The sequence below is a fragment of the Sporolactobacillus laevolacticus DSM 442 genome (genome assembly GCF_000497245.1).
Taxonomy (GTDB): Bacteria; Bacillota; Bacilli; order Bacillales; family Sporolactobacillaceae; genus Sporolactobacillus; species Sporolactobacillus laevolacticus.
Genome location: NZ_AWTC01000016.1, coordinates 115,343 through 170,467, shown reverse-complemented (window position 1 = coordinate 170,467; position 55,125 = coordinate 115,343). Strand labels below are relative to the sequence as shown.

51 protein-coding genes, 1 rRNA gene and 1 pseudogene (1 of these 53 running past the window's edge) are annotated in these 55,125 nt (G+C 40.7%); 26 read left to right on the top strand and 27 right to left on the bottom strand.

Annotated elements, in window-relative coordinates; all coding sequences use genetic code 11:
- From rrf to tsaD, 5 genes are all read left to right on the top strand, one after another.
- Positions 1–80, top strand: a 5S ribosomal RNA gene (rrf, locus tag P343_RS37830); the annotation flags it as partial.
- 462 nt (positions 81–542) lie between these two features.
- A complete protein-coding gene (tsaE, locus tag P343_RS33425; protein WP_023511268.1) occupies positions 543–1,010 on the top strand; it encodes a tRNA (adenosine(37)-N6)-threonylcarbamoyltransferase complex ATPase subunit type 1 TsaE in 468 nt (155 codons plus the stop codon).
- On the top strand, positions 991–1,680 hold the full coding sequence (gene tsaB, locus P343_RS33420) for a tRNA (adenosine(37)-N6)-threonylcarbamoyltransferase complex dimerization subunit type 1 TsaB (protein ID WP_023511267.1): 690 nt from the start codon (positions 991–993) through the stop codon (positions 1,678–1,680). The genes tsaE and tsaB overlap by 20 nt, the downstream gene beginning before the upstream one ends.
- 2 nt (positions 1,681–1,682) lie before the next feature.
- Entirely contained in the window at positions 1,683–2,138 is a 456-nt protein-coding gene (gene rimI, locus P343_RS33415; protein ID WP_023511266.1) for a ribosomal protein S18-alanine N-acetyltransferase, read from the top strand.
- Positions 2,135–3,163, top strand: coding sequence for a tRNA (adenosine(37)-N6)-threonylcarbamoyltransferase complex transferase subunit TsaD (gene tsaD / locus P343_RS33410; RefSeq protein WP_023511265.1), 1,029 nt, complete (start codon positions 2,135–2,137; stop codon positions 3,161–3,163). Before rimI ends, tsaD begins: the two co-directional genes overlap by 4 nt.
- A 170-nt stretch (positions 3,164–3,333) precedes the next feature.
- Here the strand turns inward: tsaD and P343_RS33405 are convergent, their stop codons facing one another.
- Positions 3,334–5,286 carry an ABC-F family ATP-binding cassette domain-containing protein gene (locus P343_RS33405; RefSeq protein WP_023511264.1) on the bottom strand — a complete coding sequence of 651 codons (1,953 nt, stop codon included), beginning with the start codon at positions 5,284–5,286 and terminating at the stop codon, positions 3,334–3,336.
- A gap of 271 nt (positions 5,287–5,557) precedes the next feature.
- Between P343_RS33405 and P343_RS33400 the strand changes: the two genes are divergently transcribed.
- Both P343_RS33400 and map read left to right on the top strand, forming a co-directional pair.
- Positions 5,558–6,202 carry a redox-sensing transcriptional repressor Rex gene (locus P343_RS33400; protein ID WP_023511263.1) on the top strand — a complete coding sequence of 215 codons (645 nt, stop codon included), beginning with the start codon at positions 5,558–5,560 and terminating at the stop codon, positions 6,200–6,202.
- 118 nt (positions 6,203–6,320) lie between these two features.
- Positions 6,321–7,082 (top strand): type I methionyl aminopeptidase, encoded by a 762-nt coding sequence (map, locus tag P343_RS33395; protein WP_023511262.1) that lies wholly within the window; start codon positions 6,321–6,323, stop codon positions 7,080–7,082.
- A 108-nt stretch (positions 7,083–7,190) separates the two neighbouring features.
- Here the strand turns inward: map and P343_RS33390 are convergent, their stop codons facing one another.
- Positions 7,191–7,853, bottom strand: a complete 663-nt coding sequence (locus P343_RS33390) for a CPBP family intramembrane glutamic endopeptidase (protein WP_023511261.1) — start codon at positions 7,851–7,853, stop codon at positions 7,191–7,193.
- A 299-nt stretch (positions 7,854–8,152) separates the two neighbouring features.
- Here P343_RS33390 and groES point away from each other — a divergent pair, with 299 nt between their 5' ends.
- Complete coding sequence (gene groES / locus P343_RS33385; protein WP_023511260.1) at positions 8,153–8,437, top strand: co-chaperone GroES; 285 nt, start codon at positions 8,153–8,155, stop codon at positions 8,435–8,437.
- Between the two features lie 101 nt (positions 8,438–8,538).
- The gene (gene groL / locus P343_RS33380) at positions 8,539–10,161 is read left to right on the top strand and encodes a chaperonin GroEL (protein ID WP_023511259.1); all 1,623 of its coding nucleotides are present in this window, start codon (positions 8,539–8,541) and stop codon (positions 10,159–10,161) included.
- A 261-nt stretch (positions 10,162–10,422) separates the two neighbouring features.
- On the opposite strand, the gene P343_RS37250 is transcribed toward groL, so the two are convergent.
- The 3 genes from P343_RS37250 to P343_RS33370 all read right to left on the bottom strand — a co-directional run bounded on the left by P343_RS37250 (position 10,423) and on the right by P343_RS33370 (position 11,462).
- Positions 10,423–10,584: a hypothetical protein gene (locus P343_RS37250; protein WP_023511257.1), complete on the bottom strand. Its 162-nt coding sequence runs from the start codon at positions 10,582–10,584 to the stop codon at positions 10,423–10,425.
- A gap of 227 nt (positions 10,585–10,811) precedes the next feature.
- Complete coding sequence (locus P343_RS33375) at positions 10,812–11,108, bottom strand: hypothetical protein (protein ID WP_023511256.1); 297 nt, start codon at positions 11,106–11,108, stop codon at positions 10,812–10,814.
- A gap of 60 nt (positions 11,109–11,168) precedes the next feature.
- On the bottom strand, positions 11,169–11,462 hold the full coding sequence (locus tag P343_RS33370; RefSeq protein WP_023511255.1) for a putative quinol monooxygenase: 294 nt from the start codon (positions 11,460–11,462) through the stop codon (positions 11,169–11,171).
- Between the two features lie 135 nt (positions 11,463–11,597).
- On the opposite strand from P343_RS33370, the gene P343_RS33365 reads away from it, so the two are divergent.
- On the top strand, positions 11,598–12,314 hold the full coding sequence (locus P343_RS33365) for a DUF3298 and DUF4163 domain-containing protein (RefSeq protein ID WP_023511254.1): 717 nt from the start codon (positions 11,598–11,600) through the stop codon (positions 12,312–12,314).
- Between the two features lie 400 nt (positions 12,315–12,714).
- On the opposite strand, the gene P343_RS33360 is transcribed toward P343_RS33365, so the two are convergent.
- On the bottom strand, positions 12,715–14,421 hold the full coding sequence (locus tag P343_RS33360) for an SH3 domain-containing protein (protein WP_023511253.1): 1,707 nt from the start codon (positions 14,419–14,421) through the stop codon (positions 12,715–12,717).
- A gap of 300 nt (positions 14,422–14,721) precedes the next feature.
- Between P343_RS33360 and P343_RS33355 the strand changes: the two genes are divergently transcribed.
- Positions 14,722–15,876 (top strand): cation:proton antiporter, encoded by a 1,155-nt coding sequence (locus P343_RS33355; RefSeq protein ID WP_023511252.1) that lies wholly within the window; start codon positions 14,722–14,724, stop codon positions 15,874–15,876.
- A gap of 87 nt (positions 15,877–15,963) precedes the next feature.
- Here P343_RS33355 and P343_RS33350 read toward each other — a convergent pair whose 3' ends face one another.
- Positions 15,964–16,740: a carbon-nitrogen family hydrolase gene (locus P343_RS33350; RefSeq protein ID WP_023511251.1), complete on the bottom strand. Its 777-nt coding sequence runs from the start codon at positions 16,738–16,740 to the stop codon at positions 15,964–15,966.
- A 420-nt stretch (positions 16,741–17,160) separates the two neighbouring features.
- Between P343_RS33350 and P343_RS33345 the strand changes: the two genes are divergently transcribed.
- The 4 genes from P343_RS33345 (at position 17,161) to P343_RS33330 (ending at position 24,740) form a co-directional block, all read left to right on the top strand.
- A complete protein-coding gene (locus P343_RS33345) occupies positions 17,161–18,441 on the top strand; it encodes an ArsB/NhaD family transporter (RefSeq protein WP_023511250.1) in 1,281 nt (426 codons plus the stop codon).
- 199 nt (positions 18,442–18,640) lie between these two features.
- Positions 18,641–20,182 carry a glutamine-hydrolyzing GMP synthase gene (guaA, locus tag P343_RS33340; RefSeq protein WP_023511249.1) on the top strand — a complete coding sequence of 514 codons (1,542 nt, stop codon included), beginning with the start codon at positions 18,641–18,643 and terminating at the stop codon, positions 20,180–20,182.
- A 491-nt stretch (positions 20,183–20,673) separates the two neighbouring features.
- A complete protein-coding gene (locus tag P343_RS33335; RefSeq protein ID WP_023511248.1) occupies positions 20,674–22,683 on the top strand; it encodes an ATP-dependent nuclease in 2,010 nt (669 codons plus the stop codon).
- A gap of 5 nt (positions 22,684–22,688) precedes the next feature.
- A complete protein-coding gene (locus P343_RS33330) occupies positions 22,689–24,740 on the top strand; it encodes a UvrD-helicase domain-containing protein (protein ID WP_023511247.1) in 2,052 nt (683 codons plus the stop codon).
- Between the two features lie 316 nt (positions 24,741–25,056).
- On the opposite strand, the gene dcm is transcribed toward P343_RS33330, so the two are convergent.
- Together dcm and P343_RS33320 are read right to left on the bottom strand one after the other, a co-directional pair.
- On the bottom strand, positions 25,057–26,457 hold the full coding sequence (gene dcm / locus P343_RS33325) for a DNA cytosine methyltransferase (protein WP_023511246.1): 1,401 nt from the start codon (positions 26,455–26,457) through the stop codon (positions 25,057–25,059).
- A 116-nt stretch (positions 26,458–26,573) separates the two neighbouring features.
- Complete coding sequence (locus tag P343_RS33320) at positions 26,574–27,359, bottom strand: TdeIII family type II restriction endonuclease (protein ID WP_023511245.1); 786 nt, start codon at positions 27,357–27,359, stop codon at positions 26,574–26,576.
- Positions 27,360–27,963: 604 nt separating this feature from the next.
- Here P343_RS33320 and P343_RS33315 point away from each other — a divergent pair.
- The 3 genes from P343_RS33315 to P343_RS33305 all read left to right on the top strand — a co-directional run bounded on the left by P343_RS33315 (position 27,964) and on the right by P343_RS33305 (position 30,333).
- Positions 27,964–28,305: a YciI family protein gene (locus P343_RS33315; protein ID WP_023511244.1), complete on the top strand. Its 342-nt coding sequence runs from the start codon at positions 27,964–27,966 to the stop codon at positions 28,303–28,305.
- Positions 28,306–28,664: 359 nt separating this feature from the next.
- Positions 28,665–29,126 (top strand): hypothetical protein, encoded by a 462-nt coding sequence (locus tag P343_RS33310; RefSeq protein ID WP_023511243.1) that lies wholly within the window; start codon positions 28,665–28,667, stop codon positions 29,124–29,126.
- Between the two features lie 268 nt (positions 29,127–29,394).
- Positions 29,395–30,333 (top strand): aldo/keto reductase, encoded by a 939-nt coding sequence (locus P343_RS33305; protein ID WP_023511242.1) that lies wholly within the window; start codon positions 29,395–29,397, stop codon positions 30,331–30,333.
- Positions 30,334–30,494: 161 nt separating this feature from the next.
- On the opposite strand, the gene P343_RS33300 is transcribed toward P343_RS33305, so the two are convergent.
- Positions 30,495–31,436, bottom strand: a complete 942-nt coding sequence (locus P343_RS33300; RefSeq protein ID WP_023511241.1) for a helix-turn-helix transcriptional regulator — start codon at positions 31,434–31,436, stop codon at positions 30,495–30,497.
- Positions 31,437–31,523: 87 nt separating this feature from the next.
- On the opposite strand from P343_RS33300, the gene P343_RS33295 reads away from it, so the two are divergent.
- Positions 31,524–32,000: a GyrI-like domain-containing protein gene (locus P343_RS33295; RefSeq protein WP_023511240.1), complete on the top strand. Its 477-nt coding sequence runs from the start codon at positions 31,524–31,526 to the stop codon at positions 31,998–32,000.
- 181 nt (positions 32,001–32,181) lie between these two features.
- Here P343_RS33295 and P343_RS33290 read toward each other — a convergent pair whose 3' ends face one another.
- Positions 32,182–32,526 (bottom strand): MFS transporter, encoded by a 345-nt coding sequence (locus P343_RS33290; protein WP_031264178.1) that lies wholly within the window; start codon positions 32,524–32,526, stop codon positions 32,182–32,184.
- Between the two features lie 160 nt (positions 32,527–32,686).
- Here P343_RS33290 and P343_RS33285 point away from each other — a divergent pair, with 160 nt between their 5' ends.
- The gene (locus tag P343_RS33285; protein WP_023511238.1) at positions 32,687–33,469 is read left to right on the top strand and encodes a DMT family transporter; all 783 of its coding nucleotides are present in this window, start codon (positions 32,687–32,689) and stop codon (positions 33,467–33,469) included.
- Positions 33,470–33,744: 275 nt separating this feature from the next.
- Here P343_RS33285 and P343_RS37530 read toward each other — a convergent pair whose 3' ends face one another.
- Both P343_RS37530 and P343_RS33280 read right to left on the bottom strand, forming a co-directional pair.
- Positions 33,745–33,882 (bottom strand): isochorismatase family protein, encoded by a 138-nt coding sequence (locus P343_RS37530; RefSeq protein ID WP_236620367.1) that lies wholly within the window; start codon positions 33,880–33,882, stop codon positions 33,745–33,747.
- A gap of 410 nt (positions 33,883–34,292) precedes the next feature.
- Complete coding sequence (locus P343_RS33280; protein ID WP_023511237.1) at positions 34,293–35,441, bottom strand: epoxide hydrolase family protein; 1,149 nt, start codon at positions 35,439–35,441, stop codon at positions 34,293–34,295.
- 86 nt (positions 35,442–35,527) lie between these two features.
- Here P343_RS33280 and P343_RS33275 point away from each other — a divergent pair, with 86 nt between their 5' ends.
- The gene (locus tag P343_RS33275; protein ID WP_023511236.1) at positions 35,528–36,178 is read left to right on the top strand and encodes a CGNR zinc finger domain-containing protein; all 651 of its coding nucleotides are present in this window, start codon (positions 35,528–35,530) and stop codon (positions 36,176–36,178) included.
- Between the two features lie 398 nt (positions 36,179–36,576).
- On the opposite strand, the gene P343_RS33270 is transcribed toward P343_RS33275, so the two are convergent.
- Positions 36,577–37,545 (bottom strand): AraC family transcriptional regulator, encoded by a 969-nt coding sequence (locus P343_RS33270; protein WP_031264176.1) that lies wholly within the window; start codon positions 37,543–37,545, stop codon positions 36,577–36,579.
- Positions 37,546–37,692: 147 nt separating this feature from the next.
- On the opposite strand from P343_RS33270, the gene P343_RS33265 reads away from it, so the two are divergent.
- The gene (locus P343_RS33265) at positions 37,693–39,099 is read left to right on the top strand and encodes an MFS transporter (RefSeq protein ID WP_023511234.1); all 1,407 of its coding nucleotides are present in this window, start codon (positions 37,693–37,695) and stop codon (positions 39,097–39,099) included.
- A gap of 295 nt (positions 39,100–39,394) precedes the next feature.
- On the opposite strand, the gene P343_RS33260 is transcribed toward P343_RS33265, so the two are convergent.
- Together P343_RS33260 and P343_RS33255 are read right to left on the bottom strand one after the other, a co-directional pair.
- Positions 39,395–39,988, bottom strand: a complete 594-nt coding sequence (locus P343_RS33260) for a YdeI/OmpD-associated family protein (RefSeq protein ID WP_023511233.1) — start codon at positions 39,986–39,988, stop codon at positions 39,395–39,397.
- Between the two features lie 206 nt (positions 39,989–40,194).
- Positions 40,195–41,145, bottom strand: coding sequence for a DMT family transporter (locus P343_RS33255; RefSeq protein ID WP_023511232.1), 951 nt, complete (start codon positions 41,143–41,145; stop codon positions 40,195–40,197).
- Between the two features lie 498 nt (positions 41,146–41,643).
- Between P343_RS33255 and P343_RS33250 the strand changes: the two genes are divergently transcribed.
- On the top strand, positions 41,644–43,122 hold the full coding sequence (locus P343_RS33250) for a malate:quinone oxidoreductase (RefSeq protein WP_023511231.1): 1,479 nt from the start codon (positions 41,644–41,646) through the stop codon (positions 43,120–43,122).
- 171 nt (positions 43,123–43,293) lie between these two features.
- Here P343_RS33250 and P343_RS0119145 read toward each other — a convergent pair whose 3' ends face one another.
- The 5 genes from P343_RS0119145 to P343_RS33230 form a co-directional block, all read right to left on the bottom strand.
- Positions 43,294–44,190 carry a DMT family transporter gene (locus tag P343_RS0119145; protein ID WP_051384785.1) on the bottom strand — a complete coding sequence of 299 codons (897 nt, stop codon included), beginning with the start codon at positions 44,188–44,190 and terminating at the stop codon, positions 43,294–43,296.
- Between the two features lie 89 nt (positions 44,191–44,279).
- The gene (locus P343_RS33245) at positions 44,280–44,690 is read right to left on the bottom strand and encodes a DUF2000 domain-containing protein (RefSeq protein ID WP_023511230.1); all 411 of its coding nucleotides are present in this window, start codon (positions 44,688–44,690) and stop codon (positions 44,280–44,282) included.
- A gap of 24 nt (positions 44,691–44,714) precedes the next feature.
- On the bottom strand, positions 44,715–45,383 hold the full coding sequence (locus P343_RS33240; RefSeq protein ID WP_023511229.1) for a GntR family transcriptional regulator: 669 nt from the start codon (positions 45,381–45,383) through the stop codon (positions 44,715–44,717).
- 539 nt (positions 45,384–45,922) lie between these two features.
- The gene (locus tag P343_RS33235; protein WP_023511228.1) at positions 45,923–46,831 is read right to left on the bottom strand and encodes an SDR family oxidoreductase; all 909 of its coding nucleotides are present in this window, start codon (positions 46,829–46,831) and stop codon (positions 45,923–45,925) included.
- A 24-nt stretch (positions 46,832–46,855) separates the two neighbouring features.
- A complete protein-coding gene (locus P343_RS33230; protein ID WP_023511227.1) occupies positions 46,856–47,608 on the bottom strand; it encodes an SDR family oxidoreductase in 753 nt (250 codons plus the stop codon).
- A 153-nt stretch (positions 47,609–47,761) separates the two neighbouring features.
- On the opposite strand from P343_RS33230, the gene P343_RS33225 reads away from it, so the two are divergent.
- A complete protein-coding gene (locus P343_RS33225; protein ID WP_023511226.1) occupies positions 47,762–48,304 on the top strand; it encodes a TetR/AcrR family transcriptional regulator in 543 nt (180 codons plus the stop codon).
- Between the two features lie 560 nt (positions 48,305–48,864).
- Here P343_RS33225 and P343_RS33220 read toward each other — a convergent pair.
- Positions 48,865–49,575 (bottom strand): SDR family NAD(P)-dependent oxidoreductase, encoded by a 711-nt coding sequence (locus P343_RS33220; protein ID WP_023511224.1) that lies wholly within the window; start codon positions 49,573–49,575, stop codon positions 48,865–48,867.
- A 99-nt stretch (positions 49,576–49,674) separates the two neighbouring features.
- Here P343_RS33220 and P343_RS33215 point away from each other — a divergent pair, with 99 nt between their 5' ends.
- Positions 49,675–50,034, top strand: a complete 360-nt coding sequence (locus P343_RS33215; RefSeq protein ID WP_023511223.1) for a MerR family transcriptional regulator — start codon at positions 49,675–49,677, stop codon at positions 50,032–50,034.
- Between the two features lie 98 nt (positions 50,035–50,132).
- Here P343_RS33215 and P343_RS33210 read toward each other — a convergent pair whose 3' ends face one another.
- From P343_RS33210 to P343_RS33200, 3 genes and pseudogenes are all read right to left on the bottom strand, one after another.
- On the bottom strand, positions 50,133–50,600 hold the full coding sequence (locus P343_RS33210; RefSeq protein WP_031264173.1) for an NUDIX hydrolase: 468 nt from the start codon (positions 50,598–50,600) through the stop codon (positions 50,133–50,135).
- A 124-nt stretch (positions 50,601–50,724) separates the two neighbouring features.
- A pseudogene (locus tag P343_RS33205) lies at positions 50,725–51,057 on the bottom strand (NUDIX domain-containing protein); the annotation flags it as partial.
- A 324-nt stretch (positions 51,058–51,381) separates the two neighbouring features.
- A complete protein-coding gene (locus tag P343_RS33200; RefSeq protein ID WP_023511221.1) occupies positions 51,382–52,602 on the bottom strand; it encodes an MFS transporter in 1,221 nt (406 codons plus the stop codon).
- Positions 52,603–52,903: 301 nt separating this feature from the next.
- Here P343_RS33200 and P343_RS0119135 point away from each other — a divergent pair, with 301 nt between their 5' ends.
- A complete protein-coding gene (locus P343_RS0119135) occupies positions 52,904–53,590 on the top strand; it encodes an Rgg family transcriptional regulator (protein WP_031264171.1) in 687 nt (228 codons plus the stop codon).
- A 141-nt stretch (positions 53,591–53,731) separates the two neighbouring features.
- Here P343_RS0119135 and P343_RS33195 read toward each other — a convergent pair whose 3' ends face one another.
- A complete protein-coding gene (locus P343_RS33195; RefSeq protein WP_023511220.1) occupies positions 53,732–54,322 on the bottom strand; it encodes a hypothetical protein in 591 nt (196 codons plus the stop codon).
- Between the two features lie 9 nt (positions 54,323–54,331).
- Positions 54,332–55,125: the 3' portion of an ABC transporter permease gene (locus tag P343_RS33190; RefSeq protein WP_023511219.1), read on the bottom strand. 73 nt of this gene lie beyond the right edge of the window; the window shows 794 of its 867 coding nt (coding positions 74–867); its start codon lies beyond the right edge, outside the window; it ends in the stop codon at positions 54,332–54,334.

The following is a 55,125-nucleotide window of genomic DNA, read 5'->3' as shown; positions in this document are numbered from 1 at the left end:
TCCCGAACACGGTCGTTAAGCTCTTCTGTGCCGATGGTAATTGGGGGCTGTCCCCCTGTGAGAGTAGGTCACTGCCAGGCAAATGATACCCGCGTACTTCTTGGAAACGAGAGGTACGCGGGTTTATTATTTTTATAAATGCCTTATGCTCATCGGTGTTATTTAATTAGACAGCTGCATTTCTTCTGGCATTCGTGCATATTTACTTGAGATTTGCGAATAAACCATATTTTTCGCGCATAAATCTTTTCTTTCGCGCACAAGTCCTGTTAAGTCGCGCAAATCGTAACATAGGCAGTTTGATTTCAGTCTTTGTGCGTATTTCCTTGAGATCGTGCATATTTCTTTAATTTCGCGCATAAATCTTGCAAAGTCGCGCATTTTCCACTCTGGTTTGTGCAAAGACCGTTTTGATTTTGGCAGCTGATGCTGAGAAAGAAATTGTTGTTTAATTATGGTACACTAAGTGTATATTTGGCATGTGAACAGAGTGATCATAAAGATGACGGTAGTCACATAAAACCATTGAAAAGGTGAACGTCATGCATCAGTGGACCACGCATTCTCCTGAAGAAACCATGAATTTTTCAGAACAAATGGCTGTGTATCTGCAGCCTGGTGATGTTTTGACCTTGTCGGGGGATCTCGGAGCGGGAAAAACGATTTTTACCAAAGGGCTTGCCAAGGGACTTGGCATTCGAGAAATGGTTAATAGTCCGACTTTTACAATAGTCAAAGAATATCACAGTGGGCGGTTGCCCCTTTACCATATGGATGTTTACCGGATCAGTGACGATGAAGATATTGGTCTTGAAGACTACTTTGAGCAGGATGGTGTGGCCGTGGTCGAATGGGCGGAAAATATTCCGTCTTGGCTTCCGGATGATGTCCTATCTGTTGTTATTGAACGCGTGAACGATCATGAGCGAATCATTACGTGTACAGCGAACGGCAGTAGATCTGAGCGCATAAATGAGGAGATATCGAAACATGAACGTACTAGCCATTGATTCGTCAAATTTGGTGATGGGTGTCGCAGTAGCGACCGAGCAGAAGGTGCTTGGTGAACTGACGACAAACAGCCGTAAAAATCACTCGGAACGGTTGATGCCGGCAATTGCGCAGCTGCTTGAAGCCGTGGCACTGAAACCGGCTGACATTGACCGGATAGCGGTTGCTGAGGGTCCGGGTTCTTACACTGGCCTGCGAATTGGAGCGACCATTGCCAAAATGATGGCCTGGACACTAAAAAAAGAATTAGTGGGTGTATCGAGTCTAGAAGTCGTTGCCCAAAATGGACGCTACTTTGACGGCTATATTGCACCGTTCTTTGACGCACGGCGCGGGCAAGTGTTTGCTGGCTTATATGAAAATAATAATGGAAATGTTGTTCAGTCAGTTCCTGATCGACTATTACAGATCGAGGACTGGATCGTTGAGTTGAGCAAGTTGGGTAAGCCTGTGCTTTTTCTTAGCAACGATCTGGAAAAATGGGAAGACCTTTTGCAAACCCAATCTTATGCTGTTCTTGGTGAAAGCACACAAAATGTGCCGAGAGCAGCGGAACTTGCACGTATTGGCGCGCGAAAAGAGCCGGTTTTAGATATTCATCATTTTCTGCCGGCATACCTTCGCTTAGCTGAGGCTGAAGCGAAGTGGCTGGCCAAACAGGAGAGATGAGCATGCCTGAGCTAGATTCAGTAAACATCCGGCAGATGACCCCGGAGGATATTGATCAGGTCATGGTCGTGGAATACAGCGCCTTCGATGTTCCATGGTCGAGACAGGCATTTGAAAATGAATTAAATAATAACCAGTTTGCCACCTACTTTGTTGCAGAGCTTGCGGGGAAGATCATCGGCTACTGCGGAGTATGGGTGATCGTGGATGAATCGCACATCACCAACCTTGCTGTGCTCAATGGCTACAGAGGATTCAAAGTAGGCGAATCGCTCCTGCGCCAAGTCATGCTTTACGCAGTGGCTCAGCGGGCGCGCTCGATGAGTTTGGAAGTTCGGGTAAGCAATGACATTGCGCAAAACCTCTACCGCAAACTCGGCTTTCGCAACGGTGGCATTCGTAAAAATTATTACTCAAATAACGGAGAAGATGCGCTAGTCATGTGGGTGAGACTATGAAAATTGATGTTAATCAAAAAACAATGATCTTAGGAATTGAAACGAGTTGTGATGAAACCGCGGCTGCCGTCGTTGAAAATGGGACTGTGATTCGCTCAAATGCGGTTGCTTCTCAGATTGATATTCACCGGCGTTTTGGCGGTGTTGTCCCGGAAGTCGCTTCTCGCCATCATGTGGATCAGATTACCGTGATTTGCGAGGAAGCGATGAAAAAGTCCGGTGTATCCTGGGACGATCTCGATGCAATTGCGGTTACTCAGGGGCCGGGACTGATTGGTGCCCTGCTTGTTGGTGTGAACGGAGCAAAGGCTCTGGCCTATGCCCATGGTCTGCCGCTTGTCCCGGTCCATCACATTACCGGACACATTTATGCAAACCGGTTTGTACAGGAGCTTCAATTCCCGCTCATTGCTTTGGTTGTTTCAGGCGGGCATACTGAACTTGTACATATGAAAGAGCATGGCTCTTACCAGGTGATCGGCACCACACGAGATGATGCAGCCGGCGAAGCTTTTGACAAGGTTGCGCGAACACTCGGCTTACCTTACCCCGGAGGTCCTGAAATTGACCGCTTGGCGAAAGGCGGAACACCGACCATTGATTTTCCAAGGGCGTGGCTGGGAGAAGGTTCGCTCGATTTCAGTTTCAGCGGTTTAAAGTCGGCAGTGATCAATTACATTCATAACGAACAGCAGCGCGGTCATGAGTTGAACCATGCGAATATTGCGGCAAGCTTTCAAGAGAGCGTCAGCGAGGTGCTTGTCAAAAAGACAATGATCGCGGCAGAACGTGTTCATGCGAAACAAATCCTTGTTGCCGGAGGTGTATCGGCGAACAGCAAGGTCAGATCCGAAATGGAAAAGGCAGCACGTACAAGAGGCATTCCTCTGATCATCCCACCTCTTTTTCTGTGTACGGATAATGCGGCAATGATTGCGGCATCAGGAACAATTGGTTTCTTGAAAGGGATGCGTGCCGATCTGTCCCTTAATGGCAAAGCAAATCTTTTCATAGAAGATTTTTAAATTACGAGTAATCGAACGGCTGGGTTTATCCACATGTGGATAAACCTTTTTTCATGCAATAAAAAAGCACTTGTCCACAAATGATGTGAATAAGTGCTTAGTTTTACTGGATAAAATGGGGATAAGTACACAAATATGTGCATAAATAGACGGATTTATGTGGATAACCTTTATTCATCGAAGGCATCAAGTTCAGTTTGTGCGGATTCCCATTCCTCCATCATTTGACTGAGTCGGTTTTGATCATGTTCGATTTGTGCCTGAATGTCTTTCGACTTTTTCGTGTCACTGAATACCTCAGGTAAGAGCAAGGATTGTTGATTTTGGTCAATTTGCTCCTCAAGGATACCAATATCCGCTTCGGATTGTTCAATAAAACGAATGAGTTGGCGCTTTTTCTTCTTTTGTTCTTTATCCTTTAAGAATTGTTCTTTTCCGTCTCCAACTGCGGTATCGTTCTTTTGCAGGACTGAAGGCTTGGCTTCTAGCTCGGCAATCTGTTCTTGCTCCGTTTTTTTGTCTACATAGTAATCGTAATCACCGAGATATTCCGTGATGCCCTCCCTTGAAAGCTCTAATACTCTGCTAGCAATGTTATTGATAAAGTAACGGTCATGTGAGACGAAGAGAATGGTGCCAGGATAATCAATCAGCGCGCCTTCCAGAACCTCTTTGCTGTCCAGATCCAGGTGGTTGGTCGGTTCGTCGAGAATCAGGAGGTTATCGTGGCGCATCATCAATTTAGCGAGCATGAGTCTGGCTTTCTGCCCACCGCTTAACTGAGCGACAACTTTGGATGCGTCATCCCCTGAGAAAAGAAAGCCGCCAAGCACTGTACGGATGTCATTCTCCGGTTTCAGCGGATAATCGTCCCACAACTCATTAAGCACGGTTTTCACTGGATTCAGGCTCTTTTGCTCCTGATCGTAGTAACCAACGCTTACATGGCTTCCGAGACGCACATCCCCTGAATGGAGCGTTGAACCGTCGGCAATTGCTTTAAGCAGAGTTGATTTTCCAATACCGTTTGGGCCTACTAGCGCGATACGATCGCCTCTGCTGATCTGGAACGAAAGACCGGAAATCATCGGCGGCTGATTGGCGTAACCGACCTCGAGATTGGTAGCCGCAAGCACGTCACGGCCGCTTTGCTGCTCAATATTGAAGGTGAATGTTGCTGATTTTTCATCTCCAAGCGGTCTGTCGAGCAGTTCCATTTTTTCAAGCTGCTTTCTGCGGCTTTGCGCGCGTTTCGTAGTTGAGGCGCGAACAATGTTTTTTTGTACAAAGTCTTTCAATTTGGCGATTTCTTTTTGCTGTTTATCAAAGCTTTTCAATTCGCTTTCATATTCCGCCGCACGTATTTCAAGGTAGCGTGAATAATTGCCGGTATATTTTCGGACTTTATGCCCGGCAACTTCATACACTTTTGTCGCAATTTTATCGAGAAAATAGCGATCATGGGAAACAACAAGCACACTTCCGCTGTAGCGCTGAAGGTAGCCTTCAAGCCAGGATAAGGTTTCAATGTCCAGGTGGTTTGTTGGTTCGTCGAGAATCAGCAAATCCGGTTTGATCAGCAGCAGTTTACCGAGCGCAAGCTGCGTTTTCTGACCGCCCGATAGGTTGCTAACCGGGGTGTCGTCGGGGAATCCACCGAAATTTAGTCCGTTTAGGACACTGCGCGTTTCCGCTTGATAGGTGAAACCGCCTTTGGCACGGAAATTGGCCTGGAGTGAGTCATAGGATTTCAAGAGCTGATCGTACTCTTTAGGGTTTGAAAAACTGCTCGGATCCGCCATCTGTTCTTCCATCGCGCGCATTTTATTTTCAAGGGCAATCAGCGGGCTGAACACAGAGAGCAGCTCATCATAAATGCCTCTTGTTGAATCAAGTGTCGCGTTCTGCGGCAAGTACCCCATGCTTCGATCCTTGGGCATAATGACTTCACCGCTGTCGGCGCTCATCTCACCGGCAATAATTCTCAATAGTGTTGACTTGCCGGCACCGTTACGCCCAACAAGCGCCACACGTTCGCCAAGCTTCACTTCAATCGATATATTTGATAGAACAAGATCAGTAACAAAGGATTTGCTGATCTCATTAGTTTGCAAGAGCAACACGGTTCTTCACCTCAGGGAATTAGGAATAAAGACAGTTATTGTGCAGATTTTAACCATAAGCTTATGGCGCTATTGTGCAAGAATATATGTACTTATTGTAGCTTAATCTTAATTTATTCGGCAACTACAGGTTATGCGTATAGACATGGGACATTAAATCTATGAAGATTGTGAAACATTTAACAAAAATGATGGTGAATATAGTATAGTTGAGCTAGAAACGTGAACGAAACCGCGTAGATTAGCTTTGTGAGAATGGGGGAACCCGGTCATGGCAAGCCAAAAAGTGCCACAGGCGACGGCCGAGCGTCTGCCGCTTTATTATCGAACGTTACAGCGTTTAGTCGCTATAGGCAAAACACGTATTTCATCATCGGAATTTGGCAGTATTGTCCAAATTGATTCAACAACGATACGTAAGGATTTTTCCTATTTTGGCGCGCTAGGAAGAAAAGGATACGGATATGATACGCAACGCTTAATGGAATTCTTGAAAAAAATTCTCTATCAGGATGAATTGTCCAAAGTTATTTTGATTGGTGCCGGACATCTGGGAACTGCGTTGCTCAATCACAATTTCCAAAAGAATAATAATACAAAAATCGTAAGAGCTTATGATGTGGATCCGTCAAAGGTGGGGAAGGAAATCAGCGGAACTGAGGTTCATCCAATGAATGAACTTGTAACGGATGACAACAGCGACATCACCGCGGCCATTCTGACTGTTCCTTCTGCCCATGCACAAGAGGCAGCGGAAATGGCGATTGCTTCAGGTATTCATGGTTTCTTAAATTTCTCGCCAACACGCTTAGTGCTGCCCGCGGATGTGTATGTCAGGCACGTCGATATGACTGTCGAGCTCCAGGCACTGATTTATTTTCTCAATCATTCAATGGAAGAAAGGAAATCTGAATGATTAAGTGGTAAAATACAGATGCGATGTTTCCGGAAAAAGAACGAAAGTACGCAAGCAAAAATATATTGCGTTTATAAACGGAACAAATGTGTTTTTTAGATAAAGGTGGAATGCAGGAATGATTCAATTAAAATCAAAGAATGAAATAGCTGAGATGAAAAAATCCGGGCAGCTGCTTGCGAAGGCCCATCAGCATATCAAGACCATGATCCGTCCTGGAGTGACGACATGGGAGATTGAGGAATATGTGAATGAATTCCTTGAAAAGCATGGGGCAATTCCTGAAGAAAAAGGATTTCAAGGCTATAAATACGCAACATGTGCTTCCGTCAATGATGAAATTTGCCATGGATTTCCAAATAAGAAACCATTGAAAAACGGCGATATCGTCACGATCGATATGGTTGTTAATTTGAATGGTGCGCTCTCGGATTCGGCTTGGAGCTACGCTGTAGGCGATATTTCCGACGAAGCGAAGCACTTGCTTAAAACAACGGAAGAAGCGCTCAATGAAGGCATTAAGCAGTCGATTGTTGGCAAAAGGCTTGGCGATATCGGCTTCGCGATCCAGCAGTATGCTGAAGAACGCGGCCTCAGCGTGGTTCGCGAATTTGTCGGGCACGGCATTGGACCGACAATGCATGAAGATCCGCCGGTTGCCCACTATGGCCGTCCGGGACGTGGCCTCCGCCTTAGAGAAGGCATGACAATCACGATTGAACCGATGCTGAATATTGGCGACTGGCGTTCAAAGGTTGATCCGAACGGCTGGACGGCACGCACAATTGACGGCTCGCTTTCTGCGCAGTATGAGCATACTCTGGCGATCACGAAGGACGGTCCGGCAATACTGACCGCGCTGGATGAATCATTCGATTAACAAAACAAAAATGAATTACTGTTTAACACAACAAAAAGCTTGAGCGAATGCTCAAGCTTTTTGTCTTTGTATTAGCGGGAACTATGTACAGACTCTTGATCATCTGTTTTAGAAAAAAAGATGAATCCATCCTGTAGAACTCGGGGTAGGCACGTTTAGGGTGATCAGTACAACCGTTGCATTCATTGCCGCATGCATGAACATGGTGACCACGATCCGGCCTGTTTTATGGTACACATAGCAAAGAAAAAAGCCGATCACTAAATAAATGAGCAAATGGCTGAAATCGAAATGGAAAGCGGCGAAAAGAAGCGAGCTAATCAAAGCGGCAAATAAAAATCCGATTTTCTTTTTCAAGCTGCCAAAGAAAATTTTACGGAAGACAATCTCTTCCAGTATTGGGCCAATGATGCTGGCTGCAAGGATAAATAGCGGCGCATTACGGGTCAGTCCGACTACTTGCTTCGTATGCTCCGATGCCAGCGGCTGACCGAGGATGGCACTGTTAATCATTGCAGTGACGATCTGCAGGATGAACAGAATAAAGACGCCACAAACCGCCCAGGCGATTGATTCACCGATTGAAGCGACAGGACCACGTTCCAATCTGCGTTCGGGAATCAGAAGCAAAGAAACGATAAGTAAAGTAGCGAAGAATACGGCTGTATAGGTATCTCCATAGGCTGCACCATGTCTTGGAAACCCAGGGATGAGTGGCGAAATAAAACAAAGAAGATAGACAACAATAATCATGCTATATCTTAAAACCAAAATATGACACCTCATATCTATTAGTATAGTTTCGCATTAATTGTGAAAAGCTGAAAGCGATCTTACGCATTAAAAAGTTGATTTTGCAATGACGATAAGGTTGTTGTTCCCATTTTAACATAGCTGTATGTGTTAATCTCTTTATGCCTTTACAGTGGTTTTTTTAGCTGAGATAAATTTGGTGAAAAACTTGCAAATCAGTTTGGAATTGATTATTATATTAAATGGATTAGCACTCAGGTGAGCTGAGTGCTAACAAAGTACTTAACTTAACATTATTTTAAGGAGGGTATTTCTACATGTTAAAGCCATTGGGTGATCGTATTGTGATCGAACCACAAGAAAAAGAAGAAAAAACAGCAAGCGGTATCGTACTTCCTGATTCGGCGAAAGAAAAGCCGCAAGAAGGCCGCGTAATTGCCGTTGGTGCCGGCAAGGTTTCCGACAAAGGCGAACGCATTGCTCTGGACGTAAAAGAAGGAGACAAAGTGATCTTTTCAAAATATGCAGGTACTGAAGTAAAATATGACGGCAATACTTATCTAGTTGTTCGTCAGGACGACATTTTAGCTGTTATTGAGTAAGCTTCCGCACGATGCGGTGACTTCGACGTTACGCACAGGAAGTGATGTTGTTCGTCGAAGATCCTCAACTTACGAATAGAATATAGGAGGGACTATTCACAATGGCAAAAGATATTAAGTTTGGTGAAGAAGCACGCCGTTCTATGTTGCGCGGCGTTGACGTATTAGCAGATGCAGTAAAAGTAACGCTTGGACCGAAAGGCCGCAATGTTGTACTCGATAAAAAATACGGTTCACCGCTGATTACAAACGACGGTGTGACCATTGCGAAAGAAATCGAACTGGAAGACAAATTCGAAAACATGGGTGCACGCCTTGTTTCTGAAGTTGCTAGCAAGACAAATGACGTTGCCGGTGACGGTACAACGACTGCAACGGTTCTTGCTCAATCGATGATTCGTGAAGGTCTGAAAAACGTGGCTTCAGGCGCTAACCCAATGGGCATCCGCCGTGGTATTGAAAAGGCAACTCAAGCTGCTGTTGAAGGCTTGAAAGAAATCTCCAAGCCAATCGAAGGCAAAGCATCAATCGCACAAGTTGCTGCAATCTCTGCAGCAGACGAAAAAGTCGGCGAACTGATCGCTGAAGCCATGGAAAAGGTTGGCAACGACGGCGTTGTAACGCTCGAAGAATCGAAGGGATTCGTTACTGAACTCGATGTCGTTGAAGGTATGCAATTCGACCGCGGCTATGCTTCTGCATACATGGTTACTGACCAAGATAAGATGGAAGCTGTTCTTGAAAGTCCATACATCTTGATTACGGATAAGAAAATCTCCAACATTCAGGAAATCCTTCCTGTTCTTGAAAAGGTTGTTCAACAAGGCAGACCGATGCTGATCATCGCTGAAGACGTTGAAGGCGAAGCATTGGCAACACTCGTTCTTAACAAACTGCGTGGCACATTCAATGTTGTTGCTGTTAAAGCACCTGGTTTCGGAGATCGCAGGAAAGCGATGCTCGAAGATATCGCTGTGCTCACCGGCGGACAGGTCGTTACAAGCGATCTTGGTCTTGAACTGAAAGAAACAACGGTTGATCAACTCGGAACAGCTGCCAAAGTTATTGTCACAAAAGACAATACGACAATCGTTGAAGGTGCCGGCGAATCCGACAAGATCGCAGGACGTGTCAACCAGATCAAAGCACAACTCGAAGAAACAACTTCTGATTTTGACAAGGAAAAACTGCAAGAACGTCTAGCAAAACTTGCTGGCGGCGTTGCCGTAATCAAAGTCGGTGCTGCTACGGAAACAGAACTGAAAGAACGCAAGCTGCGCATTGAAGACGCTCTGAACTCAACGCGTGCCGCTGTTCAAGAAGGTATCGTTGCCGGTGGTGGTACTGCCCTTGCCAACGTCATTAAAAATGTTGCTGCAGTACAGGCTGAAGGAGACGAAAAGACCGGTGTGAACATCGTCATTCGTGCTCTGGAAGAACCGGTTCGCCAGATTGGTGAAAATGCCGGCCTTGAAGGCTCAGTAATTGTTGAAAAACTGAAAAGCCAAAAACCAGGTATTGGCTACGATGCAGCTAAGGATCAATGGGTAGACATGATTGCTTCCGGAATCGTTGACCCAACGAAGGTAACGCGTTCCGCACTGCAGAATGCTGCTTCCGTATCCGCAATGCTTCTGACAACCGAAGCTGTTGTTGCCGACAAGCCGGAAGAACATCCGGAACCACAAATGCCGGCAGGCGGCCCTGGCATGGGTATGATGTAATCAATTCCTGAAATCCTTGCTTTATAAGGAATTCAGACAAATAAGAGGTTTCTCATGAGTTTTTCAAAACTTTTGAGAGCCTCTTTTTTTAATACAACTTTTTAAGTTTCTTATACGTGATTTCTTTATTCCATAAAATAGAGAAGGCCCGATTTTCGGCTCCGTCATTCATTAATTTTGAAAACTGAGACCATTGTTTTACATATTTTTTGTTCATGAATACCATCCTTACCGGTATTAATTAATTCAATTGATTTTGAGTTACACTGAAATATTTTCTGTAGCAAGAACATATGACTTGTAAGATTCAATTAAAGTGATCGTTGAAGAGATGACGAATAATAAGGTGCCAATAAATGAAATGATGGATGCGATAAAATTATTTTTTTCAGTTTGAACAACTTCTGTTTGCGTTTGATTCAATGTGACCCACCTCTTTCTCATTTCACAAAGGTATTATATTCGCCTAAGTTTTTTGCGTTCTTCAAAAATTTCATGTGTTCATGATCTTAAAAAACAAAACACTTTCTGGATTTTTACAGAAAGTGTTGATGGTAGTGGCAATAAGAATAAGAAACGACCAAACGATGCGTTTGGCAAATACACTGTTTGAATGAAGCCCCTACTTTAAACGTTTAAGTTGAGTTAGTTCACAAAAAATAAACGAACAAGATGACCGTGTACAAGACAAGTACTGTGAGAGAATAGATACCGCCAAAAATCAATTTGCGTGAACGAGACAGCCGAATTCGTTTTATCGCAAGCGTCACCAGCAAAAGGATAACATGAATAAAGAGAACAGGCACGTAAAGCACGGTAAAGGTCAAAAGTCCGATTCCGCCGCTATCGGTACTGAATGCAGCCACGATGATGGCTAAGTAATAAAATGGGATAGCGAGCAGATTCACGAGCGAATAAATCCAAAAAAGAGAAAAAAACGGTTTCATTAATTTTCCTCCAATTTGTACGATTCGTTTAATCATGACGCGGTATAAGAAGCTAAGCTGTTAGTTCTTTTTCTCCGCTTGAAAAAGCGATACTTGTGTCGGCACTTCAAAAAAGGACTTTGAGTTCGCGCCGAAGTGTACAAAGTGTTCAGTCTGATTGTGGGTATCTACCGCATTCTGATCTTTCCATTCCTCAACCATTATAAATGAATTCGGCACTTGGGTATTTTCATAAAGTTCATAACTGATGTTGCCCTCTTCAGCTTGTGATCCGGCAACAAGCGGCTTGGTTTCAGACAAAAATTGATCTTTTTGTTCCGGCTTAACTCGGAACAACGCATGGATAATAATCATATCGATCACCTCGTCTTTATTGTACATGCATTTGATTGAAACGAGAATGAAATTGATTCAGACGCCGTACTTTCATTCATAGCTCCCTTCTGTATGGACATACTAAGTGCAAATGATCGAAGGGGGTTCGTTTTGATGTATATAAAGGTTATCAATAAAAAATTCTTGATTTGCATGATCGTACTTTTTTGCCTTTTATTCGGATGTTTTGCCTCGTCATCCGAAGCTGCTCAGTGTACACCAGTAAAATATAAAATCCAAAGACTGTCTGAAGGCATCTATTATCCGGTGATTACAGCGGGTATAGAGAATAGACAAATCATGGACAGAATGAACAGGGTCTTTCGTAATCATGCTGAGAACGTGTTAAAAACCGACAAAAAATACAAGAAACAGTATGAGCATGATCAATTGATCACTGCGGCAGGTCCATACTACGCCCACACCCAGCCAACCGTTCGGTATAACAAAGACTGTCTGCTCAGTGTTTCTTTTCTCGATGAATCCTACACTGGTGGCGCGCATGGCATGCACTATGAAAAAGTATACAATTATGACACACGCAGCGGCAGACAATTTCAGTTAAAGGATATCATCCGTGATAAAAAGGAACTAAAGAAAGTGAATGCCTACCTGAAAAAACAAATGATCGAGCTAAAGAACGCAGGTCGCTATGATTTCTTTCTCGATGCCTTCAAAAGTGTTGATCTGGGTAAGGGGCAGTTTTATTTTTACGATGATGGGATTGTGATTGTATTTCAGGAATATGAAGTTGCACCATACTCCAATGGAATCATCCATTTGAAAGTTCCCTACCATGTGTTCATTAAAGATCAAGATGATCAGGATTAATATGAAAAGGCTAACATGTATTTGAAAATTTTACCGAATTTAATATTACGTTAAGAAAAATGCGTTATGATTTAATTGTTCAATAAAGTATTGTTTGTTTAACTTCCCCCTGTAATATAGCTTTGCTTGAACCCTTTTAATTAAGGGTTTATTTTTTTGCAAAAATAGCCAAGCACTGTCTAGGTGTCTCAAAATATGGCTGTCTTTTCACAAGTTCAGAAATCATTCAGAAATTCTTTAATCATTTTTTAAGGATTGTCCATTAATATAAAGAATGTTAAACCAATGAACATGTTTAACCTCCCCTTTTTATAAGAACAACTCTTGAGCGCCTTAATCATAGGCGCTCCTTTTTTTTGTAAAAAAAAAGACCTTCGAGTGAAGGTCAAAATAGGATTCATCAGTTGAATTTATCAGTATAAACGACATCAAGATCAGCATAACCATTAACACCACTGACCCTGCCAGTACTTGAATATTGCCAGATATCGACCTGATAATTCGTTCCAATACCCTGATTGGTTTGGTCACTTCTATATCGCGCAAGCCAAAGGAGTATATTATTTCGATCAAGCTTTGATGAATCAATATTATTCTCATAGAAGTTTTGATTAGCATAGATTCCTAATTTATTGAAGCCTTTTAATCTCATTTCAGCAAAAAAAGCATTAATATTGTCGGACATTTGCTGAGGAGAAATACCATCAAACAGCACAGTGTTGTTTGATTTTGCTTCCACATCTACAAATGTGTATCCAAAAGAATTACTGTCAGTTATTCCTGCTTTATTTAGCAGAGACACGTAATAATCTGCTTCCGCACGCGCATCGTCTATATTCCTTGCGCGGAAGAAATGATAGGAATTAACCATCAAACCATCGATTTGCCGTGCCTGATTAACGTAGGTAGAGAAATGATCATCTTCCATTGAAAAAGATTCAGTAGGAGTGGGTGCACCCTCGGAAGTTTTTAGGATTACAAAACTGTTCCCTGCTTGTTTTATACTATCAAAATTTACATCACCCTTTAGGTGAGAAAAATCAACCCCATACTTTGCCCCAGCAGGTGGAATAAAGTGACTCCAATCACTATCTAAGTATTCTCCCCAGACGTAATTATCTTTACCGTTGCTTAGATCGATTTTTAGCCATTTTCCATCTTGACTGATTCCGATAACTTTAACTGCTGTTCGATCATATAGTGTTGTATTTACGTCTGAGTCTGTGCTAGGTGCTGCGTGAACTTTAACACTGTATTCTCCGACGTAAGAAGTGTAGGGAGTTACAGGATTAAAAGTTACTGTGCTGACCGGTGGTGCAGGCTGTGGTGCAGGAGCAGGTTGTGGTGCCGGTGCCGGTTGTGGTGCCGGTGCCGGTTGTGGAGCTGGAGCCGGAGGCGGTGTCACACTCGCTACTGGCGGAGTGCCTTTTTTAATATACTGCCCCTTAACGTAGCCCGTTTTGTTCCCGTACTTGACCAAGTACCAGCCATTGCTGCTGCCAGAAACGGTAACAATATAGCGATTATAAAGATATTTAACATGCTTATATGTTGTGCTTGGTCCTGTGCGCATGTTTAACGTTTTAGCATTAACATATGCTTTATAGGAACTGATCTTTGATTTAAGCCACTGTTTTTGCACATATCCTTTTTTTCCACCTGAGTAAATATATGCATAACTTCCTTTTGCACCGATAACCGTGACTTTGGTGTTCATGTAAACTTTGCGAATCGTTTTATATTTGTTGCTGGCTTTGTTGCGGATTTTAAGTGAGTAGGATTTTACATAGGCTTTATATGAGGAGAACTTCGCCCGTACGATCTTTGCTGCGTATTTTCCATATATGTAACGGGTTTTTCCTTTATAGCTGACTTTATACCAGCTGCCTGTTTTCCCCTTAATCGTCACCGAAGAGTTTCGATACAGTGTTCCAATTGTGCGGTATTTATTTCCGGGACCCGTGTGGACTTTTGCTTTGCTAACGGTAATGCGCGCGGTAAAAGCTGACGCGGCTTGGGCCGTATCTCCGAATGGCGCGAGAATGCTTCCTATCGCCAAAGAGAAAAATAATAGAGAAACAGCCACGATTTTTACTGCTTTATTCACTTTTCACTCTCCCCAAAGTTACAGATTGTCGACAGAACTACCCTCCTTTTTTGTCAATGTGTCAGATTTTTCTCTGTAGTTCTATTATCGGGGCTAGTTTGCTAGATTTCAAGAGTTCGCAGAATGTTGGCGTGAATTTTACAAACCCTTTAAAAACGGGTAGCGATTTCATTGACAATAGACCTAATGGATGGGTAAGCTTATTAGTGTAAACAAGTGAATAATAAATGAAATTTGGTGGAGCCTGTCAACATGGGCTCCTTTTGCTTTTTTTAGGGGAAAAAGGATAGGGGGGATAAAATGCAGATCTTGATCCAATTAGCAGTGATCATCATTTCAACAAAGCTGGCAGGGCATGTGAGTGTTCGTTTCGGGCAACCCGCCGTTCTTGGCGAACTCTTAGTTGGTATATTGATCGGGCCGGCGCTGCTTGGTTGGGTGCCGGACTCAGACATCATTCATACATTCAGTGAACTCGGCGTGATTCTTCTCATGTTTATCGCCGGTCTTGAAACGGATCTTATCGCTTTAAAGAACAGTGCAAAATCTTCCTCGGCTGTGGCAATCGGCGGAGTGATCTTCCCGCTTGGACTAGGCTTTTTTACAGGTACGCTGCTTGGTATGGATACCGCTCATGCTGTTTTTTTAGGACTGATTCTATCAGCAACTTCGGTGAGCATATCTGTCCAAACCTTGAAAGAGCTGGGAAAGCTGCAGACAAAGGAAAGCATGACGCTGCTTGGAGCGGCGGTTCTTGATGATGTCATCGTAATCATTCTATTAGCGTTTGCCATGAGCTTTTTTGGCGACGCAGATACCAATATTCTATTGGTGATTGGCGAAAAGGGCCTGTTCTTTGCATCAATTCTGCTTGTTGCTTGGAAAGGAGTTCCCTTGCTGATGCGCCTGTGCGGTAGGCTGAAGGTTACCGAGTCGGTCATAAGTGTTGCACTCGTTCTTTGCCTTATATTTTCTTGGTACGCTGAGCTGCTCGGTGTTGCCGGAATCATCGGCGCTTTTATCGCTGGGACGGCAATAGGCCAGACTAACTTTCGAGAAACGGTTGAACGGAAGATTGAACCGCTCGCTTACAGTATTTTTGTACCTGTATTTTTTGCAAGTATCGGGCTCAAAGTTACCTTTTCTGGAATCTTCGATCAGATTTGGTTCATTATCGGAATCACCGTGCTTGCGATCCTTACCAAATTCGTCGGCTCAGGTCTTGGTGCATGGATGACTGGTTTTTCATTTCTGTCCTCAATGCGGATTGGCTCCGGCATGATTTCAAGAGGGGAGGTGGCGCTTATCCTTGCATCGATAGGGATCGAAGCCTATGTCCTTCAACCGAAATACTTTACACCGCTGATTATTATCGTGATCTTGACCACATTAATCACGCCTCCGCTTTTAAAAATATTGTTTGGTCGAGAAGGTGAGCAAATAAATGCAAAATAAAAACGCGTATAAGAAATAAATATACGCGAAGTTAAACCAATAGATTTGTCAGAGTACTAGCACCTGCCTGTTTGAACAGAGCGAATGTTAGTCGATCGGTACGCGATGCTTTAATTGCGGGAACTCTTCGCGAATCTGATCAACAGTTGCCAGATCAATTTCAGCAGTAACGATAGTCTCGTTTTCGTCGCCAGTCGCAATCACCTTGCCCCATGGATCGACAATCCGGCTGTGTCCACCAAGAACGACGCCTTGATTGGAGCCGACACAGTTACAGGACACGAGAAAGCATTGATTTTCCACTGCACGGGCAGCGTTGAATAATTCCCAGTGGGCCAAACGGGCGAGCGGCCATGCCGAAGTGACAAGAAATAGTTTAGCGCCAAGATCAAGTTCTTTTCGGTAGAGTTCCGGGAAACGCAAATCATAGCAAGTGGATAAACCGACTTTTCCAAACTCGGTATCTACAGTGATTGGCTTGGTACCGCGAGTCAGCAGCTCGCCTTCCTTCGATCCGTACGTAAACAGATGAATTTTGCGATACGAGGCGATCAATTGCCCTTGGCGGTCGAATAGAACGCTCGTATTGTAATAGTTTCCGTCTGATTTTTCGACGAAGCTTCCGGCAAACAGATAGGCGTTCAGTTCTCTTGCTTTTTGCGCAAAGTGTGAGACAAAGGAACCGCTGATTTCCTCGGCTTCCTCAGTGTAGCGGTCAAATGTATTGTATCCGGTCATCCAGATTTCCGGAAGAAGAATAAAGTCGTAACCATGAAGGCCATCGAGAAGTGAATCCGCTCTTTTCGTTCGCTCGGATGCGGATTCCGTGTCACGAATTTCCAATTGAATCGATGCTATTTTCATAAGTTTGTTTTTTCCCTTCTTTATAAAGTTATGGTAAGACGTTGATAAGTGGCCTAATTTGCTAAACGAAGGCTCATGTTTTCATTTGAAAAGACATGGCCTTGTGAAATAATGAATCTAGAAATAGGTATGGCTGTAATTTTAAAAAAACTTTTATGAAGAAATTATCGCACAAATTGGCGGTCGGATTCAAAAGGAAATGCATCATTTTGATTATAGAGGTATTGAAAAGAGCCATCGTAAGATATCAGGTAAGGGGAGGCAGAGATTTTAGGTAGTCTAAGGTGGCTCTTTCATTTAATCGTATTGCGGATGGGGTAAATGTGGCTCCCCTTGGCTCCCCAAAATTTCGCGAATCCGCCGCCTCTGGCAATACCGATATACTTTGACACATAAACGCATTTAAAGGTAGAGGATAACATGGGGAATGAAGCATTAACTGCAATCATTATTTTTATAGTGGCTTACGGACTGATTATTTCCGAGAAAATTCATCGAACAATTGCTTCTATGGCCGGAGCATCTCTGCTCATTTTTTTAGGAATACTTAGTCAAAATGCGGCTATCCGATCAATTGATTTCAATACGATCGGTCTTCTGACCGGGATGATGATTATTGTATCCATAACGGCGCAGACAGGATTGTTCAAATATATCTCCATTCGTTCCGCGCAAAGCGTGAACGGACGGCCTTTCGCTTTACTTGTTGTTTTTTCACTGATCACAGCAATTGGTTCCGCATTTTTGGATAATGTCACGACAGTTTTGTTGGTTGTTCCCGTGACGTTCAGCATAGCGAGGGAGCTGAGAATTTCGCCGATTCCTTTCCTGATGTCAGAAATTTTCATGGCTAATATCGGCGGAACAGCGACCATGATTGGTGATCCTCCTAATATTATGATTGGCAGCGCAGTCCCAGAGTTAAGTTTTATGGATTTCATTGTGAATCTGGCACCGGTGATCCTGATCATTACTGTGCTAACCATTCTGCTTCTTGCATACATCTATCGTGGCTCGCTTCGTGGAAGCATCGAGGCACGTACTCGGCTTGCTGCACTTAATGCCGCTGACGCGATCAAGGATAAAACGCTGCTTGTTAAAGCGTTACTCGTGCTTTTTCTTACGGTTGCCGGATTTTTTCTGCATCAGATTATTGATGTGGAGACAGCAACGATCGCGCTTGCCGGAGCGTTCCTCTTGCTATTGCTGTCAGGCGATCGCTATTTGGAACGGGCACTTGCCGGTGTGGAATGGACAACGATTTTCTTTTTTGTCGGGCTGTTCGTCCTTGTCGCCGGACTGGTTGAGACAGGGGTCATTTCCAGCCTGGCACAAAAAGCACTTGAACTGACCGGCGGAAAACTTGTACCAACGACTTTCCTCATTCTGTGGATGAGCGCAATCGCTTCTTCTTTCATTGACAATATTCCATTTGTCGCAACGATGATTCCCTTAATCAAGGACATGGGCGAACTCGGAGTCACTCAGCTGGAACCGTTGTGGTGGAGCCTTTCATTAGGTGCTTGCCTTGGCGGTAACGGACTCTTAATCGGTGCTAGCGCGAACCTTGTCGTTGCCGGCATTTCCGGTAAAACGGGCCATCCGATCACCTTTATCAGGTTTATGAAAGTGGGCATCCCAGTTATGCTGCTTTCCATTATTATTTCAACGATTTATGTCTATTTGAGGTATTTGGTTTGATGGGTTGATGAACACAGCATTCATTGTTAAAATAGGAAAAGTAGTTCATTTGTTAAATCTTGTTGAATAATGCGATTGTAAAAGTGAAACTGGAAGCCTTATGGCCTCCGGCTTTTTAAATGGATCATATATTGCGGACACGAAAAGACCAGACGAAAACGTCTGTGACTAAATAAAATGGATGGGGTGGAACAGAAGGATGGCACAACCGAATAACTTGATTATCGTTATGGACTTCGGAGGTCAGTACAATCAATTGATCGCAAGGCGTATCCGTGACTTAGGCGTATACAGTGAATTGTTTCCGAACACGCTGACTGCAGAACAAATTAAAGAAAAAAATCCTAAAGGGATTATCTTCTCAGGCGGACCGAACAGCGTCTATGATGAGGGCGCACCATTGTGCGATCCAGCCATTTTCGACTTGGACATTCCGATTCTTGGTATCTGTTACGGTCTACAGCTGATCAGCAAGCACTATGGCTCCACGGTTGAGCGCGCGACACACCGGGAATATGGTAAAGCGGAGATTACCGCCAATACGGAAAACCCGCTTTTCAAAGGGCTTCCGGAACAGCAAACGGTTTGGATGAGCCATGGCGACCGCGTCAAAACCCTGCCTGAAGGATTTGTTATTGAGGCAAGCAGTGAATCTTGTCCGGTTGCAGCAATGGCGAATACCGTGAAAAATGTATATGCGGTACAGTTCCACCCGGAAGTTCGTCATTCTGTTCATGGCAATGAACTGCTCAGTAACTTTGTGTTCGGCATCTGCGGTGCAGAAAAGAGCTGGTCGATGGAACACTTTATCGAAGAGCAGGTTGAAAAGATTCGCGCAACCGTTGGTGATCAAAAAGTATTGTGCGCGCTGAGCGGCGGGGTAGATTCCTCGGTTGCGGCTGTGCTCGTTCACAAAGCGATCGGTGATCAGCTCACCTGTATCTTTGTTGATCATGGCCTGCTTCGCAAGGGTGAAGCGGAAGGCGTTGTCGATACATTCAAGAACCATTTTCACATGAATTTTATCCATGTCGATGCGAAGAAACGTTTTCTGGACAAGTTGGAAGGTGTCAGTGATCCGGAACGCAAACGTAAAATTATCGGCAACGAATTTATTTATCTGTTCCAGGATGAAGCAAATAAGCTCGAGGATATTTCTTATCTCGTACAGGGCACGCTTTACACGGACGTTGTCGAAAGCGGCGCCGGCGGTTCATCTCAGAACATTAAGTCGCACCACAACGTCGGCGGTCTGCCGGAAGATATGACATTTAAATTAATTGAACCATTGAATACATTGTTTAAAGATGAAGTGCGTCAGCTTGGCACAGAGCTCGGCCTTTCCGACGAGGTGGTTTGGCGCCAGCCGTTCCCAGGCCCAGGACTTGGTATCCGCGTCCTCGGCGCGATCAGCGAAGACAAGCTGGAAATCGTCCGTGAATCCGACGCGATCCTGCGTGAAGAAGTTAAAAAGGCCGGCCTTGACCGCGACATCTGGCAATACTTTACCGTGCTGCCGAACATTCAAAGCGTTGGCGTCATGGGCGACGGACGTACCTATGATCACTGTATCGCCATCCGCGCCGTCACGTCGATCGACGGTATGACCTCCGACTGGGCACGCATCCCATGGGATGTGCTCGAGAAGATCTCAACCCGAATCGTAAACGAGGTCGAACACGTCAACCGCATCGTGTACGACGTCACCTCCAAGCCACCGGCAACGATTGAGTGGGAATAATCAAATAAAGTATTTAGCTCTTAGAATTCCTTGTTGTAGGATTTCTAAGGGCTTTTCTATTTATTGATTTAATTTAAATTACGACTATCTAATTTTAAATAAAATGAATTAAGATGGATCCTTTTAATTCAATAAGCCGTGATGAAACAACAAGAGGATAAATGTCTATTTGCGTTTTATGGCTTCTATAGCATAAAGTGTTTTTGTCGTCCAAGTAAAAATTTTTAAATTTTCTATCGATTTTCGCCTTAGTGCTATAGTCATGATTAATTGTTTCAACTATAATAATAGTAATTTATGCTTGGTTATTATTTACTTATTTACATAGAACAAGAAAAAATGAATAGCAAAGGCAAATTTATTGAGAAAAGTGCTGATGCTACTGCTATAAATGCATTTAGTTTATTCGGCGGTTCAATAAATTAAATTTTTGTTTTCCAGCATCATTGAATACAAAGAGTAGATACAGTATTAACTAGGGGGAGGAAAACGTGTACTTAAAACGCATTAAAATAAACAATTTCAGAAAGTTTGGGCTTGGAAATAACGAAGTAGAACTTGTTGACGCACAAAGTTATTTAAAAAGGAAAGAAGCTAAAGATGTGAATATAGCTTCAACTACTACATTGATTGTAGGAAAGAATAATGTAGGAAAGACAACTATTATTCAAGCTATGAATAAATTAATTCATGGGGAAAATATTAATTCAAATGATTTTAATTTCTTCTATTTGAAAAAATTATTTTCCGAATATAAGATTGACAATTACAAAAATATACCAATTATAGAGTTTATTGTAACTATAGGGCTTGATAAGGGGAGAGATGACTATGTAACAAACATTATTCCATTTATGTTGTTAAAAGATATAGATGCTACAGAAATGAATATAATTGTGAGATATGAGTTAACTGATACAGAGCTGTTTATCAGTGCAGTGAAAAAGATCATTACTAAAAAATACAATGAATCCGTGAAATTTTCTAGAATTTTAGATGTAATTGATGATTCCCACTACACAGTCAATTATTATGATAAAAATATGAAAAAAGTTGAAAAGTTCCATCTTAAAGATTTAATAGATCTGGCGATGGTCAAAGCTAATAATGTGACGGGAGATAAATGTCTTTCAGATGCTTTTAATAAAATTATACAGTATCGGTATGAAGAATTATTTAAAGATGAAAAAGAGGCATTGGAGGATAAATTGGCCAAAATTAATAATAGCCTAACCAAAGATATTGAGAGAAAACATACAAAGCCAATAAATTCTTCTTTAAAAAGAGTCGTTTCAGGAGATATATTGCATGTTTTATTAAGTGCAGATTTGACGTTTCAAAAATTAATAAGAAACATGGTTAAATATGAGTATATTGAAAAAGGTAACCATATCCCGGAAAATCAGTTTGGTCTTGGCTATACTAATTTGATGATGATAATTGCAGATTTAATAGATTATATGGAAAAATATCCAGATAGTGCTTTTAACAGCCGAATAAACCTAATATGTATTGAAGAACCGGAAACTTATATGCATCCACAAATGCAAGAATTATTTATTAAGTATATCAATGATGCTATAGCAACATTACTGTCTTTTCGGAATAAGAATATTAATAGCCAATTAATTATTACCACACATTCTTCGCATATTCTGAATAGTAAAGTACATATAGGAGAAAGCTTCAATAATATCAACTACGTTACAGCTAAAGATAATTTCACCAAAGTGATCCCATTAAATGATATTTTAATTTCACCAAGTGGGACGACGAATGATAAAGATTTTAAATTTATAAAAAAACATATTAAGTTCAATTTCTCTGACTTATTTTTTGCGGATGCTGCAATATTAGTTGAAGGTATAAGTGAGTATAATTTGTTACCTTTTTATCTTAATCAGGACAGAAATTTGAAGCATAAATATATAACAATTTTGAATATAAACGGAGCTCATGGGTTAGTATACACTAATTTAATAAAAGCTCTTAAAATTCCAACTCTTATTATTACAGATTTGGATATTAAACGTGATGACGCCGAAAAAGAAAATTTCAAGCAAATAAGTAGTTTGAAGGGAAGGACAACCACCAATCAAACAATAAAAGCATTTAATAGTGGTATGGATAATATTGAAGACTTAGCAAATTATTTGCAGGATGAAAATATTTATGTGCTTTTTCAAAGAAAGACAGGATACTATTTTCCTACAAGTTTTGAAGAAGCATTTATAGCAAAGAATTTTGATAATGCTATTTTAAACGAGGTGTTAAAAAGAATAAAACCTGGAATTTATAATGAAATTTTGGGTAATTCGGTAAACTATCAATACAATAAAAAATATTCATATAAATGGCAGTCTAAGTTATCTAATGATAAAAGTAGATTCTCAAATGAAATATTGTACGAGATGATGACACAAGAAGATAATATTCCTACTTTACCTAATTATATCGAAAAGGGATTAAAATTTTTAAGTTTAGAATTGGGAAGCCGGTGATAGTAATGCTTAGTCAGATTTCTAGGGAAAATCAGCAAATAGAAAAAGCTACAATAGATAAAATATTTAGGAATATAGATGATAAAAAGTGTACCATTTTTAATGCTGGTGCAGGAGCAGGAAAGACATATGCATTAATACTAAGTTTAAAGTATGCCGTTAATACATATGGAAAAATGTTAAAAGAACACAATCGACAGATTATTTGTATTACATATACAAATGTCGCTACAGAAGAAATCAAGAAACGGTTAGGAAATACTAGCATTGTACGAATATCCACGATACATGAAAGAATATGGAATTTTATTCATGGATATCAAAAAGAACTCGTGGAATTGCATCTTGAAAACCTAATTAAACAAGTAGACGAATTAGTGGAACAGACTACAAACCAAAAAGAATTTGAATTGTATAGACAATTATCAAATGATGATAAATCAAATTTTTTTAATATTATGTTTGAAAATAAAGACACATATTATAAAAGTTATAATTTGGGCGCCAAGGATTTTAAGCAAGCATTATCAAGTATACTTGGAGTTTATGCTTCATTATTAAAAAATGTTGCTCATTTTAAGAAAATAGTTAACACGTTATTTAGAATTGGAAATTATAAAAAGTGTATTCAAAATATTCATGAGAGTAAACCTGGTTACAACGAAGTTTTATACAATGTTCTGTCTAATAGAGATCAACTGCATCGAATGAAAATTAGTCATGATACATTATTAGAATATGGGTATCAGATGATTAAAAAGTATGATCTTTTGAAAAGATTTCTTGTAGATAAATATCCATTCATGTTTATTGATGAGTATCAGGATACAAAGGAAATAGTTATTAGCGTTATGGATATGTTACAACAGTTTTCAGTGGATATTAAACATCCAATTTTTGTTGGATATTTTGGTGATTCTGTCCAGAATATTTATGAAGATGGTGTCGGAACAAATATAGGAAATTTTCATTCTGGCCTAGAAGTGGTGAACAAGGAATTTAATAGAAGATCGGCGCAAGAAATTGTTTACGTGGCCAATAAAATTAGAAATGATGAAATTGTACAAAGTTCAATATTTGAGGATTGTCAAGGGGGGAGCGTGGAATTTTATGTGGGAGATGAAAGAGATGCAACGGATTTTATTGAAAAAAATACTTTAAATGCAACAAAAGAAAATCCAGTACATTGCTTTATGTTAACCAATAAATCAGTTGCTCAATTTAGTGGGTTTGAAAATTTGTATTTGCTATTTTCAAGCACACAATACTATAAGACTTATTATCAGCAATTAAATACGGAATTGTTGAGTGATGATCCATCTAAGTTGGGAGAAATACCACTTCTGATTTTTAGAATAGTAAAATTTATAAATAAAGTCCGCAATGAGGAAACTTCTATTACAGATGTATTAACGTATTCAATATATGCAAATAATAATTTGTCGCAGGTAAAAGTATTGGTAGACTTGTTAAAAAGAATTGAAGGAACAACATTGTTAAATAATATTCAGTCTATATGTGGTTTTTATCAAAGTGAGGATAATTTAAGTTATAAAAAAGTCATTGATTCTCTGTTTGACATTGATGAGTCTTCAATAGTTGATATAAAGAGATACATGATTCAAAAATTATATCCGAATATGACTGAGGAGATAGAAGATGATGCAAGGAAAAATGTTGAAAATATTTTGAATTTAGAAATGAATGAATATACAAGATGGTATGATTATTTGACGGGGAATCATCTCGGGAATGTCGTATATCATACGTATCATAGAACAAAGGGACTAGAATTTGATAATGTGATAATTGTGTTAGGAAATTCGTTTGGCAAAGAAAGAAATTATTTTAATCTTTTCTTCAAAAACTATAAGGATAGCGGACATTTAATCGACGAAGATTTGAAAAAGTATGAACAGGCTAGAAACTTGTTATATGTTTCTGTTACACGTGCTGTTAAGAACTTGAAAATATTGTATATTGATGATGTATCAGGATTTTCAGATGTGGTTGAGAGTATTTTTGGTGAAATTCAAGTGTACAGTAGAGATAATTAGTGACAATAAAACGACAAGATATTACCTGTGAAACTGAGATGACATATAGAAGCAGTACATAAATTAACAAAAAAACAACTCAATCAAAAAAGAATTTGAGTCGTCATTTTTATCAACGCGATTCTGTTATTATAAAATACCTCAAGTTTTTCAGAGGACTTTATGCAATAGGTAATGTGTATTTATGTATATTGCTAATAGAAAAGCCCAATTCTGCCATGTTTTTGGGATTCTTTTCTGTCCTAAAACTAGTGGGATTTTATGTTCTGACTTTTTGTTAACTATATCTTCATAATTGAAAGTTTAGCTTGTTATATTAAATTGTTAAACTCATTTGAAGGTTCTTGCTCATTGCATCTTTAGTCCACTTTTGATAATCAGACTTAAAGCTAATTTCATCAGTATTTTTGTAACGTGAGAATTTAAAGCCTTCATATTGCGGAAGCCTTTTTCCACGAATATCAGCCATAATTGTACGTCCAATTGCTTCTCCTAGTTGTGTTGGAACAGCATTTCCAATTTGACGATATTGTTCAACAATTTTCCCACAAAAATGCCAATCATCAGGAAAACCTTGAATGCGTGAATACTCTTCTATTGAAAGTGGGCGCAGCTCGGTCGGATGAACTAGATCCGTGGCCTTCATTAGCGGATTGGTTAATAAAGTTGGCGATACTTTATTAAAATCCAACCGTCTAAAGAACCCGCTTTTTCCACCGCTACTATTGTAAGCGTTTCCCATTGCTTTTTTTTGGTCTTCAAGCGATAAGGAGCGCCAATTTCCGCCCTCTGGTATTTTTGTATACCAATCTTTACGACCTTTTGGAATATCAACGTAGTGGTGTATACCTTTTTGGATATCGCCGATCGCATCACGCAAGGTTCTCCATTTTGGAAGTCCGTACTCTCCATTTTCACTGTGTGTAGGTGTCAGATAAGGTAATTTTTCTGTGCCTAATTTTCCGAGCAAAATAATTCTTTCACGACCTTGTGGGGCACCAAAGTTAGCTGCGTTATATAATTGGAATGAGACTGCATAGCCCATTTTTTCAAAGCGATTTAATGTGTAATGAAGCACGCCACCTTTAACGGGTTTATCGTTAGTATCATCGAAAATAGCTTCAACAGAAAGTAATCCACGGACATTTTCTAGAATAAAATATTTCGGGCGTATTTCCTCAATCACGTCAATATATCGTATAAACGCTTCACCACGGATATCAGCAAAACCTTTTCGCTTGCCAGCAGTAGACATGGGCTGACAATTAGGACCACCTATGATAATATCAACTGGATATCCCATAGGTAGATTGGCATACTCATAGATACGCTCGGGTGTTGCGTCCCAAATGTCACCAATTAAACCAATATCAGAATCATTTGCCAAAATGCTTGATCGTGCGTCTTTGTTTATTTCGCATGCCAAAATAGGTTTAACGCATGTTTTTGAAAAACCATAATCAAGTCCTTGAGCTCCTGAAAAAAAGCTTAGTGCCACTATTTCAGGAATTTCATGTGAAGGACGAATTTTATCATCAGGATTCACCAAAAATTCCCCAGAGTTAATGTAGTCCTTATAGTTGTCTTCTTTAGTCACCCATGATTTCCCTACTTGCTCAGATTTGATTTTGCCATCACGCATGAGTTTACGTGCATATTGTTCTGATACTTTTAGCTTATATGCAACTTTTGTGGCAGATAACAGAATCCCGTCCATGGACACGTCTCCTTTCTTTTGCGAAACAATCTGTAGTCCTATTATAACAAAAAATACTCACTTATCAAGATCCGAAGGGAACGTTTGTTCTTTTTTTGGCGCTGATACTTTTCAAATTAAAGTCCTAAATAGTCACTCCGGATCTTGTTTACGTACTCTGATCCCAGTGTCTCAAAGACTTCTAGCAACTCATTATACGTGTTTTCATTTTGACCCACCATATTCCAAAATGCTGCTCCAATTAGCACGCTACTGGCTTTCTGCATATCGAATAACTTAGAAGGGACACTCCATGAATAAGGATTTCCTTCTCCATCAGGATTAAAAGGCAACGCAAAAAAGGCATGGCCGTTTTCTTTTGCTGCTTCAATGCAGAGCATGTCTCGCTTTGCAATTTGAGTTTGATCTAAATTTGGTTTAACTGTTTTCAATGAATAATATTCTTCTGAACCATCCAGACGTTTTATGTACAAGTCAAAAAGAGTTGGTATTTCAATTCTTTGACGCGTGCGTAATGATTTAATTTCAATAACTTCATCTTTCCAAACAGGAGAACCTTTAGTACGGTTTCTACGTTGATCTTCAATCAATTCATCAATACGAGTATTTTGAAATTGATTGATTGTTACGGTTTCTTGGTGTTGATTTTGTGCTTCTGCGCCACTGCCGATTGCAATTTCATATGCTACTTGTTCATACACACCTTGGCCAAATGATGTTACAAATGAACGCTCAAATGTACTAGATTTCCATATTTCATCAGGAACTAATCGGGATCCAAACGGATTAGTCTCACGTAACTTTTCCATGTGTTCTGGTAATGCGGCAATTTTTCGTTCTATTATGCCATCCATTTTCACACGGATACGATGTCGAATCCGCTCTTTTGTATCTTCGTTCATGCTATAACCTCACTTTCTTTTTTATATGCTAATCTTAGCAGAGTTAAAGAGTTTAAAATATCTTTATCCGTTAGAAGAGTTATATTTAATCATTTTTTGATTATGCTTCTTTCTCGAACGTCGCAGGAAGAATAGTTAGATAGCAGCGCGCCGTAAAAAATAATCTCAAATCTATTCAAAAGTGTGTCTTGTTATTTTATTTTATCATGTCATCAACTAAACCTTATTTAAACCTGTTTAAGTGTCTTTAACTCATTCAAAATACCGCTAAATCAATGTTCTGAATCCGTTGAATACAAAAGAGTGGTAAAAGGCTAACACAAATCGAATTGAGCAAGCCTATTTGATAGTGTTTATTGTGCCTAACAAACGGTAAAACTGCTTAAAATTAAATAGTTCCCTGCCAACACCCCTGCCAGAATTGATGATCTGGCAGGGGTGTTTTTATTATCATGAAGCTGTATTTTGACACTGATAACAAATTATATTTTCCTCTTCTCGATTGTTGATTGTTTATAAAAAGGAGTCCGGTAATTTATAGTAAGTAGGGTATAACTGTAATAGGGGTAATTGTCCTATAAGTAAAGCACGAGGAGGAGAAGTCATGACGCAGTATTTGGTTGCTATTCACCACCCCGACGACTACGATCCTTCCATCGCAGAGGATGAAGCAATGCACCGAGAAATCGATGCGCTCAACGACGAGATGAAGGCCGCTGGTGTCAGGGTTTTTGTGGGCGGCCTGCACCCGGTAAGCAGTGCGAAGTCGCTGCGGGCACAGTCCGATGGTGAGGTGCTTATCACCGACGGGCCGTACCTGAAGACCAAGGAGCACGTTGGTGGTTTATGGGTGCTGGAATGCGCTGACCTGGACGAGGCGTTGACGTGGGGGCGCAAAGCCGCCGTCGCCTGTCGGGTGCCGGTCGAGGTGCGCCCGTTTCACTGACGGAGGCATGGAGATGACCGAGTTTTGATTGACGAAGCATTTGGAAGAATAGAATCGACCGCAGCGGCCGGTTCTTTTTTTACCGCTAATCACTGTCGGTTTTAAATTTTCTCAAGATTTCAGGTACTGCTAAGTGGTTGCGGGCGCAGTTGTTGATAAACCACACAATTGCATTCGTCCGTTTAACTTTTTTATCGGGCACATAAACAGTATCGCTTTTTGACATGATTTAGGGGTATTATATATCCATAAATTGAAGAAGATAAAGCCAATTCAATGTTGAGGTTTGACTGCCGAAACGGCGCGCGAAATGTAGATTCCTGTTGTTGGATAATAGAGTGATAAAAGGAGAAATGGAAATGTCCTATATCGTTGATTATAAAAATGTGTCTAAGATTGGATTAGAATCTTCACCCGTAGCAGAAGCGCTTGCTGGTTTACGTGCAAATGAGGCTCGTTACTTTATGAACAAATACAAGCATGAATTTACGGTTGTACCAGCCAACGAAAGCCAGGAGACTCTTGATTATGTGAACCGAATTTTGAAAGAACGTGATCTTGAATTTGCGGCCAAGCCTCTCGAAACATCGCGTTTTCAAGTGGAAAATATCAAATTTGCCTACGTCTTTTTTGAGGATGGACTTGAGGTCAACGTTATGTATACGGTTGATAACCCTAAGAAGCGGGCTGTTGGTTTTAAGCTTTCTGAAGGGATGGAGGTACCCAAGGAGTTAGAAGGGAAGTTTAAGTTTGCTCGGCAGAAGTCTAAACTAGCTGGAACAATTCGGGGTTCATATTTTGTAATTAAAGGAGAATATTAAAATAAGCAAAGCATAAGTGAGGGATTCAGCCATTTTTCGCACTAGATCATTTTTTTAATGCTCAGCGCCGCTGCATGGCTTTTTTGTTAACTTTGCAACCGTGTTAACGCTAGCGCTGCCTGCGAGAAATCAAGGATATTCATTTTTGCATGAATCCATTGCATGCCTCCTCCTCAATGCATGTCACTTATGCTAAGCATGAAAACGTATTTTTGGCAGCTGCTGTGCTATATTCATAGGGAGGAAATGTAATCGAGGAGGCATATGAATGGTTAGGAGTAAAGTCGGTAAAAGTCAAGTCGAGACAGCACCACTTGGACTAGGTACAAACAAAGTCGGCGGACACAATTTGTTTCCCAATTTATCGGAGTCAGATGGTCTGGAGACAGTTCGCGCTGCTCTTGAATCGGGAATTCAGCTGCTTGATACGGCGTTCATGTATGGAAAAGGACGCTCTGAGGAATTAATCGGCGAAGTCATTGCCGATTTTCCAAGGGATCAAGTGATTATTGCTGACAAAGCGGCGCATGATTTCTCTAGCGGCGAAATGGTATTGAATAATGAACCGCAATTTCTAAAAAAGTCGGTGGATGATGCACTAAAGCGATTGAAGACAGATTATATCGATATTTTTTATATTCATTTTCCTGATGAAAAGACGCCAAAAAGTGAGGCGGTCGGTGCTCTTCAAGAACTGCGAGAGGCAGGGAAAATACGGGCGATCGGTATTTCTAATTTCACGCTTGAGCAGGTTAAGGAAGCGAATCAGAATGGCTTTGTTGATGTTGTCGAGAATTACTACAGCCTGATTCATCGTGATGAAGAAGAAAAGTTGATTCCGTATTTGAAAGACGCGCACATTTCTTTTGTCCCGTACTTCCCGCTTGAATCCGGTCTTCTTACCGGCAAGTACACGAAAGATTCAACGTTTGCTGAAAATGATCGCCGCAGCAAAAGTGAGAAATTCACGGGCAAATCGTTCCAAAACACGATGGCGGCGGTTGACACACTCCGCCCGATTGCACGTCAGCATAATGTTGATGTGCTTCAGATTGTACTGGCGTGGTATTTGGCTAATCCTGATTTGACTGCAGTGATTCCCGGGGCACGGAATGCCGGTCAGATTCCGGGAATTGTGCAATCTGCTGAAGTCAAACTTTCAAAAGACGAATACGATCTCATCAACCGAAACTTTTTGTCGGTGTGATTGTGAGTATCTCGAAACGACATCGGAAATCCCAAAAAGCGCCTGAGCGGCGCTTTTTTTTATCCTCCAAGAGGGTAAGAACGGAAGGATCTTTTCATTTTTAATTCGGTAAATGGTCAGAAGAACATCATGAACAGAACACCTCGCGTTTGGTATTGAGCTTACCACTTAGCTATTTTTTTGCGAATCACATGCCGCAGTTCATCCGGCATTTTCACAACCTCTAGCTCGTCTCCTAGAAACAATAACCACTCAGCATACGATGTTAATTTTTCCGTATCGTGTACATCAATAAAATCTGAAAATCTTGCTGTTTGTTGAAAAGCATCTAAATAGTGCAAACTAAGTGCTTGCAGGTGCATTTGTTTGAACTTATTAATTGCTTTTGCACCTAAGTTGATCATTAAATTAGGTTCAGGATGGCTAGCTTTTAGTTGCGCAGTGAGTTGTTGTTGTGGCATCGGTGCCTGATGATCTATATGCACAGCTTCAATGTGGTCAACTCGAAATGTTCGTTGCTCTTTATGCAAAAAATCAAAAGTTGCTGCGTACCAATTTGCATTGTGTCTGAAAAAATTTAATAGGTACACACGCCGCATGCTCTTTTGATAATCAAAGATAAGATAGCGACTCTTTAATGCGAGTTCAAGGAGTGTATTAAGCATTGGTGTGGCGAAATCGTTTAGTTCCAACAAGTCAGGATTGTTGGGATTGGTGTTCTCAAAGTGTAGCAAGCGTTTTAACTCCACTAATTCGTCTTGTTGACCGGTTGAGGCAATGGCCAATAGTTTTTCACTTAATGATTTACGATTTTGTAAATAGGGTAATTGTTGATTAGCTGTTCCTAAAAAAGCGATAAACAACGCTTTGAGCTCATTGTTGGTAAATTGCACAGCCGGCAATAATTGGTTTGTCATGATTGAATAGCCACCATCACGGCCAACTTCAGCCACGAGTGGCATCCCTAATGCTTCAATATCGTGCACATCACGAATCGCTGTTGAGCGCGAAATGGAGAACTCACGCATCAATTCGCTGATGGTAAAGAATTGGCGGTTATTCATATAACGCATCATTGTATTTAAACGTTCAGTTCTTTTCATTTCTTTTGAATTTCCTTTTAAATGGTATCGTTTTTTGACATGATTAAGTTTTACACTAAGTATATCAAATTACAGGAGGCACAAACCATGTCAGAGTACACCATTCAAACAAAAGAAGCATTCACCATTTTAGCTTATGGCACAAGGCTGCCGGATGACTATGCACAAATTCCCGCCGCAAAAGCGGAATGGTGGCAAACGATAATCAATGACGGTCGTTGGGATCAGTTAAGGCGTTTGGCTGATAACGACCTAGAATTTGCGATCAATGAAGCTGTTAATAATGAAATGTGGTATTACTCCGGCGTTCAAAGTAGCGCTGAACTGCCTGATAGCGATTATTCCCGTGCGGTTCAATTTCCCGCCGGTGAATATCTAGTCATTGCCGGTTCATCCGACAATGCAGGACAATTGTTTAGTCAATTAGAAGGCGCTGCCTTTGGGGAAGTCTTGCCTAACGCAACTGACTTTGCTTATGTTGGCGGTCCAAACACATCGGTGAAAACAAGTGAAACTGATGGAAAAATCAACGGCGAGATTTGGATTCCAATCGTTAGAAAATGAGCTAAAATGTGAACCTAGTATCGCGTTTTTATAGACTTTAGTCCGTTGAGAAAGTGAACATTAAAACTGTAAACTGCCCCCCAGATGTTGGACAATAAATCTAACTTCTGGGGGATTTTTTTATAACTAAATTCCATGGATGTTAAGTTTAGTGTTATTGAAGACTATAGTCAGAAATCAATTAGATATTATGAACAAGACTAATAGAAAAAGTCGTGACCGTTAAAAACAGAAGACCATAGACAATCACTTGTTTTCGTCCCAATTTATCCGATAGTGGGCCGAATATTAAGAAGCCAAGCGCATAAGAGATCGCGAAAATACTGCTTGCCCAGAAAGCTGTGCTTGTTGACACATGTAATTCTTGAGAAAAATCCTTAATAATCGGAATCATTGTATATACATTAGAAATTACAAATACTGCGCAAAAAGCGAATAGCCAAGCAATAAAAGAAAACTTCCACTCAGGAATTGTTCGGTTAAATTCATTTTCAGATTCTATCATTCTACTTTGGCTATTTGGCAAAGGGTATTCCTCACTTTTATAGTATGAATCCTACCCCACCCTTCGTCAGGATTCTTTACGAACACACGCACAGTTCGTCCCTGTTAATGGAAAAATTTAATATTGAAATATAACATAGGATGAAATCACATTTCTTTAAGTACTCAATCTATTTCTTTGGATGGATGCTTTTATAGCTCCCCTTCTTTGGGGATTACTCGCTTTTTATAACAAGCCATTTCCGATTTTTAAGTACTGGAAAGAATTTCTCGTATCCGGATTTTATGGTGTATTCGCTTTTTCAACATTAAATTATTTGGGCTTACAATCCATTAGTGCATCACAAGCAGGGATGATTTCAGCAGGTATTCCCATTACCATCTTAATCTTTACCCCAATTTTTCTTAAAGAAAAAATTAAATTAAAAGCATGGGTTGGAGCTATCATTTCGATCATTGGCGTTATTCTGCTGATTCAAGGCAAACAGACCGCTTCTTCTGAAGGATCAATTCTTGGTGAAATTGAAATTCTTATATCGTGTGTAGCTTGGGGAATGTACACAGTTTTTGGAAAAAAGTATGTCAAAAGGATTGATCCGCTAACCTTAACTGCTGGAGCTGCTTTTTACGGAACACTTTTAAGTGCCATTAGCTGCATCGGAACTGTTGATCCAAGTTCCATTCATATGTCTCCAAATGCATGGCTTGGTATTGCTTATGTGAGTACCTTCGCTTCAGTCATCGCTTTTGTTTTATGGAATGCTGGTGTAAAAATCGTTGGTGCAGGACAAGCCGCTCCATATATTAATTTGCTTCCAGTTTGGACTGTTTTATTAGGTGTCCTTTTATTAAAAGAACAAATATCTGGAATCACTTTAGTGGGAGGAATAATTACCATTATTGGAGCTGTTCTAGCCAGCGGTAAGAATAATGCGGTGAAAATACAACAAAAAGTTAACTTTTAGTAGAAGGCCTGCATTGAAAATAATACATCTATTGGTGGGGTGGCATATCATTCAATTGAAAGCCAGTCATAAGTTCAAACGAAAATACTGTTATTTTAAATCGATATGAGCAATCATTTTGAAAAGGATATAGAGAAGTATTTTTTATTTTATCTGAACAGCCCCCTGAATTGGATTTTGACTATCCAACTTTAGGGGGCTGTTCATTGAGGGGAGTTTTGATTCATCAATGATATCGAATACCTATTTGCTAAAAAGCGCAAGAACTTCCTCACTCATACGCACTTTTTCGGAAAGATATAGGAAATGCAGTGTTCATGTTCTTCCTTAGTCGATACAGTCATCGCATCCTCGACAAAGATTTGCTCATAACCACGCACATACGCTTCCCGTGCCGTTGTATCAACGCCAATTCCCGTTGAAATGCCGCATAATACAATCGTCTCAATGCACTGCGACGCAGTTGCAAGTCAAAGTCGGTACCATAAAATGTGCCTCATTGACTTTTGGCTATTAGATAACCGCTCTGAAAAGCATCGAGCTCAGGCACATAATGATCCCATCCGTCAGGAAACCCAGACACGGACTTCGCCCCCATCAACGGGGGAGAAAAATCAACATTGAGCTTTAACAGAGTTAAACGGATAAAAGATAAAGTTGAATCTTGGGGTGTTAAGGATGACTGAACGTTTTCAGATCACGGAATTAATGCGGGAAGAAGGGATATGTTTCTATAGCATTATCAGCTCTATTATTTAGTTGGTGACAATTTTACAACATCATTAGTCACGTCATGAAAATTGCCATTTTGCTCAACCCATGTTTATTTGCGAAATGGGCGAAAGAAAGCTCTAATTTCCCTGGCTAGCAACTCGGGTTCTTCAAATGCAGCAAAGTGACCTCCCCTTGGCAGTTCCGTCCAACGTTGCACGTTATATGTGCGTTCAACCCACTCGCGTGGTGGACGATTCACAGGTTCCACAGTCAAGGTTGCTCCAGTTGGTACCTCTATGCGCCGAAACATTTGAGTGTTTTTTGGACTATGCTGGTGATCGTAGTACAAGTGAATTGAGGAATTAATGGTTTCGGTTATCCAATAGATTGTCAAATTTGTTAACAGTTCATCTTTACTGAAACGTCTTTCTATCTCACCATTACAATCGCTCCAGGACCTGAATTTCTCAATAATCCAAGCTGCAAGGCCAGTAGGTGAGTCATTGAGACCATAAGCGAGCGTCTGAGGGCGAGTGGACTGCTGGTGCTCATATGCTCCATCTTCTTTTTCCCACAATTTGAGTTTTGATACATACTGTTGTTCCGCTTCTGTCAGGGGGGCTGTCTTTTGGTTAAGAATCGGACTGGCAAATGCGAGAATGTGAATGCCAATCATATTTTCGGGATGAAAACGCCCGAGGTTTGTCGCTACACCTGCTCCAATATCTCCTCCGTGAGCTCCGAAATGACGATAACCCAGAATGTCAACCATGAGTTTTGTCCAGAGGTCGGATATGTCTTTCAGTGTCATTTTCCGATAATTAGGATTCTGTGAAAACCCATATCCTGGAAGCGATGGAACGACTACATCAAAGGCATCTGTTGCATCGCCACCATGTGAAGCGGGATCAGTCAGCAGGGGAATAATCTTCGTCATTTCAAAAAATGAACTGGGCCATCCATGAGTGAGGATCAAGGGCATGGGCTTTGGACCAACGCCGCACTCATGGATAAAGTGTATCTTTAATCCATCAATTCTTGCTTTAAATTGCTGAAATCCGTTCAGGTATTTTTCTTGATCTCGCCAATTGAAATCCTGGATCCAATAAGAAACGAGCTGCCGTAAATAACCAATGTTGGTGCCGTCATTCCAATTTGCTTCTTTAGGAGCATCCGGCCATCTCGTCTGTATTAGCCGCCTCTTTAGATCATCTAGAACAGACTGAGTGACATCAATATGAAAGGGTGTAGCTCGCACGACTTTCCCTCCTTGACTCATCAGGTGTAACCCTCTAAAATATATTTTAATGGTTTCATTGTAATGATGATTAATGTGATTTGTCAATGATTGATGCACTGATTTTGGAAGGAAGAATGGTCATCATGATTGGTAAAAATTTTGAATTAATTGCAGGAGCTGCATGTTTGAATTTCACGAATACCCTAGGTGGAGCTCGGGGCAAGACAAATGAAACCGAGTATCTTAAAAATTATCAAGATCTATTGAACTGGAACCTCTTAGCAGGTTTATTAAGCGCGAAGCAGGCTGAGTCTCTAGAGTTAAAATCGAAAGATCATCAGTCCGAAGCAAATAAAGTTTTAGAAAAAGCGAAGGAATTAAGAGAATCGATTTACCATATTTTTTCTGCTATCGCTTCTGGGCAGATACCGCCAAATTCAGATCTTGTGGTAATGAATAGAGAGCTCGAACATGGGCTTCATCACCAGCGAATTGTTTGGACATTATCAGGTTATAAATGGGGGTGGGAAGAACCAACCGAATTAGATTCACTTCTCGCTCCTATCGCGCGCTCAGCAGCAGACTTAATCACTTCTGCTGATTTAACACATGTTAGAGAGTGCGCCAGTCCTTCTTGCAGCTGGCTCTTTATGGATGAAACCAGAAATAAAAGCCGTCGGTGGTGCAACATGAAGACTTGTGGGAACAGGAATAAACTTAAACGTTTTCGTTCCCGACATGTACGTAATGAGTAAGAGAGGCATCGCTAAGAAGAGTTACCATTGCAACTTTGATGGAGATTTTTTTCGACCGAAACTTCTTGGCTGTGTGATTGTTTCGAAATATCATCGGAAATCAAAAAAGGCGCCTGAGCGGCGCTTTTTGAGCAACAGGGTTTGTCACATTTTTGAATGGTAGGATAATTAAAAAAAGATTTTTAGTTTTTCGCTCTGTAGATATACATTAATGCCTGTTATTGATGATGATATCGTTTCCATCCTGCAGGCCCGATTAAACAAGATTACATATCGGCACATCTAAACAAGTAAAATAAAACCTATATCGCTCCGGCGATGAATAAAGAAGACACCAATCAGTACCCGCGGCAAGCCAATGAGTTTCATTCGTTCAACGGAAAACTGGCCGACACCACTTAACTATCCTCAAATCCCCCGGCATATGAAGTTCTTCGCAACGATTTCATATCCTGGAGAGGAGGTAGACCAAAGAGTCTCCGATACTCCCGATTGAACTGTGACGGACTTTCATAGCCTACTGTCAAAGCGGCTGTCGTTGCCCCCATGGGACCACTCAACATGAGACGCCTCGCTTCCAGAAGTCGAAGCTGCTTCTGGTACTGCAAGGGTCCCATTGTTGTGACGGCTTTGAATTTATGATGCAGCCCAGAGATACTCATGTTGCAGGATTTGGCGAGCTCCTCAATGGTGAAAGAGCGTGCGTAGTTTTCTTTGACCCAATGAATGGCCTTTCCGACTCCGTCCGCTCTTTGATCAAAGAGCGCCTTTTGCAAAAATAAGTGCCCAAAATCTCCTGACAGCAAGTTGAAAATCATTTCCCTTTTGATCAACTCGGAAAGAAATCGAACGTTTTTAGACTTATCAACAAGCGTCAGCAACCGGAAAAATATGTCCAGCAGCGCGGCATCTGATTTTCCAATGAAGGCACCGGCACCCCGGTTTTTCTCCTTTGGCTCCGTGCTGATTTCCGCCTCCATGGCCACAGAAGCTATTTCTTGAGTCGTAAAATCGACACGTAAACCGATATACGGCGATTCTTCCGTAGCGTCGATGACTTGGGCGGCAGCCGGTATATCGATGAGTGACGTCAAATAATCGCCCGCCGAGTAATGAAAAATTTCTTGACCAAGGTAAAACTTCTTAGTCCCTCGAAGGATCAGGCAAAAAGAAGGTGTCAACACCCCCTGACTTTTCGGCGTTTCACGACTGCTCCTGACAATCGTAAGAAACGGAACTATTGTTGGCGTCCGTCCGTCTGCTGAGGTAATCCGATCCGTCATGGCAATGAGTTGATCCAATGCTTTCTTATGAATAGAAACACTCTTTCCAAAGTTAGCTTGTTTACCCACTCTTTGTTCCGGCATGAATTCCATTCCACCCTTCTATTTTTAATTTACATAGATTTGCAGCTTTAGGCAAGTTTTATGCAGCAACGGTCTACTTCCTTCCGCTAATTCCATCCATAATATTCTTCAGGAACACAACACAACTGAAAAGGAAGGAAGATAATCATGAATCAATCAAAGTGGATCATTTTAACCATTATTATCGCATGTCAACTGATTGTTGTGCTTGACGCCTCCATTATGATAACAGCAATACCTCAAATCGGTCGATCGTTGCATATGACAGCAACCAGCTTGACTTGGGTCCAAAATGCCTACATTTTGCCGTTCGGCGGTTTCTTGTTGCTCGGTGCTCGGGCAGGGGATCTTTTGGGGCTCAGAAGAATGCTTGGTGTAGGTATTGGATTATTCTCGCTTGCCTCCACACTGGCTGGTTTGGCGCCGACAGCCGAATTTTTGCTGGTTTCCCGTGCATTCCAAGGCTTTGCGGCTGCTTTGGCAACGCCTGCTGCGCTAGCATTACTGTCAGCGAGCTTTGTAGAGGCCAAGGAACGTGCTAGAGCGATCGCGATATACAGCGCGGTTTCAGCTGCAGGTGGCAGTATCGGTCTCCTTCTTGGTGGATTTTTAACTGATTTTATTTCCTGGCGCGTCGGGATGTTTATCAATGTACCCATTGGGATTGCTTTGCTGTATTTGGTACAGAAGTATATACAGAAAACAGGTACGAGGACCGGACGTTTTGATTTTTGGGGTGCAATTGTCTCTGTCATCGGCATGACTGCGTTGGTATACGGTTTTGTTCAAGCTGCAGATCGCGGTTGGGGGGAACCCGAAATATGGATTTTGCTTGCAGCCGGGATTATTATGTTAGCGGCATTCGTTCTTATTGAAGCCCGGGCGGCGGAGCCGATCATCCCGCTCCGATTGTTTGCGAACCGCCAGCGGTCCGGGGCTTATCTTGGAAGGTTCCTCTTGGTGTGCGGGAATTTTTCACTCTTCTTCTTTATCCCTCAGTATTTGCAAAACGTGCTCGGTTTCAGTTCGTTGGAAGCAGGTGTAGCCTTCGTGCCATTTACAGGCGCTCAATTCGGGATGATGTATTTGATGCCCGGGTTGGTGCACCGTTTTGGAAATAGGAAAGTCCTGATGGCCGGTTTGCTATTAGCCATCATAAGTACCCTCTGGATAAGCCGGATCGTTGCCGTGCAAGCCCAGTTCTTTCCGCAAATGTTCATCCTATTGACGATCATGGGCATTGGCGCCGGCATGGCTTTCCAACCGCTTACCGCTATGGGGCTCTCAAATGTGGATCCTCACGATACCGGTGCAGCCTCGGGTCTGATTAATGTTGCGCATCAAAGCGGTTCCTCGATGGGACTGGCTATTCTCATATCCGTATTTGATGCAGCTATCCGTACGGATCAACCGTCAAAGATGCATTTCGCTCAAGCTATATCGAGCTCCATATTGGGATCAGTGTTATTTGTAACGTCTGCCCTTATTGCGACGCTGATCTGCTTTCTTCCAGCAAGCCAACCCACACGAGAAAAAGCATTAACTGATTCATGACAGGGACTGGAATGGTTGTCTATATGATGGAACATCAGTGGTTTGAAAGATAAACGCGTGATGCCGTTTGTCGGAGTGCATCGTCCAGCTGTTATCCCGACGGAAGTAAGTTTTAATAATTTATTAGAAGAGATTTAAATGGTTTAACCTATCCCTAAGCATTGAGCTAACGAGTATGATCGTTTAATAAAACAGCGACAGTCCAGGACTTTATTTTCTCGTCCATGACTGTCGCTATTTCGATTTCGGGGGTGGCCTAATATTTCTATCTTAAAGTATTTACACATCGAAAATACTAATCATTTAATCCTTTTCCATCAAGAATTTTCTGCATGTATTTTTCAACTCTTGATGCTCGAGTTTTAGATTGTTTCGCTTGGGAAAAATAAAGGAGGTAGGCTCTTTGGCGTCCAGGCGTCAGTGCTTCGAATGCAGTCTTTAGAGTAGGGATTTTATCCAGTTTACTTTGGAATTCTTCTGGGATTGCGAATTCAGTGCTCTTCTTTAAGTTTACCTTCAAACCGGCTTTTTCCACTTCAATGGCTTCATTGATGTAGTCTTTCAGTGTATCTTCCATTTCAGCAATTTCTTGTACATTGGTGAACCGAATCTGGCGTGCCGCCTGTACATTCTCGGTTTGTTGGATGAGAAGACCATGGGCATCCTTTAACAAGGCACCTTTGTGAAACAGAAGCGCACAGTATTCTTTAAATCCATGGATTAAAACGATGTTTTTATTTTCAAACGTGTAGCAAGGATGCATCCACTTAAAATCTTCGGTCAACTCGCAGCCAAGAACAATCTTTCTCAACTCTTTAAATTCTTCCTGCCACTTTGTGGTTTTACTTAAAAATTCATCAACCTTAGGATTCATTCTACTGTTTGGCATCAAGGAACACCCCTCATCAATTTTCGATCAGCTGACAGTCAAGAATGATCATTCTCAATTTCTCGAATTCATTCTGTACTTTTTGGCGTTACTTAAATGTTCATCAACCTTATATACTCATTTGTCTTAATGTCTTTTTATCTTAATTCACGGGTCTTGTCAAACGCTGGATGAGAAAAGCTCCCATTAAGGAGGCAGATCATTTTTTAACTGTCTTCCTTAATCGAGAGCATAGTATAAGGACATGTTTCTATTAACTCAGGAATCATCTTTTTAAACGGTTTCTGCTTCCTTTTCATAGATGTAAGTAACATGCCAATAATCACAATAAAGCCGCCCATTACTTGCGAGAGGATTAATTGCTGACCTAAAATTAAAGCAATGACGACTGTGAAAATTGGAATTAAGTTCATTGAAACTCCGGCAATCGTTGCGCCGAGGCTGTTAATCCCTTTATTCCAAAAAATAAACGAAAATACGGATGGAAAGATCCCTAGGTAGAGAATACCGACAGTGCCTAAAGTCGTGATTTTTTCAGGATGAAGAGGCTGAATAAATAAAAATGGCAGCATAATTACAGATCCTACAACCGCGGTCAAAGTGACTAAGGTAATGGATGGTAAATGCTTGGCTCTTTTGCTAATCAATGAATAGGCGGTCCAGAATAAGATCGCAACGATCATAATGCCATCACCTTTGTTATAGTGCGTAAAGAAAACTTGCATCAGATCTCCTTTAGTTAACACAATCAGCACACCAAGGAATGAAGCAACTAATCCAATAAACTGGATTCCGTTTATTCGTTCACGAAGAACGATTAGCGAAAAGAGCATAATTAAAGCTGGCGTCAACGAGTTAATTAGAGAACCATTTGTCGGAGAAGTATACTGCAGTGACGTATAGGTCATTGCATTGTAAATAGCGATCCCGGTCACCGACATCATAAGAATAAGTAACCAGTTTTTCTTCCAAATGCGAAACCATGAGGGCTTTTCGATAATATTAGCCATGGGAATCAAAAAGATAAGTGCAATAATCCATCTAAGAAAAGTGATCCAAACCGGTGGAAATTCTGATGAAGTATATCCACCAAAGATCATATTTCCAGCCCAAAACAGATTGCATAAAACTAATAAAAACCAAGCTTTATGTTTCAAAATTTTTCCTCCTCATTATCTATAGTTCAGAATGAATGATACTGTTATAGGAACGGTCGTTCCGAAAAATGACAAAAAAATAATTCTTAAAGCAAGGAAGTGATTCATTCAATTATTAAGTGAAATAGTGAAAAATTATTAACCTGCTGAATAAATAATCAGCCTGTTAAATTAAGTTAAGTAAAAGAAAGACAATTTTTTTGAACTATGTTTTCGACACGTGTTCTTCTCAAAGATTTTATCCTAGGGTATAGAAATAATTGGAACGATCGTTCTATTATAATATAGATCCATTTTCCACCTGTCAACAAATGACCCTTGGCCTTTTACCATTTTTAGTGTTATAACAGTTGATCTTTTCATCTACAAATAGTTGTCATAGTTTGATAGGATTATATAGAGACAAAAGGTATGTTTCTAACATATTGTCTCGTTTTTTGCGAACAGTCTAGCAGACGCTTACTCGTATGGTGAACAGAGAGGATAAGGAAGGTTATCATGAGCAGCATACAGAAAACAACAGACGTGATTTTAATTGGTGCCGGGATCATGAGCGCAACTTTGGGCGCGTTAATAAAAGAATTGGCACCTGACTGGAAAATCGAAGTGTTTGAGAAACTTGCAAGCGCAGGAGAGGAAAGTTCGAACGAATGGAATAATGCGGGCACAGGCCATTCTGCGTTGTGCGAGCTTAACTATACATCCGAAAAATCGGACGGATCAATTGATATCAGCAAAGCAATTAAAATTAATGAACAGTTCCAGCGTTCACGACAATTTTGGTCTTATCTTGTAAACGGCGATTTGATTCGCAATCCGCATGACTTTATCATGCCGATCCCTCATATGAGCTTCGTCGAAGGGGAAAAAAATGTCGCGTTTTTAAAAAAACGCTTCGAAGCACTTTCAAACAATCCTCTGTTTAAAGGAATGGAATTTTCCGATGACCCTGAAAAGCTGAAGGAATGGATTCCGCTGATTATGGATGGCCGTACAACGAATGAACCGATCGCAGCAACGAAAATCGATTCGGGAACGGATGTTAACTTTGGCGCTTTAACACGCACGTTGTTTGACCACTTAAAGCATAAAAACGTCGAAATCAACTACAAGCATCGTGTTCAAGATATAAAACGTGCGAGTGACGGCTCGTGGGTAGTGAAGGTACAGGATATCGATGGCGGTAAAACCGAAACCCATTCGGCAAAATTTGTCTTTATCGGTGGTGGAGGCGGCAGCCTGCCTTTGCTGCAAAAGACCGGTATTCCTGAGTCCAAGCATATTGGCGGGTTCCCGGTAAGCGGACTCTTTATGGTATGCAACAATCCGGAAGTCGTCCGGCAGCATCATGCCAAAGTATACGGCAAAGCTAAGATTGGTGCGCCTCCAATGTCCGTTCCACATCTGGATACCCGATTTATCGACAACAAACAAACTTTACTGTTTGGCCCATTTGCCGGCTTCTCACCAAAGTTTTTAAAAATGGGTTCAAACTTTGACTTGATCGGTTCCGTAAAACCGAATAATGTCCTCACGATGCTTGCGGCAGGCGTAAAGGAAATGGCATTGACTAAATACCTGATCCAGCAAGTGCTGTTATCAAATGAAAAGCGCATGGAAGCGTTGCGCGAGTTCATTCCAAATGCCAAAAGCGAGGACTGGGAGATTGTGGTTGCCGGTCAACGCGTACAAGTAATTAAAGATACGGCAGCCGGAAAGGGAACCCTTCAATTTGGTACGGAAGTGGTGACGGCTGCAGACGGATCGATCGCCGCATTGCTCGGCGCTTCTCCAGGTGCTTCAACTGCCGTCCCTGTCATGCTTGAGGTATTAGAAAAATGCTTCCCAGAGCAGAAGAACGAGTGGGCACCGAAAATAAAAGAGATGATTCCTTCGTATGGCGTGTCCCTTGCGGAAAATCCGGAACTTTTCCAAGCGATTCATACATCAACAGCACAGACGCTGGGATTAAACTAAAACAATGCTCAAAAGATAAAGCCTTTGATTTGTCCTCAATTAAAAGGCGGTATCTAATAGAACAAGCTCTCGAAATTCATGATTTCATTGAATTTCTGAGAGCTTGTTTCCTTTTTTCTCTATCTCACGATTCCCCTAAATCATCTGTTTTTACTCGCTACCATTTGAGGTTTAGGCATTTTTTCTTTGCACTGAGTTTTTCAGAGTTATTTTTCGAGTATGTGTTGTAAAGAGTACACCAATAATGACTAAAATCATTCCGGCTATTTGTGGCCAAGTAATCGTTGAACCATAGAGAAGTAAAGAGATCAATGCTGCATTAATGGGTACTAAATTCATATACATGCTTGTTTTACTTGCTCCAATTTTTTGAATCCCCTTATTCCAGAGAAAGAAAGCAATAACAGTTGAACCTAGAACCATAAAAGTCATTTCTGACCATGTCTGCATCGATGCATGAATGACATTCTCCCAGTCATTTTCAAAAAGAGAACCAATTGCCAAGAAAAGTGAACCAATCAACATTGTAGACGTTGTTGTCAAAAGCGGGGAATAGGTTTTCATGACAATTTTTCCGATTAATCCATAAATAACCCAGCAAACTAATGCCCCGAGAAGCAGTAGATCTCCTATGTTAAACTTTAGCGATAAAAAGGCCTGTAGTGATCCCTTAATGATGACAAGAATGACACCGAAGAGCGATAATAAAAGTCCGACACCGATGCGAGTATTCCATGATTCTTTTAGGAAAAACACGGCAACAAATGTAACAAAAACAGGAGTTGTAGCCATTATTAAAGATCCATTAATCGCTGAAGTATATTTCATTGATTCAAAGAAAAAAGCGTTGTAACCAAAAATACCGGTTAGAGACATGAACACGATACCAATACTACTTCTATTTAGGAAATTGATTTTCCATTCAGATCTAAAAAAGATAATGATCAATAATAGTATACTGGCTAAGCTAAAACGTATTGTTGCTGCAGTTAAAGGGGCAATCTCGGTGATTACATGCTTTGTGGCGCCAAATGCTCCACCCCAAAATAAGGGAACAAGCAACAGCAAAAAATAATAGGATCCCTTATTTGGTTATTGAATTGATTTCATTTCTTGTTCTCCTTAATTTATTGGACTTTTAATTATTTGGAATCTGTTCATTTATGTAGAGAAAGTCCCTTTAATACCTTATCTACAGTGTTTTTGGGCCCATACATAGCCATCCCGACAATGTGAAGATCTTCACTCCTGCATGCCTTAACAACTGCTCGATTATCCTCGTCATTGCTCGTATCGAAAAGTTCTTCTGTATAAAGTGAAAAGTGAATCGCTCGACTTAAAGCACGTTGATGCACCTTTTGGATTTGGTCTTTGTCTGCAGAAAAAACTAATACAGGCTGCTTGAACATGGGTAGGTATACATTTCCAGAACCGTCTTCATAATTCTCTCCAACGCTATCTTTAATTGTTCCGGCAATACCACTTACAGTAAACGCTGTTACATTCAGCTCTTGCCACATTTGAAGATTCTCTCTTATGACAACGGCTATTTTTGTATTTGCCTTCATCTGTATGACCTCTTTTTATAGACATTATTTTAGAAGTTGATAGACTTCGTTCATTGGTCTCAGCCAATTTTGACGCATCATATCTGCTGCCAATTTGGCGTTATGGTCTGTTAAAGCTTCAATGATAGCAGTGTGCTCTTTCACAGAGTCTGATTTAAGAGTAAGCGCATTATTTAGAAAAATATATTTAAACCGTCGAAGATGTAGTTGTAACGTTGACGAAAAGCGATCAATGTAAGGATTATCAGCAATCTTTAAAATCAAATTGTGAAAGTGTTCGTCGTAAGTCATAGCATTGAAAGGTTGTCCATTTTTCATGGCTTCATCATATTTTTGGTTAAGTGTTCTCAATTCCTTTGTCTGTCCCGAAGCGATAACCTTAGATGCTTCTTCTGCGGCCAAAGCCTGTAAGGAAGCGAGTGGTGGATACAGTTTTAAAACGTCTGTTTTTTTGATCTGGGTAATACGTGTTTCTCTTCCAGGGAACGTTTCAATAAATCCTTGAACTTCAAGCAACTGCATTGCTTCACGAATGGGTGTCCTGCTAACACCAAGTGTTTCTGCAAGTTCTGAATCGTTAAGCTTTTCTCCAGGTTCAAGCGTTCCATCAATAATCCATCGTTGCAGTTGATCAAACGCTTTCTCCTTAGCTGACATACGGACGGGAGAAGGATAATTTTTAGGTATAGGCATATTAACGCTCTCCATATTTTGATTTATTAGAAATATATCGCATATATATTCATATGTCAATAGAATGCTGTATTTATCAACGTTGAGGGCAGCAGTCATATCTGTTAATGACACATTTTCCGTCTACTGCCGTGATAAACCAAGTGTTATTGATCATTTTAGTGGCTACAATCGAGCGCCATTTAATGTTCTGTAAGGGAGTTAAGAATAAAAAAAGTGGAATCCTCAACATCAAGGATTCCACTCTCATTCGTTTTCCTACCGTCTTAGTCATGTACGGAATACACAACGGCTTCTCTCATAGACTTTACCGTAATCTTTTTCTTCAAAAAATCAGAACGGTACTTTGCAATTATAAGCATAGGAGAATCCGTCCAATAGAACGATTCCATCCGTATAGTTAAATCTTCATCCAGATAGGGAGCGTTCAGGTCTTATTTAGAGTAAAAGTATTTCCAACATCCTGTTAAGCTAAAAGGTGGTGTGACTCCATGACGAAGCTACACCACCTTTAGTTATTGTATTAAAATCTACCTCATTTACTTAGACATTTGGGGACTAAGTAGATCTTCTAAACCTATTCTAGTAAGAAATTCTCTACGAATCCGATCTGCAACTTCCGAAACTTTTTCTGAACCATCGTCAGCCGGATCAATATGCACACGATATGGTCGCTGTCCTTTAGGAAGTGAGACAATACGTACAATCTCATTGGAAACCAACGATGAATCAATACTCTTGGGGGCAAGTGAAGCAAGCTTCTCACTAACTTGTTCCATCAAACCTTGATATTTTTCATTATACTCGCTTTGGATAACTTGATCTTTTGGATGCCCAGCATGCAGAAAATGATTCGTTCCACTAGTAAAAGAACCTGGGACAACAATTGAAGTTTCCACACCAAAGCGGGCTAATTCGGCCGCATAAGATACTGCAAGTGAATCCATTCCGGCCTTAGCAGCAAAATATGGTCCTAAATAGGGTGGCGTTCCACCTTTAACACTTGAGCTCGATACCCATATGACCAGGCCTTCCCCGCGTTGGCGCATGTTAGGCAAGACCGCGCGATTAACACGTTGTGTAGATAATACATTGATGTTATATAATTCCGCCAACTGTTCAGGAGTGAAGGCTTCCGCCGGGCCAACAACCATATGTCCAGCATTGTGGATCAAGACATCGATATGTCCATGTTTCGCTATGATTTTATTAATCGCTGAATCCACTGAATCCTGAAAGTTTACGTCCATTTCGATGGCATGAAGAGCTACATCATGCTCTAATGAATAATTTTTTGCAGCTTGAACTTGGGGCGCATTGCGTTTCGACGTTTCGCGCATACCAGCATAAACAATATGGCCACAATCAGCAAGCCCACGGGCAGTTAGTGATCCAAAGCCACTGGAGGCACCTGTGATCACAATAATTTTTTTCTCTTCACTATTCATAATTCATTCCTCCTAACGTTATATTTAGGCCATGCCTCCATTTGTAAAGATAACTTGTCCATTAACCCAACGTGCAGGGCCTGCAAGAAAAGCCACTGTTTCAGCAATATCCTCTGGTTGACCAAGACGTTCCAAAGGTACAGACTTAGCAAGATGGTCGATCGTTTTCTCGTCTTTTCCATCTAAAAATAGTGGGGTCGCTGTTGGTCCAGGCGCCACAGCGTTAACAGTGATATCTTTTCCACGTAATTCGCGAGCTAAGATCAACGTCATTGACTCAACAGCAGCTTTACTTGCAGCATATGCCCCATAATTAGGAAATTTTGTGCGAGTAATTGAAGTGGAGAAGTTAATAATAGCACCGCCTTTACGTACGCGACGTGCAGCAAGCTTTGAGACAACAAAAGTTCCACGAATATTGGTCCGATGCATTCTATCTAGATCATCTAAGTTTATTTCTGCAATTGGACTAAGAAGCATAATTCCCGCTGTATTGATGACCACGTCGATACCGCTGAATTCTGTTTCAACTGTATCAAAAAGGTCTTTCATGGCTTGCTCGTCTGCAACGTCTCCGCCAACACTGATTGCTTTACCACCTTGCTCAACTATTTCTGCTACTAAAGTATCTGCTTTCACTTTATTGCCAGCATATTGAACGGCAACAGCAAAACCGGCATCAGACAATTTCTTTACAACTGCCCGGCCAATCCCACCAGAACCTCCTGTGACTAGCGCTACTCTTAAATCATTCGTTTCATTTGTTGTGTTAAGCATAAAATCGCTCCTTTATTTTTTATAAAAGTTACAATTTTGTTCGTTTGTAACTCACAAACATTATTATACATTTGTCGGTTACAATGTCAAGAAATTGTAACCCGTAACTTTTTCCTGTATACTAAAAACAAAAAAAGGAAAGGGAAAATCGAATTGGCGATACTCACAGAGGAAAAGATTTTTAGCGTTGCAGAAGCAATGATCATGGAAAAGGGTGTAAAAAAAATTACACTTTCAGATATAGCAAAAGCCTTAGGCGTCACCCATGCGGCTTTCTATAAGCATTACAAAAACAAAGAGGATCTATTGCAGCAACTTGCATTAAAGTGGTTAAACGCCACCTCAAAAGACTTATTAGAATGGATAGCTCCGGAAAATATGGATGGTGAATCTGCTCTTCATGATTGGCTTTGGTTTCTCGCTAATACAAAGAAAAACCTATATCACAATGATCAACGAATGTTTTTCTTATATACTAGCTACTTGGAGGGCACACAAGTACTGATCAATAATCATCTTAAACAATTAGCGGAAAAGGCAGAGGTAATTAGCGGTCGTAGAGGGGAAGGTCAAGCTATTATGACCGCTTTCGTTTATTTTCATAATCCTTATTTTGCGGATCGTTGGGATCATGATGATTACCAAGAATTATTTGAAAAAGTATGGCATTTGATTTGCATCGAAAGTAATAACTAGTGTAAACAGATGGCCGATTATCAATTAACCTTGTTAGCCTTCATTTTTCAGTTTCTTACCATAATGATTACAAATTCACTCTTACGCAGTATTCGTCTACTGTTCATTATAAGCCAAGTACTATTGATAACTTTAATGCTACGCCTGAGCCCTCATTTAACTTCGTGCAAAAGCACTAGGCATAATTAAAAGAGTTGAATCCCTGACATCAAGGATTCAACTCTAATTCGTTTTGGCACCGTATTCGTCACGCAAAGGAAACACAACGGCTTTGTGCTTTTTTGCATAGAGCATAGAATTTACCGTAATCTTCCAATAAACGGAGCGATAATTTGCGGTTATAGGCATAGGGAAAATCCATCCAATAGAGCGTTCCAATCTTTGTACTTTAGATCTTCATCTAGATAGGGATCGTTCAGTTGTACAAAACTGGTCTTGCGGAGCGTTTCAGCTCCAATATTCCCAGACGTGTTCTGAGATTTTTGCTAGCGAGGATCGTCTTGTGCAAGTGATCTGGATTTAGAGACTAATCGCATTAATTTCTAACCACTCACTTTCATTTACCAAGCGAAGCTGCCATTTTCTTTCAGGAATTCTCCGTTGTGACGTTCACCATTGGTTGCATAGCCCACGATAATGGATGCTGCTTCGTGTTTTGATTTTCCGCCTTCAGCGTTTCCATTCAAATCGGTTGTCGTAAAACCAGGTGTTACGGCAAAGACTTGAGCTTTGCTGTTTTTTAGTTCTAGGGCCATAGAAACAGTCATTGCATTGTTCGCAGTTTTTGAGGAATTGTAGTCAAAGGCGTTTGGTAAGAATTCGAAGTTTTGCATGTGGTCAAGTGAAGCCATGTCGGTTGAGACATTTATGATCGTGCCTTCATTTTTCGTAATTAATGAAAACAAGCGTTGATTTAAGCGAAAGGTTCCGAAGAAATTCACTTCAAATGCGTTTCGCAAGTCTTTCTCTTTTGTTTCAGTAAATGAGCTGGAGAAACTTCCTGGCATGCCGGCATTGTTGATCAGAAGTGTTAATTCAGAATAGTTTTCTTTGATTGTTTCAGCAGCTTTTTCAATGCTTTCTAAGTTCGATAGATCAGTCTGAATAAAATGAACATCTAAACCTTGTGCTTTTAACTCTGATATTGCGGCTTCACCACGTTTTATATCTCGAGCGCCAAGTAATACCGTCCAGTCTTTCTCACCAAGTTGTTTCGCAATTTCAAATCCAATTCCTTTATTCGCCCCTGTTACAAATGCAATTTTCTTCATGAAATATCCTTCTTCCTGTAAATTCGTATCTGTCAACGATTCATAGTGTACTATGCTACACTAAGTGTAGGTCAAAGAAAGAGTTTGGAAGTGGATAAAATGTTTACAATCGGACAAGTTGCAAAAGAAGTAGGGTTGAATATTGGAGCCGTTCGCTTTTACGAAAGTAGAGGTCTTTTAGAACCTGCCGCGCGTGACGAACATAATAACCGTCTCTATACAAATCAAGAAATCAAATGGCTGATTTTCATCAAATGTCTGCGCGAAACAGGGATGAGTGTTCAAGAAATCAAGAAGTACCGTAATCTTGTAAACGTCGGTACTTCGACATTGCCGGAACGAATTGAATTGATTCAAAATCAAAAACAGAAACTTTTGGATGAAATTGAGGAGAAAAAATCGCAACTCATTCACTTAGATAATAAACTTGAACGCTATTTTCGTGGAGAAAATTATTAACCTGACTGAGCCGCACACCCCAAGTACACTATTTTGTATATCCATTATTATAGGGTTAATCTTCAATACCAATGTTCAACACTTTCCATAAGAATGAGTTATCCAATAATAGGACGAAGTTTGTTTGATAATAGAGCGTTAACCAGCATCCTATGTTCCGTAAATATATTGTCGGGTAATTCTTCAAGTGGAAAAAACTTATTTTGTATTGACTCTTCGTTGCTCTCAATTAATTCACCCTTATATTCCATACATGTGAAAGAAATTAGAACCAATGAAACTTGGTCGCCATTTGAAAAAATTTTATCATACTGTGGACCTGAATAAATACCAAAGAGTTCAAGTTTTTCTAATTGAAGTCCTGTCTCTTCATAGATTTCTCTCCTAGCTGTATCCTGAACACTTTCACCTAATTCCATAAATCCACCTGGAAAACCCCATTGCCAATTATCAGAACGTCTTTGCATAAGTACACGATTCTCTTTATCAAAAACAATTGCACCTGAAACAACCATTAATACCTTTTCGTGACCAACCATTGATCTCAAATGTTTTATGTAATCCAATTTTCTCCTAACCTTTCTCACTTAATTTAAATAAACCCTCTACCTCTTCAAAGTTCGGATATTCCTAAACAATTGTTTCCACAGCTTTCAATAACTTGAAATTATTATTTTGAAATTACAATAATTAATTTTGACGAAATAAATCTTTGACCAACTTAAGCATGTCTTTATTTTGTTCGAAAATCAGTTCAGGGGTATGGTTTATATCAAAATATTTGAGACTCCAAGTTTCATTGGTTCGTTTACTAAGCAGACGTCCACTAATTGGTTTAACCAAAAATAGCATACCGATGTTTTGTAACTTATCTCCATTTGAATACTCCATAAAATACTTGTCAAACAAGCCCAGCGGTCGGACCACCTCAACATTTAATCCTGTGTCTTCAAGCAATTCTCTTTTACATGCCTCGTCATAGGCTTCACCATATTCCAAATAGCCTCCAGGTAGACACCAACCACCGCCAGCTCTCTTTTTTGCAGGAGTAACTGATCATGATCCATAACGATTCCGGTAGCTGTATTTAAAATAATAGGAGTATGTCCTACTAGCTGTCTTGCTCTGAATATAATCTGTCATATCTACTGTTTCCTTTCAAAATAGTTTAGAACAGAACTGAAGATAGTGTTGTTTGGTTTTAAACAAGTATAGTTTTTTATGGTGGTTTTTTATCGTCTACATTCTTTGTTCAAGCCTCCTCACATATTGGCCACCTCAATCCGGTTTAACTTTTTTTGCAGATTATTTGTCTGCTGTTGAATTTTAGATCTTTATATTCAATCATTATGCATACTGGTGATTTGCGGCTTTGATTATAACCACCAGGACACAGAATAATAGAGTCGCTACAATAAATACTCCTCGATATCCGAATAAATTAGCTATAAAGGAGCCGACAAATGGACCGATTACGATCCCCGCAGATTGAAAAGATTGGTTATATCCAAAAATACTACTAGAAATTGAGACTGGTGTATTCTTGGTGAGTAGGATATTAACCGATGGCATTAATGCTGCATCTGACAGTCCAATAAGCAGTTGCAGAAACACTAATTGCCATATGTTTGTTACAAAAGCCATTGGCAACAAGAAACAAATGGTTGCCAACAAGCTAATTTTAAGTATCCTCCCCGTACCTATACGATCACCTACTTTGCCAAAATAGGAAGACGTCAATAAACAAGCGACTCCAGGAGCTGAAGCTACCACTCCGTTCATTAAATTCACATTTCCTGTATTTTGTATTAACTGTGCCACATACAAGGAGCGTATTGGATTGATTGAATTGTTCCCAATTTGAATAAGCAGTGTGGTAATGTACAAACTCACGATGATTTTTTTCTTAGGTAATACGTTGATTGTCACTTGCTGTAGAGATGGGTTCTTTATCCATGGGTGATGATTAGTTTCATAAACACCGAAAAGATTTATAAAGAAGACGATAATTAATAAAAAACTAGTTATCAAAAAGGTTAATCTGTAGCCAAGAAGTGAGCCAATCACTCCTCCTAATAAGGGACCAAGAAGAGAGCCTGTTATGAAACCGGTAGCTAGCGTCCCTAAGGCATAACCACTTTTTTCCTTTGGCACTTCCGCTGCCAATAAAGCATTCGTATTGCTGAAATAGCCGGCAAACGCACCTTGTAAAAGACGCAAGCCAATTAATCCCCATACATTTGTGACAGTAGCAAAAGCGCTAATTGTTATTGCAGCCCCTAGGGCACTTAGTAACAAAATCGTTTTTCTCCCAAATTGATCCCCTATTTTTCCCCAGAGCGGTGAGAGAAACATAGCAATCAAGTAAGTAGATGAGAACACCATGGCACTATAGATATTGAGCTGCTGCGCTGAATAATCCCCTAAATCGCGTAAGAAAAATGGCAGAAACGGCATAATTTCACTAAAAGCAACGCCTGCGACAATATTGCCAAACAACAAGATGAGCATCAATTGATACCAATGAGTATGCATGAGTGGCGCTAGTTTTTCTTCTTTCCAATTCATTAAGACGCTATACCTCTTCCTAGACCGTTGTTAATCAAACAACTTCTTAACTATTGATAACATTTTAAACTGTTGGCATAATGGGCTTAATGTTGTGTTACTTATATCGTTGAGTGAGGAGGATTCATACGCTTACAACCGGAGAGTTGATTAGAAAAATTAGAATCGATAAGGGAATGACACAGAAAGAAGCTGCTCGAGATATTCTCTCGCGTTCGCATTTATCACAGAACTTGAACATAATAACTACTATCCAACCTATGACAAAATGATCATGCTTATTTACAGATTAGGGTTATCTTTGGCAGAATTTGAACTCGAACTCCATCAGAAGGAATTATTTTTTGAGGATTATTATATTCAACGTGCTAATGATCTTTCAACAGAAAGTAAAGTTGATGAGCTCGCAACATTTCTGGAAACAGAATTTACAGAAAGAATTGCTAAACGTTCTCTTCGCCTAGAACATAAGCGCTTAAATATGCTAGGATTAGTTGATTTTATTCAGCATGATGGTCACATTAATTATGCTAAATATCAATCGCTGTTTACCTATTTATTAAAATGCCAAAATTGGCGTAAATATGAGATTTCTTTGTTAAGTAATGCTATTTTTCTTGCAAAATACTCAGTTGCAAAAGTGCTGGCCAAACAATTTATTTCTAAATTCCAATATGACTGGTCTAATTCCAGTGAATTTAAAATACCCGTATTATTTAACAATCTATCTGAAATGGCACTAAATAATCATGAGTTCAAAACGGCTTTGGAATACTGTGGGGTTTCGCAAGGATACGCTGTTAAAAACCATGATCTGTATAATCAACTTATCAGTGAAACCATAGAACACATTGCAAAAAATTTGTTGGGCAGAGAGTCTGCCACGGAACTAAGAACACGTCTAAATCTGTTCATCAACTTAAACTATCGGGAGACTGCCGATTATTATTCCAAGCTATGTAAACAACTAGATATTGAAGTAGGCTAAAAGCAGCTTTTGAGACAATCATTATGAGCAAAATTTAAATAGGTAATTGCACATTATCCGTCCTGCAAAAACATTAGGCCTAATAAAAAAGAGTTGAATCCCTGACGTCAAGGATTCAACTCTAATTCATTTTCCATCAGCTTAGTCCTGCACTGAATACACAATGGCTTCTCTGTTCTCTTTTTTGCCGAGCGCATAGACTTTACTGTACTCTTCTTCTTCGAAAAAATGGAACGGTACTTTTCGGTTATAGGCGTAAGGAAATCCATCTAGTAGAACGATTCCGTCCGTATATTTTAGATCTTCATCAAGATAGGGATCAAACAGATAAAGATACTGGCTTGTCGTGTCTGCCTTTGTTGCCAGTACATAATGTTCACCACCGTAGTTTAATCGGAAAATGGCAACGCCACCTTTTTGGATCGCATCAATAACTTCACTTTTTTCTCCTAAATGCACGCGATCGCCTGCATAATAGCTTCCATGAATGGGAAGTCCTTTAATGGGGCCGTTATGATTCAACCATTCGGCGATAAACTTCATTGCTGCTTTCGAAGTGCCGTGTTTACCGACTTCACCATCCGGATTATATGTATCCAGTGAATAGGTCGTAATTGCCTTGATCACGTCAGGCGGAATCACTTCACGCGGAAAAAGGTACTTAATGGCATTCAAAAGTGTTACTGTGCCGCAATCATATTCGGACATTTGATAGTAAAGTGGCGTTTTCATACGATTCCCTCACTTATAATGGTTATTTGGATCAAAGCTGTCTCGTAATGCGTCACCGATGAAGTTGATAGCAAGCACGAGTAAAATGATCACAATGCCAGGCGGCAACCAGAGCCAAAGTCTTTCCGTGAGGATGGTCAGATTCTCTGCACCATTAAGCATATTGCCTAGGCTAGCCGTCGGCGGCTGGATGCCCATACCAAGAAAACTCAGTGCAGCTTCATCGAGTATGGAGTAGGCCATAACAGAGGTCGCATAGATTAAGATCGGCGCTATGGCATTCGGCAAGATTTCAGAAAAAAGAATGTAGGTCTTTGGCAATCCTGCCAGCTGATCGGCTTTTATAAAATTGGTTTCCCGAAGCGAGAGCACACTGCCGCGAACGAGACGGGCAATGCCCGGCCAGTCGACAAAGCCGAGAATGAGGATAATCGAAAGTAAACCAGGTTTAAAGATCGCAGCAGCCACAAGGACCAAGAGAATATAAGGGAAGGACATCACCATATCTGTCAGTCCCATTAATGCCGCATCGATCTTTCCACCAAAAAAGCCGGCAACGAGTCCGATCACAATTCCTATGATTGAAGAAATTACAGTTACGGACACCCCGACTAGCAGAGAAATTTTGATCCCGTAGATGAGTCTGCTCAAAACGTCTCTCCCAATTTGATCGGTGCCAAGCCAGTGCTGCACCGATGGCGGGGCAGAAAAAGACCCGGTGATCGTGTTGGGAGCATAAGGCGAAATCATATTGCCAAAAAGAGCAGTGACTACAAAAATGATGAGTAGGATCACACTGGCAA

What these genes read in the sequence shown, in the direction of transcription:
- tsaE (WP_023511268.1), top strand. Translation starts at nt 543, where the DNA reads ATGCATCAGTGGACCACGCATTCTCCTGAAGAAACCATGAATTTTTCA.
- tsaB (WP_023511267.1), top strand. Translation starts at nt 991, where the DNA reads ATGAACGTACTAGCCATTGATTCGTCAAATTTGGTGATGGGTGTCGCA.
- rimI (WP_023511266.1), top strand. Translation starts at nt 1,683, where the DNA reads ATGCCTGAGCTAGATTCAGTAAACATCCGGCAGATGACCCCGGAGGAT.
- tsaD (WP_023511265.1), top strand. Translation starts at nt 2,135, where the DNA reads ATGAAAATTGATGTTAATCAAAAAACAATGATCTTAGGAATTGAAACG.
- P343_RS33400 (WP_023511263.1), top strand. Translation starts at nt 5,558, where the DNA reads ATGGCAAGCCAAAAAGTGCCACAGGCGACGGCCGAGCGTCTGCCGCTT.
- map (WP_023511262.1), top strand. Translation starts at nt 6,321, where the DNA reads ATGATTCAATTAAAATCAAAGAATGAAATAGCTGAGATGAAAAAATCC.
- groES (WP_023511260.1), top strand. Translation starts at nt 8,153, where the DNA reads ATGTTAAAGCCATTGGGTGATCGTATTGTGATCGAACCACAAGAAAAA.
- groL (WP_023511259.1), top strand. Translation starts at nt 8,539, where the DNA reads ATGGCAAAAGATATTAAGTTTGGTGAAGAAGCACGCCGTTCTATGTTG.
- P343_RS33375 (WP_023511256.1), bottom strand. Translation starts at nt 11,108, where the DNA reads ATGAAACCGTTTTTTTCTCTTTTTTGGATTTATTCGCTCGTGAATCTG.
- P343_RS33370 (WP_023511255.1), bottom strand. Translation starts at nt 11,462, where the DNA reads ATGATTATTATCCATGCGTTGTTCCGAGTTAAGCCGGAACAAAAAGAT.
- P343_RS33365 (WP_023511254.1), top strand. Translation starts at nt 11,598, where the DNA reads ATGTATATAAAGGTTATCAATAAAAAATTCTTGATTTGCATGATCGTA.
- P343_RS33355 (WP_023511252.1), top strand. Translation starts at nt 14,722, where the DNA reads ATGCAGATCTTGATCCAATTAGCAGTGATCATCATTTCAACAAAGCTG.
- P343_RS33350 (WP_023511251.1), bottom strand. Translation starts at nt 16,740, where the DNA reads ATGAAAATAGCATCGATTCAATTGGAAATTCGTGACACGGAATCCGCA.
- P343_RS33345 (WP_023511250.1), top strand. Translation starts at nt 17,161, where the DNA reads ATGGGGAATGAAGCATTAACTGCAATCATTATTTTTATAGTGGCTTAC.
- guaA (WP_023511249.1), top strand. Translation starts at nt 18,641, where the DNA reads ATGGCACAACCGAATAACTTGATTATCGTTATGGACTTCGGAGGTCAG.
- P343_RS33330 (WP_023511247.1), top strand. Translation starts at nt 22,689, where the DNA reads ATGCTTAGTCAGATTTCTAGGGAAAATCAGCAAATAGAAAAAGCTACA.
- dcm (WP_023511246.1), bottom strand. Translation starts at nt 26,457, where the DNA reads ATGGACGGGATTCTGTTATCTGCCACAAAAGTTGCATATAAGCTAAAA.
- P343_RS33320 (WP_023511245.1), bottom strand. Translation starts at nt 27,359, where the DNA reads ATGAACGAAGATACAAAAGAGCGGATTCGACATCGTATCCGTGTGAAA.
- P343_RS33315 (WP_023511244.1), top strand. Translation starts at nt 27,964, where the DNA reads ATGACGCAGTATTTGGTTGCTATTCACCACCCCGACGACTACGATCCT.
- P343_RS33310 (WP_023511243.1), top strand. Translation starts at nt 28,665, where the DNA reads ATGTCCTATATCGTTGATTATAAAAATGTGTCTAAGATTGGATTAGAA.
- P343_RS33305 (WP_023511242.1), top strand. Translation starts at nt 29,395, where the DNA reads ATGGTTAGGAGTAAAGTCGGTAAAAGTCAAGTCGAGACAGCACCACTT.
- P343_RS33300 (WP_023511241.1), bottom strand. Translation starts at nt 31,436, where the DNA reads ATGAAAAGAACTGAACGTTTAAATACAATGATGCGTTATATGAATAAC.
- P343_RS33295 (WP_023511240.1), top strand. Translation starts at nt 31,524, where the DNA reads ATGTCAGAGTACACCATTCAAACAAAAGAAGCATTCACCATTTTAGCT.
- P343_RS33285 (WP_023511238.1), top strand. Translation starts at nt 32,687, where the DNA reads ATGGATGCTTTTATAGCTCCCCTTCTTTGGGGATTACTCGCTTTTTAT.
- P343_RS33275 (WP_023511236.1), top strand. Translation starts at nt 35,528, where the DNA reads ATGATTGATGCACTGATTTTGGAAGGAAGAATGGTCATCATGATTGGT.
- P343_RS33270 (WP_031264176.1), bottom strand. Translation starts at nt 37,545, where the DNA reads ATGCCGGAACAAAGAGTGGGTAAACAAGCTAACTTTGGAAAGAGTGTT.
- P343_RS33265 (WP_023511234.1), top strand. Translation starts at nt 37,693, where the DNA reads ATGAATCAATCAAAGTGGATCATTTTAACCATTATTATCGCATGTCAA.
- P343_RS33260 (WP_023511233.1), bottom strand. Translation starts at nt 39,988, where the DNA reads ATGCCAAACAGTAGAATGAATCCTAAGGTTGATGAATTTTTAAGTAAA.
- P343_RS33250 (WP_023511231.1), top strand. Translation starts at nt 41,644, where the DNA reads ATGAGCAGCATACAGAAAACAACAGACGTGATTTTAATTGGTGCCGGG.
- P343_RS33245 (WP_023511230.1), bottom strand. Translation starts at nt 44,690, where the DNA reads ATGAAGGCAAATACAAAAATAGCCGTTGTCATAAGAGAGAATCTTCAA.
- P343_RS33240 (WP_023511229.1), bottom strand. Translation starts at nt 45,383, where the DNA reads ATGCCTATACCTAAAAATTATCCTTCTCCCGTCCGTATGTCAGCTAAG.
- P343_RS33235 (WP_023511228.1), bottom strand. Translation starts at nt 46,831, where the DNA reads ATGAATAGTGAAGAGAAAAAAATTATTGTGATCACAGGTGCCTCCAGT.
- P343_RS33230 (WP_023511227.1), bottom strand. Translation starts at nt 47,608, where the DNA reads ATGCTTAACACAACAAATGAAACGAATGATTTAAGAGTAGCGCTAGTC.
- P343_RS33220 (WP_023511224.1), bottom strand. Translation starts at nt 49,575, where the DNA reads ATGAAGAAAATTGCATTTGTAACAGGGGCGAATAAAGGAATTGGATTT.
- P343_RS33215 (WP_023511223.1), top strand. Translation starts at nt 49,675, where the DNA reads ATGTTTACAATCGGACAAGTTGCAAAAGAAGTAGGGTTGAATATTGGA.
- P343_RS33200 (WP_023511221.1), bottom strand. Translation starts at nt 52,602, where the DNA reads ATGAATTGGAAAGAAGAAAAACTAGCGCCACTCATGCATACTCATTGG.
- P343_RS33195 (WP_023511220.1), bottom strand. Translation starts at nt 54,322, where the DNA reads ATGAAAACGCCACTTTACTATCAAATGTCCGAATATGATTGCGGCACA.